Annotated in this window: 65 protein-coding genes; 9 read left to right on the top strand and 56 right to left on the bottom strand. The window is 61.2% G+C overall.

Translation table 11 applies throughout. From position 1 onward, the window contains the following. Window positions 1-97: 97 nt before the first annotated feature. From JAO85_RS23560 to JAO85_RS23460, 21 genes are all read right to left on the bottom strand, one after another. Complete coding sequence (locus JAO85_RS23560) at window positions 98-745, bottom strand: phosphohydrolase (protein WP_017510471.1); 648 nt, start codon at window positions 743-745, stop codon at window positions 98-100. After that, a complete protein-coding gene (locus JAO85_RS23555; RefSeq protein ID WP_017510472.1) occupies window positions 742-1,269 on the bottom strand; it encodes a TIGR02281 family clan AA aspartic protease in 528 nt (175 codons plus the stop codon). Before JAO85_RS23555 ends, JAO85_RS23560 begins: the two co-directional genes overlap by 4 nt. Beyond that, complete coding sequence (locus JAO85_RS23550) at window positions 1,266-1,667, bottom strand: DUF1294 domain-containing protein (protein ID WP_017510473.1); 402 nt, start codon at window positions 1,665-1,667, stop codon at window positions 1,266-1,268. Before JAO85_RS23550 ends, JAO85_RS23555 begins: the two co-directional genes overlap by 4 nt. Further along, window positions 1,664-2,416: a hypothetical protein gene (locus JAO85_RS23545; protein WP_038314823.1), complete on the bottom strand. Its 753-nt coding sequence runs from the start codon at window positions 2,414-2,416 to the stop codon at window positions 1,664-1,666. The genes JAO85_RS23550 and JAO85_RS23545 overlap by 4 nt, the downstream gene beginning before the upstream one ends. Before the next feature lie 26 nt (window positions 2,417-2,442). Beyond that, window positions 2,443-3,261 carry a TIGR02281 family clan AA aspartic protease gene (locus JAO85_RS23540; protein ID WP_229726457.1) on the bottom strand — a complete coding sequence of 273 codons (819 nt, stop codon included), beginning with the start codon at window positions 3,259-3,261 and terminating at the stop codon, window positions 2,443-2,445. Between the two features lie 9 nt (window positions 3,262-3,270). Beyond that, window positions 3,271-4,326: an OmpA family protein gene (locus JAO85_RS23535; protein WP_017510476.1), complete on the bottom strand. Its 1,056-nt coding sequence runs from the start codon at window positions 4,324-4,326 to the stop codon at window positions 3,271-3,273. Between the two features lie 3 nt (window positions 4,327-4,329). Then, on the bottom strand, window positions 4,330-4,605 hold the full coding sequence (locus tag JAO85_RS23530) for an HU family DNA-binding protein (protein ID WP_009242125.1): 276 nt from the start codon (window positions 4,603-4,605) through the stop codon (window positions 4,330-4,332). Window positions 4,606-4,763: 158 nt separating this feature from the next. After that, on the bottom strand, window positions 4,764-5,285 hold the full coding sequence (locus tag JAO85_RS23525; RefSeq protein ID WP_229726456.1) for an HAD domain-containing protein: 522 nt from the start codon (window positions 5,283-5,285) through the stop codon (window positions 4,764-4,766). Beyond that, the gene (locus JAO85_RS23520; protein WP_017510479.1) at window positions 5,285-6,496 is read right to left on the bottom strand and encodes a DUF1173 domain-containing protein; all 1,212 of its coding nucleotides are present in this window, start codon (window positions 6,494-6,496) and stop codon (window positions 5,285-5,287) included. Before JAO85_RS23520 ends, JAO85_RS23525 begins: the two co-directional genes overlap by 1 nt. Window positions 6,497-6,511: 15 nt before the next feature. Next, a complete protein-coding gene (locus JAO85_RS23515) occupies window positions 6,512-8,194 on the bottom strand; it encodes a zeta toxin family protein (RefSeq protein WP_038314798.1) in 1,683 nt (560 codons plus the stop codon). A 17-nt stretch (window positions 8,195-8,211) separates the two neighbouring features. Continuing rightward, window positions 8,212-8,472: a hypothetical protein gene (locus JAO85_RS23510; protein ID WP_009242129.1), complete on the bottom strand. Its 261-nt coding sequence runs from the start codon at window positions 8,470-8,472 to the stop codon at window positions 8,212-8,214. A 13-nt stretch (window positions 8,473-8,485) separates the two neighbouring features. Next, on the bottom strand, window positions 8,486-8,947 hold the full coding sequence (locus JAO85_RS23505) for a hypothetical protein (RefSeq protein WP_017510481.1): 462 nt from the start codon (window positions 8,945-8,947) through the stop codon (window positions 8,486-8,488). A 32-nt stretch (window positions 8,948-8,979) separates the two neighbouring features. Then, window positions 8,980-10,068, bottom strand: coding sequence for a Fic family protein (locus tag JAO85_RS23500; protein ID WP_011798681.1), 1,089 nt, complete (start codon window positions 10,066-10,068; stop codon window positions 8,980-8,982). Continuing rightward, window positions 10,065-10,292, bottom strand: coding sequence for an antitoxin VbhA family protein (locus tag JAO85_RS23495; RefSeq protein ID WP_202789138.1), 228 nt, complete (start codon window positions 10,290-10,292; stop codon window positions 10,065-10,067). Before JAO85_RS23495 ends, JAO85_RS23500 begins: the two co-directional genes overlap by 4 nt. 12 nt (window positions 10,293-10,304) lie before the next feature. Next, a complete protein-coding gene (locus tag JAO85_RS23490) occupies window positions 10,305-10,550 on the bottom strand; it encodes a hypothetical protein (RefSeq protein WP_009242133.1) in 246 nt (81 codons plus the stop codon). A gap of 125 nt (window positions 10,551-10,675) precedes the next feature. Continuing rightward, on the bottom strand, window positions 10,676-11,044 hold the full coding sequence (locus JAO85_RS23485) for a hypothetical protein (RefSeq protein ID WP_009242134.1): 369 nt from the start codon (window positions 11,042-11,044) through the stop codon (window positions 10,676-10,678). A 23-nt stretch (window positions 11,045-11,067) separates the two neighbouring features. Further along, a complete protein-coding gene (locus JAO85_RS23480; protein ID WP_017510483.1) occupies window positions 11,068-11,592 on the bottom strand; it encodes a Dna2/Cas4 domain-containing protein in 525 nt (174 codons plus the stop codon). Next, complete coding sequence (locus tag JAO85_RS23475) at window positions 11,589-12,008, bottom strand: CFI-box-CTERM domain-containing protein (protein WP_017510484.1); 420 nt, start codon at window positions 12,006-12,008, stop codon at window positions 11,589-11,591. The genes JAO85_RS23480 and JAO85_RS23475 overlap by 4 nt, the downstream gene beginning before the upstream one ends. Beyond that, window positions 12,008-12,268 carry a hypothetical protein gene (locus tag JAO85_RS23470; RefSeq protein ID WP_038314824.1) on the bottom strand — a complete coding sequence of 87 codons (261 nt, stop codon included), beginning with the start codon at window positions 12,266-12,268 and terminating at the stop codon, window positions 12,008-12,010. Before JAO85_RS23470 ends, JAO85_RS23475 begins: the two co-directional genes overlap by 1 nt. Before the next feature lie 7 nt (window positions 12,269-12,275). Further along, on the bottom strand, window positions 12,276-13,001 hold the full coding sequence (locus tag JAO85_RS23465) for a M48 family metallopeptidase (protein ID WP_017510486.1): 726 nt from the start codon (window positions 12,999-13,001) through the stop codon (window positions 12,276-12,278). A gap of 75 nt (window positions 13,002-13,076) precedes the next feature. Further along, complete coding sequence (locus tag JAO85_RS23460) at window positions 13,077-13,406, bottom strand: TrfB-related DNA-binding protein (RefSeq protein WP_082355033.1); 330 nt, start codon at window positions 13,404-13,406, stop codon at window positions 13,077-13,079. Between the two features lie 83 nt (window positions 13,407-13,489). On the opposite strand from JAO85_RS23460, the gene JAO85_RS23455 reads away from it, so the two are divergent. Together JAO85_RS23455 and JAO85_RS23450 are read left to right on the top strand one after the other, a co-directional pair. Continuing rightward, window positions 13,490-13,744: a hypothetical protein gene (locus JAO85_RS23455; RefSeq protein ID WP_017510487.1), complete on the top strand. Its 255-nt coding sequence runs from the start codon at window positions 13,490-13,492 to the stop codon at window positions 13,742-13,744. Continuing rightward, window positions 13,744-14,055 (top strand): hypothetical protein, encoded by a 312-nt coding sequence (locus JAO85_RS23450; RefSeq protein ID WP_229726455.1) that lies wholly within the window; start codon window positions 13,744-13,746, stop codon window positions 14,053-14,055. The genes JAO85_RS23455 and JAO85_RS23450 overlap by 1 nt, the downstream gene beginning before the upstream one ends. A 24-nt stretch (window positions 14,056-14,079) precedes the next feature. Here the strand turns inward: JAO85_RS23450 and JAO85_RS23445 are convergent, their stop codons facing one another. From JAO85_RS23445 to JAO85_RS23340, 22 genes are all read right to left on the bottom strand, one after another. After that, the gene (locus JAO85_RS23445; RefSeq protein WP_017510488.1) at window positions 14,080-17,127 is read right to left on the bottom strand and encodes a conjugal transfer protein TraG N-terminal domain-containing protein; all 3,048 of its coding nucleotides are present in this window, start codon (window positions 17,125-17,127) and stop codon (window positions 14,080-14,082) included. 11 nt (window positions 17,128-17,138) lie between these two features. Continuing rightward, window positions 17,139-18,545 carry a conjugal transfer protein TraH gene (locus JAO85_RS23440; protein WP_017510489.1) on the bottom strand — a complete coding sequence of 469 codons (1,407 nt, stop codon included), beginning with the start codon at window positions 18,543-18,545 and terminating at the stop codon, window positions 17,139-17,141. A 10-nt stretch (window positions 18,546-18,555) separates the two neighbouring features. Beyond that, complete coding sequence (locus tag JAO85_RS23435; RefSeq protein ID WP_017510490.1) at window positions 18,556-19,368, bottom strand: conjugal transfer protein TraF; 813 nt, start codon at window positions 19,366-19,368, stop codon at window positions 18,556-18,558. Between the two features lie 4 nt (window positions 19,369-19,372). Next, on the bottom strand, window positions 19,373-19,735 hold the full coding sequence (locus JAO85_RS23430; RefSeq protein WP_188382267.1) for a hypothetical protein: 363 nt from the start codon (window positions 19,733-19,735) through the stop codon (window positions 19,373-19,375). Beyond that, entirely contained in the window at window positions 19,732-20,976 is a 1,245-nt protein-coding gene (locus tag JAO85_RS23425) for a conjugal transfer protein TraN (RefSeq protein WP_017510492.1), read from the bottom strand. The genes JAO85_RS23430 and JAO85_RS23425 overlap by 4 nt, the downstream gene beginning before the upstream one ends. Continuing rightward, window positions 20,973-22,271: a hypothetical protein gene (locus JAO85_RS23420; RefSeq protein WP_017510493.1), complete on the bottom strand. Its 1,299-nt coding sequence runs from the start codon at window positions 22,269-22,271 to the stop codon at window positions 20,973-20,975. The genes JAO85_RS23425 and JAO85_RS23420 overlap by 4 nt, the downstream gene beginning before the upstream one ends. Beyond that, a complete protein-coding gene (gene trbC / locus JAO85_RS23415; RefSeq protein WP_009242094.1) occupies window positions 22,268-23,044 on the bottom strand; it encodes a type-F conjugative transfer system pilin assembly protein TrbC in 777 nt (258 codons plus the stop codon). Before trbC ends, JAO85_RS23420 begins: the two co-directional genes overlap by 4 nt. Then, window positions 23,044-24,045: a conjugal transfer pilus assembly protein TraU gene (gene traU, locus JAO85_RS23410; RefSeq protein WP_017510495.1), complete on the bottom strand. Its 1,002-nt coding sequence runs from the start codon at window positions 24,043-24,045 to the stop codon at window positions 23,044-23,046. The genes trbC and traU overlap by 1 nt, the downstream gene beginning before the upstream one ends. Then, window positions 24,042-24,680, bottom strand: coding sequence for a type-F conjugative transfer system protein TraW (gene traW, locus JAO85_RS23405; protein ID WP_017510496.1), 639 nt, complete (start codon window positions 24,678-24,680; stop codon window positions 24,042-24,044). The genes traU and traW overlap by 4 nt, the downstream gene beginning before the upstream one ends. Further along, complete coding sequence (locus JAO85_RS23400; protein WP_017510497.1) at window positions 24,667-25,143, bottom strand: S26 family signal peptidase; 477 nt, start codon at window positions 25,141-25,143, stop codon at window positions 24,667-24,669. Before JAO85_RS23400 ends, traW begins: the two co-directional genes overlap by 14 nt. Continuing rightward, entirely contained in the window at window positions 25,143-25,571 is a 429-nt protein-coding gene (locus tag JAO85_RS23395; protein WP_017510498.1) for a hypothetical protein, read from the bottom strand. Before JAO85_RS23395 ends, JAO85_RS23400 begins: the two co-directional genes overlap by 1 nt. After that, on the bottom strand, window positions 25,561-28,185 hold the full coding sequence (gene traC, locus JAO85_RS23390; RefSeq protein ID WP_013723313.1) for a type IV secretion system protein TraC: 2,625 nt from the start codon (window positions 28,183-28,185) through the stop codon (window positions 25,561-25,563). The genes JAO85_RS23395 and traC overlap by 11 nt, the downstream gene beginning before the upstream one ends. Before the next feature lie 37 nt (window positions 28,186-28,222). Next, window positions 28,223-28,873 (bottom strand): type IV conjugative transfer system lipoprotein TraV, encoded by a 651-nt coding sequence (gene traV / locus JAO85_RS23385; RefSeq protein ID WP_017510499.1) that lies wholly within the window; start codon window positions 28,871-28,873, stop codon window positions 28,223-28,225. Further along, window positions 28,870-29,019: a hypothetical protein gene (locus tag JAO85_RS23380; RefSeq protein ID WP_009242087.1), complete on the bottom strand. Its 150-nt coding sequence runs from the start codon at window positions 29,017-29,019 to the stop codon at window positions 28,870-28,872. The genes traV and JAO85_RS23380 overlap by 4 nt, the downstream gene beginning before the upstream one ends. Continuing rightward, window positions 29,016-29,765, bottom strand: a complete 750-nt coding sequence (locus JAO85_RS23375; RefSeq protein WP_027477943.1) for a DsbC family protein — start codon at window positions 29,763-29,765, stop codon at window positions 29,016-29,018. The genes JAO85_RS23380 and JAO85_RS23375 overlap by 4 nt, the downstream gene beginning before the upstream one ends. After that, window positions 29,758-31,107: a TrbI/VirB10 family protein gene (locus JAO85_RS23370; protein WP_017510501.1), complete on the bottom strand. Its 1,350-nt coding sequence runs from the start codon at window positions 31,105-31,107 to the stop codon at window positions 29,758-29,760. The genes JAO85_RS23375 and JAO85_RS23370 overlap by 8 nt, the downstream gene beginning before the upstream one ends. Continuing rightward, window positions 31,100-31,837 (bottom strand): type-F conjugative transfer system secretin TraK, encoded by a 738-nt coding sequence (locus tag JAO85_RS23365; protein ID WP_038314810.1) that lies wholly within the window; start codon window positions 31,835-31,837, stop codon window positions 31,100-31,102. The genes JAO85_RS23370 and JAO85_RS23365 overlap by 8 nt, the downstream gene beginning before the upstream one ends. Further along, complete coding sequence (locus tag JAO85_RS23360) at window positions 31,773-32,366, bottom strand: type IV conjugative transfer system protein TraE (protein ID WP_017510503.1); 594 nt, start codon at window positions 32,364-32,366, stop codon at window positions 31,773-31,775. The genes JAO85_RS23365 and JAO85_RS23360 overlap by 65 nt, the downstream gene beginning before the upstream one ends. A gap of 15 nt (window positions 32,367-32,381) precedes the next feature. Next, window positions 32,382-32,675: a type IV conjugative transfer system protein TraL gene (gene traL, locus JAO85_RS23355; RefSeq protein ID WP_009242082.1), complete on the bottom strand. Its 294-nt coding sequence runs from the start codon at window positions 32,673-32,675 to the stop codon at window positions 32,382-32,384. Between the two features lie 15 nt (window positions 32,676-32,690). Next, the gene (locus tag JAO85_RS23350) at window positions 32,691-33,023 is read right to left on the bottom strand and encodes a TrbC/VirB2 family protein (protein WP_017510504.1); all 333 of its coding nucleotides are present in this window, start codon (window positions 33,021-33,023) and stop codon (window positions 32,691-32,693) included. 94 nt (window positions 33,024-33,117) lie between these two features. Continuing rightward, on the bottom strand, window positions 33,118-33,501 hold the full coding sequence (locus JAO85_RS23345; protein ID WP_017510505.1) for a hypothetical protein: 384 nt from the start codon (window positions 33,499-33,501) through the stop codon (window positions 33,118-33,120). Between the two features lies 1 nt (window position 33,502). Then, entirely contained in the window at window positions 33,503-34,003 is a 501-nt protein-coding gene (locus JAO85_RS23340) for a lytic transglycosylase domain-containing protein (RefSeq protein ID WP_009242079.1), read from the bottom strand. A gap of 434 nt (window positions 34,004-34,437) precedes the next feature. Between JAO85_RS23340 and JAO85_RS23335 the strand changes: the two genes are divergently transcribed. Further along, window positions 34,438-35,148 carry a response regulator transcription factor gene (locus tag JAO85_RS23335; RefSeq protein WP_229726454.1) on the top strand — a complete coding sequence of 237 codons (711 nt, stop codon included), beginning with the start codon at window positions 34,438-34,440 and terminating at the stop codon, window positions 35,146-35,148. On the opposite strand, the gene JAO85_RS23330 is transcribed toward JAO85_RS23335, so the two are convergent. From JAO85_RS23330 to JAO85_RS23295, 8 genes are all read right to left on the bottom strand, one after another. Next, window positions 35,117-36,052: an ATP-binding protein gene (locus JAO85_RS23330; RefSeq protein WP_017510507.1), complete on the bottom strand. Its 936-nt coding sequence runs from the start codon at window positions 36,050-36,052 to the stop codon at window positions 35,117-35,119. The two genes, JAO85_RS23335 and JAO85_RS23330, sit on opposite strands and share 32 nt — an antisense overlap. A gap of 41 nt (window positions 36,053-36,093) precedes the next feature. Further along, window positions 36,094-36,369: a YunC family protein gene (locus JAO85_RS23325; protein WP_009242076.1), complete on the bottom strand. Its 276-nt coding sequence runs from the start codon at window positions 36,367-36,369 to the stop codon at window positions 36,094-36,096. Between the two features lie 31 nt (window positions 36,370-36,400). Then, a complete protein-coding gene (locus JAO85_RS23320) occupies window positions 36,401-37,255 on the bottom strand; it encodes a PAS domain-containing protein (RefSeq protein WP_038314815.1) in 855 nt (284 codons plus the stop codon). 90 nt (window positions 37,256-37,345) lie between these two features. Further along, window positions 37,346-37,558 carry a hypothetical protein gene (locus JAO85_RS23315; protein ID WP_038314816.1) on the bottom strand — a complete coding sequence of 71 codons (213 nt, stop codon included), beginning with the start codon at window positions 37,556-37,558 and terminating at the stop codon, window positions 37,346-37,348. A gap of 141 nt (window positions 37,559-37,699) precedes the next feature. After that, a complete protein-coding gene (gene mobF / locus JAO85_RS23310) occupies window positions 37,700-40,585 on the bottom strand; it encodes a MobF family relaxase (protein ID WP_017510510.1) in 2,886 nt (961 codons plus the stop codon). Next, window positions 40,582-41,037 (bottom strand): protein-disulfide reductase DsbD N-terminal domain-containing protein, encoded by a 456-nt coding sequence (locus JAO85_RS23305; protein ID WP_038314817.1) that lies wholly within the window; start codon window positions 41,035-41,037, stop codon window positions 40,582-40,584. The genes mobF and JAO85_RS23305 overlap by 4 nt, the downstream gene beginning before the upstream one ends. Window positions 41,038-41,048: 11 nt before the next feature. Beyond that, window positions 41,049-43,046, bottom strand: coding sequence for a type IV secretion system DNA-binding domain-containing protein (locus tag JAO85_RS23300; protein WP_038314818.1), 1,998 nt, complete (start codon window positions 43,044-43,046; stop codon window positions 41,049-41,051). Between the two features lies 1 nt (window position 43,047). Beyond that, complete coding sequence (locus tag JAO85_RS23295; RefSeq protein ID WP_017510513.1) at window positions 43,048-43,425, bottom strand: hypothetical protein; 378 nt, start codon at window positions 43,423-43,425, stop codon at window positions 43,048-43,050. A gap of 312 nt (window positions 43,426-43,737) precedes the next feature. Between JAO85_RS23295 and JAO85_RS23290 the strand changes: the two genes are divergently transcribed. Together JAO85_RS23290 and JAO85_RS23285 are read left to right on the top strand one after the other, a co-directional pair. Then, window positions 43,738-44,058, top strand: a complete 321-nt coding sequence (locus JAO85_RS23290; protein WP_017510514.1) for a hypothetical protein — start codon at window positions 43,738-43,740, stop codon at window positions 44,056-44,058. Between the two features lie 592 nt (window positions 44,059-44,650). Further along, a complete protein-coding gene (locus JAO85_RS23285) occupies window positions 44,651-44,872 on the top strand; it encodes a hypothetical protein (RefSeq protein ID WP_038314825.1) in 222 nt (73 codons plus the stop codon). 637 nt (window positions 44,873-45,509) lie between these two features. Here JAO85_RS23285 and JAO85_RS23280 read toward each other — a convergent pair. The 5 genes from JAO85_RS23280 to merR all read right to left on the bottom strand — a co-directional run bounded on the left by JAO85_RS23280 (window position 45,510) and on the right by merR (window position 47,660). After that, on the bottom strand, window positions 45,510-46,127 hold the full coding sequence (locus tag JAO85_RS23280; RefSeq protein WP_038314819.1) for a recombinase family protein: 618 nt from the start codon (window positions 46,125-46,127) through the stop codon (window positions 45,510-45,512). Window positions 46,128-46,134: 7 nt separating this feature from the next. Next, a complete protein-coding gene (locus JAO85_RS23275; RefSeq protein ID WP_017510517.1) occupies window positions 46,135-46,371 on the bottom strand; it encodes a hypothetical protein in 237 nt (78 codons plus the stop codon). Between the two features lie 12 nt (window positions 46,372-46,383). Next, the gene (locus JAO85_RS23270) at window positions 46,384-46,710 is read right to left on the bottom strand and encodes a hypothetical protein (RefSeq protein WP_017510518.1); all 327 of its coding nucleotides are present in this window, start codon (window positions 46,708-46,710) and stop codon (window positions 46,384-46,386) included. A gap of 14 nt (window positions 46,711-46,724) precedes the next feature. Then, complete coding sequence (locus JAO85_RS23265) at window positions 46,725-47,054, bottom strand: hypothetical protein (protein WP_017510519.1); 330 nt, start codon at window positions 47,052-47,054, stop codon at window positions 46,725-46,727. A gap of 171 nt (window positions 47,055-47,225) precedes the next feature. Next, complete coding sequence (gene merR, locus JAO85_RS23260; protein WP_015063540.1) at window positions 47,226-47,660, bottom strand: Hg(II)-responsive transcriptional regulator; 435 nt, start codon at window positions 47,658-47,660, stop codon at window positions 47,226-47,228. 71 nt (window positions 47,661-47,731) lie between these two features. Here merR and JAO85_RS23255 point away from each other — a divergent pair, with 71 nt between their 5' ends. The 4 genes from JAO85_RS23255 (at window position 47,732) to merG (ending at window position 50,960) form a co-directional block, all read left to right on the top strand. Then, on the top strand, window positions 47,732-48,082 hold the full coding sequence (locus JAO85_RS23255) for a mercuric transport protein MerT (protein WP_001294663.1): 351 nt from the start codon (window positions 47,732-47,734) through the stop codon (window positions 48,080-48,082). A 13-nt stretch (window positions 48,083-48,095) separates the two neighbouring features. Continuing rightward, window positions 48,096-48,371, top strand: a complete 276-nt coding sequence (gene merP / locus JAO85_RS23250) for a mercury resistance system periplasmic binding protein MerP (protein WP_011405607.1) — start codon at window positions 48,096-48,098, stop codon at window positions 48,369-48,371. A gap of 187 nt (window positions 48,372-48,558) precedes the next feature. Next, the gene (merA, locus tag JAO85_RS23245) at window positions 48,559-50,268 is read left to right on the top strand and encodes a mercury(II) reductase (protein WP_011405608.1); all 1,710 of its coding nucleotides are present in this window, start codon (window positions 48,559-48,561) and stop codon (window positions 50,266-50,268) included. A 35-nt stretch (window positions 50,269-50,303) separates the two neighbouring features. Beyond that, window positions 50,304-50,960 (top strand): phenylmercury resistance protein MerG, encoded by a 657-nt coding sequence (merG, locus tag JAO85_RS23240; protein WP_202789137.1) that lies wholly within the window; start codon window positions 50,304-50,306, stop codon window positions 50,958-50,960. The last annotated feature ends 56 nt before the right edge of the window (window positions 50,961-51,016 follow it).

The raw sequence follows: 51,016 nt of genomic DNA, 5'->3' as shown, positions 1-51,016 counted from the left end.
CGGAGGCGTCAGGGATTGACGCCCGAAGGGGCGAGACGCCGTAGGCGGCTCGATGCGCAGCACGAAAGCCCGGCCCCAAAGGGGAGACGCCCAGGGGTCACGCTTGCGCCTTGATCTGCCCATGCACAGCGGCACGCAACGACTCCAGCGCGTCCAGGAACCGCTCGGCCGCAACGTCAGCCGCCCACGGCTCCCACGGCCGGCAATCGTAGATGTCAGCCAGTGGATCGACATCGAGGACGGGATGCACGATGCCCAGGACATCGCGGACTTCATGAGCTGGCCAGCCAATGCAATGCACAGCCTCTGAAGCGGCCGCCACCGAGTCGGCCCGCTTGTGGGCGGCGTGCGCTGCCGGCGACCAAGTGCGCAGCTCATACCGATCTGAAACCGCAGCCATCAGGCGAGACGAAACAGCCCGAAAGGAAAGGCCCAGCACGTCTTTCAAGGGGGAAATACAGTCGAACCCAAGGAAACCTTCCTCGGCATCGTGTAGAAGCTCCAGGAGCGCGTCAGAGGGCGTCAAAGGGGTGTCGCTCCACTGCCGGCGCAAAGCGAGCACCAGGAGCGAATGCTGGGCCACGGAGAGGGGCAGGGGCCATGACGATTCCCCACCCCAGCGGTACGTCCTCGCCAAACGCAAGGCAAGGTCACTGTCGAGCCACGCGCCGGGATCGGGATTGATGAGGTCGAGGCGACGGCCAGAAGGAAGCCGAACCCACGCGCGCGCCGCTACCGGCGTCATCGGCCGCCCCGCAAGATCATGAAGCCGCCCGAATAGGCGATCTGGAAGCGGTTGAGCACGTCCATCCCCAGCAGCGGAGCTGAAAGGCGCTCCAGGACTGCGATAGCCGCACCCTCAACAGCGAAGGGGCCGACGATCACCGTGTTGGCCGCAGTGATGCCACCACGTTCACGGCCTGCGGCCGTGTCAAAGGATGTTGCGCGGCCGGCGCGGATACCAGCATTGCGGGCGAGCTTGACCGGCAGCGTCGTGAATCGCGCTCCGGTGTCCACCATGAAGACCACGGGAAAGCCGTTGACGGCCCCGGCGATGTAGTAGTGACCATCCGCAGCGCGCGGGATGGAGTAGTCCCCGTTGCCCAGGCGCTGCGCCGGCTTGACCATCACGGGAGAGGCGGCCGCAACGTCGAGCTGGTCGCCGGGGTAGCTCTGGCCATCGTAGATGATGTATTCGCGCTGCTGCGCGTGCGAGGCTCCAAGGGCAAAGCAGGCCATCAGGGCCACAAGGGCGCGAGTAGCGTTCATTGCCAACTCCAACGATAGAAGCCAGCCAAGTGCGCGAAAACAGCGGCGTTCGCGGCGCTGGCCAGCCATGTGAAAAACAAAAAGGAAGCCTTCCGCGACTTGTGGCGGAAGGCATGTTGTCCAATCAATGCACCGGGCCAGCCGCATAGCAGCTCGATCCAGTGCAAAGCCTTTTCAGACCAGCGCCAACGGTTGGCAACGGCCGCCGACTTGTCGAGGCCGTATGCCAGAAAGGCCAAGTTGCTCATGAGCGCATAGGCCCAAGCGTAGTGCGGCCGGATACGCCCGGCGATGCCGGCGACAATCACACCCATAAGGAACACCGCACCCAGCCCGAAAGCGGCCCAGCGATGGGCGATCCAAAAGCGATCCGCCAGTGACAGGCCCGGCGCGTTCATTTCGCCAAAGCAGGATCAGCGGAGAGGCCCAGGGCCACAATCAAGCCAGCGGCCTCCTGCAAGCCCGCAAGGGACGACTGGATGAGTCGCGCCGGCACCAGCTCGGCATCCTCGGTTGTGGCGAGGACGGAGCACTTCTGTTCCGTGGTGCCTGCCTTGCGCGTCATGTTGACGACATTGCGCTGACGGTAGCGCCACGTCTCGCAGCGCGACAGGCATTTGCCGTCCGGGTCGCCGGCCGTGGCCGCGTTCACCGAGTCCTGCGCGCCGGTCGCATTCCCGACATTGGATGCAATCGTGCCGACCAGCATGGCCAGGGGGTTCAGCGACAGCATCACGGAGCCGCCCCGGCCGCTCTTGGTGGCCAAGGGCGCGGGGTTCTCGGCATAGTCGCCCACGCGAACCTCGGCGGTACGCCGGGTTGCGGGGCGCAGCGCCTGGAAGGCACCATCCAGCTCGTACACCACGTCGGCCTGCTCGCGGCTGTCCACCAGCTCGAAGCCGCTGGAGGCCAGCGAGGCCCGCACGGCGGCCGTCAGCCTCGGACTGGCCAGGAATTCGATGAAGACCTTGCGCCCTCGATCAGCAGCCAAGTCGATGTGGCCGGTGATGGCCACCTTGACCTCGGCGGCCGGAGCGGCCGCAACAGCGGCCGGTGCATCAACTGGCACCGCATCAGAACTGGCCAGCGCCGGCAGTGCGCAGCCGGCCGCAGCGGCCAGAAGCAGGTAAAGCGGAAGGTGACGCATGTTTTCCTCCTTGTTGTTCTTGACGTTCAATCGTCTTCTCGGAAATGGGTGGTGGAGAACAGCAGCGCCGATCCGCGCTGCTCGATCTGCACCATCCCCAGGATGTTCATGCCCAGCAATGCAGGGCCGTTCATGGTGGGCATGACGGCAACTTGGACGTTGTGGGCACGGAAGGAACCGAAAACCACTTCTGCTACTGTGGCGACACACCCGAAGACCTCGCCGGCCGCCGTGCTGAACTGGCGAGGCTCGCATGATGTGATGCCCAAGGGCTTGGCCAGCGAGCCAGGAACGGATGTCAGGCCCGCGCCGGTATCCACAATGAAGGTGACAGGCTGGCCGTTGATGCTGCCCGGCGTCTCATAGTGCCCGCGTTGATTCTTTGGCACGCTCATGGTGGCCACGCGCGGCTGCTCGCTTGCTCGCGGCGCAGCCGTGGAGACACGCTTGTTGCCGAAGTAGTCAAAGGCAACAAAGCACAGGAACCCGATCCCGAGCCAGGTATAAACCATGCCGGCCAGGCGCGGCTTTGTCATGTAGAAGGCCGCACCGGCCACCATCAGGAGACACAAGGCCGGATGGCTCAACACGAAACCCTTGAGCCATTGAGTGGCCATCAAGAGGGCGTCGTGTGGAGTTGCCCCGTGTGCAATTTGCCAGACCGTTCCCGCGACAATCAGAAGGGCGTAGGGCAGCGAATTGGCGATGATGAACTGCAAAAAGGTGATACGGGGTTGTTCTGAACGAACCTCCCGCGAACCGCGAAACACCTTCGGGTCATAGTAATGATCCCGCATGGTTTTCGCGGCCCGTTCTCGATACCAATCCCGTTCATCTGCGCTCATGGTCGGCTTTCACTTCCTGCCGGCCACGGCCATCGCAGGCATCACCAGTTCAACCTCTACTCGCCGGTTTGCACTGCGCCCCGCCTCGGTGTCGTTGGAGGCTACAAAACAGGTCACGCAGTACGAGACTTTCAGCTTTCGAGGGTCAACCCCACCACTGACAAACGCAGCCCGGACGGTTGCAGCGCGAGCAATGGCCAAAGCCCGGTTGCCCGCCGCCGTGCCTGTCGAATCGGTGCGGCCACGGATCAAGACGCGCTCGGCCGTCATGGCCAGCGGCAGCAGCTCGGACAAGCCACGCTTGGCCTCATCGTTCAGATTTGCCACGGAGCTGGAAAACGGGAGCGAGCGCAAGGAACGGGAGGCCGTAACAGCGACTGGCGCGGCCGTGGCCGGGCCGACTGCAACCACCGTCACGGGGCGCACGTCGTCGGTGAGCTGGGCGGAGCCGGCCGGGATGGCATCCACCTCGGCCGGCATGGCCAGCGTAGCAACAGTGTGGGCGTCGAGCTTGGCCAAGATCGAAGGCTGCGGCCGTGCGGCCGGCTTGCCATTCGCCTCGGGCGCAACATCGGCGCTGCCCAGCATTGGAGTCTTGGGCGTTGGTGCCGCACACGGATTGCACGGCACAAAGTAGTCGGTTCCGGTTTGCGGATCGCGCACTTGGGCCAGCCCGGTGAGCACAGGCGCGCCCATCAGGAGCGCACGGGGTTGCTCGGGAGGCATCGGCGCGCATCCCGTTACGCCAGCGGCCAGCAACGAGGCCCCCAGCGCCAGAGTCACAGGCGCTGGCCAGAACGGCGTGCCAGGATGGAGCGCGCGCCGGCCCTTGCGCGTCAGAGACAGTCGGATGGATGTGCCGGCAGGTTTGCGCGACAGATAGCCGCGGTCGATAAGGTGACGGGTTTCACCCAGGTACTCGCGCATCACGTCCAGATCGGCAGCACCGCCCAATGGGCGGCCCGCCGCGCGTTCCGAAAGCACCCGAATGCCCCGCACTTCGCCACGGTCGAGCGCGCGCAGCAGCGCAAGCGCGGTTCCGTTCAAGTCGGGATGTTTGCTCATGGTTCAATCCTTCACCAAGTCCTTGAACGTGGCCCCAGGCGTGAATTTCGGCTTATGGGTCGAGGGAATCTTGATCGGCGCGCCGGTCTTCGGGTTGCGCCCGGTGCGCGCGGCGACGGCTGCTTTCTCGAAAGTGCCAAAGCCGGTGAGCTTCACCGCGCCACCCTTGGCCACCTCGTTCTGCACGATGGTGATGAGGCTATCGAGAAAGCGCGTGGTGGCCGCCTTGGATGCTTCGGTGTCTTCAGCAATGGCGTCGATCAGGTCTTGTCGGTTCATGGAAATCTCCGTGTGTCGTCAGTTGAGGATATGACCCAGCACCTTGCCGCAACGGGCGCAGCGCCGTTCATGTACTTGGGTGCCGTCCCAGCTCGAATAGATGGGCGTGGACAGCGGCGAATGGATGCCAAACAGGCAAAGGAGGGTGTTCCACACCTTCACGGCGCTGCCCACATCACGCGGGTGAGCTGAAGCAGCGACTCCCCGGTAAGTCCGTCCAGGTACTCGGTGGCCACCAGCCGGCGTGTATCTGGAAATTCCTGCACGCGGTCATCGAGGGCGGCCCATTGGGTGACGCCGTACTCGCGGACAACGCAAAGGATCTCGTCCAGCCTGGTGCAATCAGGCAAAACGGGCGTGCAGCCGATAACGCGCTCGCGCAGCTCTATGGAGAAGAAGTTGCGCAGCTCATCCAGCGTGTGTGTCTCGCGCCAGTTGGATGAAATCACCACATCAACATCGGGATGCGCTCGCAGCCACGTTTCCAGCAGGGGCAGGTAAATCAGCGTGCCAGACTGGCCAGGGTGCAGAACCCCGTCGATGTCCAGCATCAGGACGGGGCCACGGGGCGCACGCTGAAGCGCCCAGCGTGGCGCGCGGGGATTCACCGGCAGACTTTCGCGCGCGAAAGTCGGGGCGACGGTCGGGCGAATGCCGACGAAGCGGAGTAGGGCGCCCATCATCGGCCGTGCTCCGGCAGCTCGGGCAGCGCCGGCATAGGAGCCTCGCCAGCCACCCACTTCCATGAAGGGAGCTTGCTTTCCGCAATCAATTCATCGACGGCGGCCGCATAGTCTTCACTGGCCCCAGGCGGAACCACGTACATGGCGGTCGGCTCCGGCTCGGTATCCGAAGCCACCGCGCAGGCCAGCGGCCGCGTGGAAGGCAGGTTGTACCGCATCCCTTTCATGAATCGCCGGTTCTGCTGCGTCAGCGCATCGAGCACCATCTTCTCGAAGGTGCTTTCAAAGGGAATCCAGTTCTCGGTCACGCACATCAACGCGACTTCCTCCAGCGAGGCTACGCCGGTAGCGCCGATGCTGAACGTGCCGATCATCATCAGGTGGGTGCCCTCCAAGGCATCCCACAGGCCCAGCTCCACCTCGAACCTCTTGAGCAGCCGCTTGTAGATGTCGTCGTTCATCATGAAGTGGCAATCGGGCAGGTGTTTGAGGACGATCTTGTGCCCGTAGCGTGACTGAGCCAGTTCCTTCACTTCCCCCACCACAAGCATCAAGCGCCGTGTGCCCTTCTCGGGTGTGGCGATTCGCATCATCTGCGCGAGTCGCCGCTGGGTGATTTCGTTCTTCTTCTCGGCGTTGAACGATTCGGGCATGTAGAGCATTCCGGCCAAGCTCGCGCCTTTTGCCGTCTTGTCCTCGGCTGCTTGCAGCAGGTACTTGCGGATCACGTACCAACTGCGCTTGCCGGCCATCGTCGGTGCCCAGCGGTTGAAACCTGCTTCTTCCCACAGGTAATGCAGGGTGCCGCGCAGGGTCAGCTTGTTGCCATCGGTCTTGACGCTATCCGTCTCCTTGCCGCTCGGTGCCGGCGCGGATCGGCTCGCGCCCTTGGACAATGCGAAGTCGAACTTCAGCGCCGTGGTGCCTTCGTCGGGGTTCTCCTGGATCGCGGAGCCAATGACTTGGCCAAGCCCGGACAGCTCGGGCGGCGGCTCGTAGGAATCGCAGGCCGGGGCGTGGCCGCTACCAGAATTGGGCATCCGTTTGATGAGGTACTTTTCATCAACTTTGGCCACGTACATTTCAATGCCGGGGGTGCGACACAGGCACAACGGCCGCTCCCGCGAGCTGTAGATGCGGGCCAGCAGCTCGGGCAAGCCTGGGTCGTCGGAATGAATGGATTGCCCGCCAATCTGGTAGATCGCCATGTTTTTCTCCCTTGCTTACCGGCCCATGTCCCGGCCCACGTCCCGCGCGTTCTCCCGCGCAGGCTCTTTGCCCTGCTCGTACACCTGACTCTTTTCGTTGCCGTGCTGGATCGTCACTTTCTCGCCTACCCGGACATCCCGATCCAGTCCCTCCTTCTCGTAGCGCACAGCCACCATGTCGGACATCTTCACCAGGGCGTGATGCGATGAGGTGGCCACCACTTCGCCCTTCACGTCCTGCTTGAGTTCTTGCGCATCCCGCACCACCAAGCCCCGATGACTGGCGGCCATGTCGATCACGCGCCGCGACTCATCCACGGTGACACTGCCCTCCGGGACGCGGCCCCGGTGAAGCTGCTCGGACAGCTCGGCACGCGCATTGAAGTAGCTGGTTTCCCGCTGGTCTTGACTGGTCTGAGGTGTCCAGCTCTGCTTGATGTCGTGAAGCTGCTTGTAGGCCCCGTCCAGCTCCGGGTGGCGCTCCAGCGCCTCGCGCTTGGTGAGCTGGTCGAATGCCTGGGCGCGCTGATAGGCCGGGGTCTGCTCAAAGCGGGCCAAGTCGTTTCGAGCCGCTTCGAGCTTGGCCGCCAGCTCGTCACGGTCGGCCAGCACCGGCCGCGCGGCGCGCTCCTGTTCCGGCCGCAAGGCATCAGCGTAGGCCCGCTTTAGGGCCTCGTCGTTGCCCCCGATGAACTTGCCATACTCCCGCACACCCTCTTTCTCGGTGTACGTGGTCTGCCCCGGCGTCGAGGCCGACTCCCGGCCATTGGGAAGGCGCTCTGTGCGGATCACATAGGGCTGGTCTTCAGCCTTGGCATCCCGGAAGGCCCTGGCGGCTTCATTGACGTTGCTGTAGTCCTTCGCATCGTTCTTGGCCACGGTGCCCACGGTGTAGGTCACGTTGTCGCGCACACCCTCCCGCTGCTTGGCCAGCGTATTGATGTCGTCCAGGGCGGATACGTAATCGCGCCGCTCGGCGTGCGTCCAAGCGCGCCCGCGTTCCTGCTCCAACACCTCAACCGCTGCTGCTCGCCGCTTCCACTCTCCGCGCTCTTGGCTGTTCTCGTAGATTTGCCGTTGATTGGCGTCATAGACGCGCACCGAGTCGGTGAGCTTGTCGCGCTCCAAGGCGCGCACTGACTCCACCATGCCGTTGTAGGCGTTGTCGTGCTGTTCCTTGTTGACGAATCGCCCGGTGCCGCGCTCGGCCACCTGTTCCTCGAAGCGCAGCCGTGCGCGGGTCACTGAGGTTTCCGGGTTGACGGCCAACACGCGGGCCTCCACCTCGTAACCCTGTTCCTTCAGGCGAGTGGTCAAGTCCCGGATGTTCTCCGGGCTGCGCATCGTGCCGTCCACCACCAGATTGCGGCGGTTCTCCACGGCGGCCAACGTGAGGCGGGTAGCCCATTCGCCGGCCTCTTTCTGCGTTCGGTCGGCGGCGTGCTGGGGGTCTTCGCGCGAAAGCTGCTTGTAGCGCGGGTTTTCCTCGCGCATCCGGTCGGCGTCGATCACCACAGCGCCGCCGTTGGCGCGCAGCTCGCGGATCGCTTCGGCGGCCAGCGCCGATTTGCCCGATCCTGGTTGGCCGCCCAACAGGATCGCCTTCGGATTCTCCTGCGCCGTCGTTCTTGCCAGTGCATCGCGCTCTACATCCTTGTAGGCGCTCTCCATTGCGTACTTGGAAACCTCCCCAGCCATTTGTCTGCCCTCCTGCCTTATTGGTAAAGGTCGCGGGCCTGTTGGCCGTACTGAGTGATGACGCGCTCGATGGCCTCGTCAGCATTCGGATCGAGGTCTTCGCGGATCGTGCGCAGCTCGTCCTTCGCTTTCTGAGCGGCCGCAATCACGGCCTCGTCAGGGGTAGCCTTTTCGCGTTCGGCGGCAATGGCTTCGGAGTGGTGGGCGATGATGGCCCCCAGGACATCCAGCGCCACCTCGTAGCGGACGCCGGCACGGCTGAAAAGTTGATTGGTCATGGTCGTGGATTCCTCACTGATTACCGGATTGGTTCTTGGCTTGAGTTGCATGGAGCGGCCACAGGGCCGCGTGCAGCAGGCGGTAGGTGATGCGGTCGCGCTTCAGCAGGCGTGCATACACGTCGTTGGCCGTCAACCCAAGGCTGCGGGTGGCGTACAACCCCCAAGCCAGATAGACGGCCAGCAGCACGGCCGCAACGGGGACGAAAGCCAGAAACCACACCCCAGCGATGACAAGCCCCACCACAAGCAAGCGGCCCCCTACGGTCGCCCACTTGGAGCCGAACATTTCGAGCTGGGCCTTGCGGTTCAGGTCGTGCTCGGCATGGGCGCGTTTCCAGACATCGGCCCACGGCTCGCCGGGGGAACGGCTGAAGACGGCATCCAGGTAGGCACGAAACTCGCGCATCAACAGGTAGGACGCGGCAAAGCACATCCCCACAAAAACCAGCAGCTCAAGCGTTTCTCGATTCATGTTCTTCTCCGTCAATCTTTCGCGCGCGAAAGTCAGCGCGGCGTCGGCACGCGCTCGCGCTCCATCTGCATGTCCTTGCCGCCACGATCCCGCGCCGGCTCCTTGCCCTGCTCATAGACTTGGCTGCGCGCCTTGTCGTACTGGATCGTCACGCGCTCGCCCACGGCAAGGTCACGATCCAGATTGGCGCGTTCGTAGCGAACGGCGATCATGTCGCCCACTTGGAGCATCGCGTGGTGCGACGAAACTGCCACCACTTCGCCCTTGAACTGCCCGCCAAGCCGTTCGGCGTCCCGCACCATCAGCCCGCGATAGGCTGCGGCGTGGTCGATGACTCGCTTGGACTCGTCCAGCGTCACGCCATCGCCCACTAGCCGGCCGCTGTGCAGCTCCTTGGAAATTTCTGCCCGCAGGTAAGCGGCGTCCTGCCCGGCCCGGTGGGCGTCGTGCAACATCTTGTAGGCACCATCCAGCTCGGGATGCTTGGCCAGAGCTTCGCGCGTGGCCAGCTTGTCGAAGGCCACCGCCCGCTCCACGGTCGTGATTTCGTAGAAAACTTCGCGCGCTGGCTCCAGGTTGCCGCGCGCGGACTCCTTGGCGGCCTCGTTCCACGTCTGCTTATCGACCTTGGAGTAATCGAGCTGGTAGCCCGCATCCTTGGCGAGCTGCCCGATGAATTCGCGCGTCGTGCGGCCGTTCCCTTCGCGGAAGGGGTGCATTTCGTTCACGCCGGCATAGACCTCGGCCATCTTCCCGCTGAACTGCTCCTTGTCCATCCCGCGCAGATAGTTGGCTTCCTTGATCGCGGATTGGATTTCCTGCGCCTTCTGCGGGATGTCTTCCTTGAAGGTGAACAGGGTTCGGTCGCCGGCAGGCCCCTTTGCAATATCCACCTTGCGCACTTCGCCGGCCCACTCGTACACATCCCGAAAAACCTGTTTGTGGATCGCCTGAAGGTGGGCCAAGTCGTACTCGCCCCGTACCGGGTTTTCGCGCAGCTCCTGAATGCGAACGGCTGTTGCGCCGCGCTCGAAGCGTTGAAGCGCCGCGAGGTCGCGGATGTCGGCCTTATTCTTGAGAACGTGCGTGCCGGGATAGGTGTAGTCCTCTTGCTCGCTCATTGCCCAGCCCCGCGTGCGCGCTCCAGATACTTGGCCACCGCCTCGTTAGGGGTCAGGGTGCCGGCGATGACGGCCTCCTGAATGGCGAGGTCGGCGGCGTCCACCGGCATTCCCTCCAGGGACAGGGAAGCATTGGCTTGAGCAAACTGCGCACGGCGCACGTCGGCCGGATGGGGCGCAGCCACGGGGCCGGTATCGAGTTCATACGGGTTCTTGTCTTCCATGTTCGCCTCCAGTCAGCCCAAGCCGGGCACAGCAATGCCGAACACCCGTACAGCAACAAACACCACTGCCGCCAGCCCCGCCACGATCAGCACGCCGCGCAGCACGCGCGCGAGCAACAAGCCAACGACAATGCCGATCAACAGCGGGGTAGGGGTTTCAGCGAAGATGCGTTGCAGTGCGGCCCAGGCCCCGCCCACGTAGGGAGAAACCATTTGCCATATCTGCGTCAGCAGCGCATCCATCGGTAAGTTGTCCATGCGGGTGTCCAGTGCCAGTATTCAGATGCCGTTTATTTGCTTTCACGGTGAAAGCAAGTTTATCAAAAAAATCCTACTGGCACTAGGCGTTTAGCGCGATAACGTCAATAGGAAGGGGAGGGCGATCACGCCACCAAGCTCTCGCGCACCGGCCGCAGTGCGGCGGATGTCTGGCTGATGATCTGGTGGATTTCGCCCAGGTAGCTATCCACCCGGTTCTTCATGCTGGCCCAGGTATGTTTGGTCTGAACCAACGCATCGAGCGTTTCAGCGTCGAACCGCCCCGCTTGGATGCAGTTGTGGATGGTCAGCAGGCGAATCTCCATGTTGCGCAGCGCGTACTCGCAACGATTGATTTGCTGGCCGTCGATGGGGGTATGGCAGTAGCGGACGTTCTCCACGTCGCGCACGAAGCCCTCGAAGTCCTTTTGATGGTCGCTGAGAAGGCCGACAAAAGTTTCCATCAGGCGCAGTTCGCGGTCAGGGGTAGTCATTGGTGGAATCTCCATGTTGTTGGTTAAGGGTTGAGAGAAAAGCATTCGGAACGATGGCCGCATGTGTTGCATTTGCGGCCCCGGCTTTTGCGCGCCTTGGCCCTGCGCTCGGTGATGTCGATGTACCGGGCCACCAACTGCTCGCAATAGGCGTCGTCGCGCAGCTCCACGCGCATGGCGCGGCGCTCACGGGTTTTTCGGTTGTTGATGGCCACGAAGCCAAAGGGCGCGGTTTCAAGTCCGTTCAGACGAAGCAGCCACGCTTGCAAAGAGAGTTGCGCAATGTCCGTCTCATAGACGCGGTGGGCATCGCGGTTCTTGTTTTCGAGGGGAACATGCAGCCCATCAGGAAGCCGATACACCTGATCCGGCCGGCCCACGACGGGGAACGGCGCATTGATGAACAGGTTGCGCTCCACTTGAGCCACCTTGCCGGCCGCAAGCTCGGGAGGGAGCCAGTTCTGAGTAAACCCGCGCCAGACCATGAATGTCCAGCCGGCCAGCACCAGGGCCAGGGCGAATAGGATGTAGCTGGCCAAGTTGCTCATCGCGGCATCCCCAGCAAGCGAAGCATGGCGTTCAGCCCAGCGCGCACAGCCGTGGCCGCGCACCGGCTCCTGCACAGCAGGGGCACCAAGCCAGGTGAGACGGCGTAGTAGGCTCGGACGAACAAGCGCCCCGCCATTGCCGGCATCAGCACCCGATCACGCCAAGCGCGCAGGAAATTCGTCTCTGCCGCGTCAGGCCCGTAGATCGCGGTGGCAATGAAACAGCGCCGATCAATCGCTGCGCGCGTCTGCCCTTCGACCTGAAACCGTAGGTGCTCGAAGGTGCCGGCAGCGGCCTTCGCCCGAACCTCCAGCGGCCGGGCATCCCCTCGCTCACGGTCGAAAACCACCTTTTGCTCGCAGTAAACCGTGCCTACGATGTCGGTGATCGTGTGGTACTTTTTGGCCCGCCTCATCACCCCTCCTGCTTTCGCGCGCGAAAGTCGGGCTTGGCCAGCATCCAGCGATAAATGCCTAGCAGGCTGGTGGCAGTGAAAGCCACTTGCATGAAGATCAGGCCCGGCGCGTCGGTCATGACGCCGAAGCCGATCCAGCAGACATTCGAGGCCAGGAAAGACACGAAGCCCCAGCCGGACAAGCGGTTATTGAGGGCCAGCATCAAGGCCCCCAGCACCCCAAACGCGCAGCCGATCCATTGCAGGTAGAAGGCATCCATGCTCATCTCACAGAAGGGCCTTGTGCCCGGTTTCCACGGCCCGCATCCGCATGGCCAAGGTCGGGTAGGCATTGGCGAACGAGAACCAGCGAACCCAGGATTTCGAGGGGTACAACACGGCCAGCTCGCGCAGCGCCGTCAACATCGTTCCGCGCCCTACGGACTGCGCAGCGCCGGCATCCGCCCGGTACTCGCAATACCGGCGAATCCCCAGGAACAGGAGGAAGGCGGCAAAGAAAAAGTTGTTGTTGTCCAGGAGGTGGCTGCTCACAGCAAAGCAGCAGGCATAGGTGAACGTGGCGAAGATGTGGCGCTCATGAACATGGGCGTTTTCATGGGCGATCACGCCCCGCATACCCTCGTCGCTCATGCTGGCCAGCAGGCCGGTTGTCACGTAGATGCGCGAATGACTCGGCAGCAGCCCCACAGTGTTGGCTTCCTTGTCGGCATGGTCATACAGGAAGACGGGGCGACTATCAGGGACGGTTGCCACTATCCTTGCCAAACGCTCTTGAAGCGCAGCATCCCGCGACGGTCGCGGAGCAAGGAAGCGCGCCGATAATGGCGCGCTGGCATAAAAGCCGAACAGGAATATCAGGCTACCGAGGGCCTGAGTCATTGGCTTGGCGGCTGGATTCGTGGATAACCTGCCAGTTACCCACAAAATGCCGCCAGCAACCTCCATGATGAAGACGATCAGAATGATCCGTCTGAACCAGTGAGACGGGATCATTGCAAATTGCAGTCGTCACAGATTAAAGCTGTTGGGATCGAGCGATACGGCGTTTGATCGGTGCCCGCGCGCCAGTCATTTCTCATGCTGAGAGGCTGTTGCGAAGCACATCCGCCCAAGGTGGCCGTGGTAATGAGAATCAGGAGAAGTTTTTTCATCGGTTGCCCTTTCAGGGGAAAGTTGGTTATTGATTTCTTCCAGCAGCTCCCGGCACACTGAATGCACCCGTTGACGCGAGACGCCGACGTGGCGCGCGACGGTTGCCTGCCGGTAGCCTTTGAGGAACACTTCATCAGCGATGCGGTAAGATTCGGACGAAAGACCCAGCCGCCGCGCTGCTTTCACGAAGACAGCACGCGACACATGGCCACACGCTGCGGAAACAGTCTTGAATATCTGACTCATCCCCTTGCACCGTAAGGGTTTTGGGCGTATTTTGTCAATAGACAAGATGCGCAAATTCTATCCAAATTGGAAGGAGAGTTGTAATGAAAAAAATGCTTTACGCTGCTTTCATCGTGGCAGCACTTGCCGGCATGACGAACGCCAGCGCCCAAGCGGCCGCCTCGAAGCGTGGCGGTGTCTGCATCGGCCCCTTCCGTGGTGGCGACTCGGTGTTGCAGTGCGAACACATCGGCAAGGTGACGATCAAGCAGATTTACGAAAAAGGCTTCCGTGTCGTGCATATGCAAGACGACAAAAACACGGCCACCTACGTGATGCTGGTTATTGAGGAACAATAATGATGCGACTGACAAAAATGCTGTTCTCTCGAAGGCGCTGGATGCTCTGGCTTCCATTGCCGGCCGCTGCCGCACTTTCGGCATCCGGTGGTAATTTCCTTGCCGACTACATTCCAATGCTCGGCGGCGGATTGATTTTCTGGATTCCATTCTGGCTTGCATGGTGGTTAAGCGATGGATTCAAGGGAATGTCGAAATGGCCCGGCACTGGCGCGCCAAATAGCGCAGCAGGCGTTAATCCATTTACCGGCAAGTCTTGTGTTGTTCATCATTTACCCTGGGGCGATAACTACACGGGCGGCAATTCTTGAAAGGGGGCAAAGCCCCCTTTCCCTTTACTTGCTGCCGTTGTTGATCTGAACCGAGGCGGCTGTTTCCCGCTTCATGTTGTCGTTCAGCTTTTCGCCGTCTGCCGTACCGTCGCCGCCAGTCAGCTTGTCCCAAGCCTTCTGAACGGTGTCCTTGCCGTCGCGGATCATGTTGTCCTCGTTGACGGCTGCGGGGTTGGCCCGCCCAGCGCCAACAGCCTTGTCCGGGCTGGCCCAGGCATTCACGTTCTCGTCCAAGGCCCCGGCACGCGCCGGGATGCTGCCCTTGTTCTTCGGGTCGAGCTGGCCCTGTACGTCCCCTCTGGATTCCGCAATGATCGGAGGCGCAGAGGTATCGACCTTGAGCGGAGCGGTTCCGCCGTAGCCGGTCTGTGCCACCTTCTTCTTGTGGACGCCCTGGATGTCCTGCGGGATGCCGGCGCGATCCTTGGCGGATTGCCTCTCCAGCTCGCCCTTCGTGGTCGGCAGTTTTTCGCCTGCGAAAGTCTGCTGCGGCATGGTGGTGGCTTGTTGAACCATGCCCTTCTCGCTCACGTAGTCCTGCACCATGTCCATGATCCGGTCTTCGGATTGGTTGGCGAAACGCATGGCGGTCATGCCATTGCGCGCTGCCACCTTCTCGAACAGATACGGATCGGCCATCAGATCCTTGTGAGTCGTGAAGCTGTTGCTGTCGCTACGGTTGGCGCGGTCGCCAGTACCGAATTCACGACGATCAGAGACATCACGCACGCGGGAAACCTCATCCACGTTCGTAAGGGCGGCATCGCGGCCGTGGCGGTCGTTTTGGGCCGATTGATTGCCCGTCCCGGCCTGCTCGGTGCGGGAGCCGCGTTCAGCAAATGTGCGCTCGGTGCGCGCGGCCTCCTGGTTGCCATGAACCGTATCCACGCCCCGATCCCGGCCGTGCTCGGCGGTGTAGGTCTTCGCGCCGTTGTAGCCCAGGCCCGCGTTGATGAGGCTGCCCGAAGGCTGGGCACCGCCCTTGCCGCCACGGTAGTTCTTCAGCGCCTGGTCGATCTGTTGCTGGTTCGCGCCGCCCTGCTTCATGGCGTCAGCAATACGCTTTTCCTCGCGCGGATCAGGCGCGCCACCCGCGCCACCCGCACCAGGAGCACCGCCGCCGTTGGGGTTCCCACGGCCAACACCCAAATTCATGTGGAGCTGGTCATTGGCACCGGCCGCCGTGCGGAAGTGCGAACCCTCACGGAAGTTGCGATCCAAGTTCTGGCCAGTGGAGTGTTGGCCACCATACCCGCCCTCGCTCCCGCGAGCCGCCACCACGCCCGTGTTCTGGTATTGGCCACGGGTTGTATCGTGCCCCTTCACGTCCGTGAGGCTTGAGCTGTCGCCGTGCCGGCGCGCCAGTTGATCCCCGGTCGAAGTGATGTCGGTACGATGCGCTTCCTGGTTGCGGCCGGCTTCCAGTCGGTGATCCATGTTCATCTGCGTCAGCATCCGGTTTTGAAGCTGCTGCAAGGCAACCGCGCCGTTCGCGGCCATTGTGGCCGTCGAGCCATTGCCTCGGCCGATGGTTGCCCCGCCGCCTTGCAGGCCGATGTTGCTGTCGTACTTGTTCATCGAGGTCGTGTTGACCGATGCGGTATCAAGTCCAGCTTGGCCCATGCTGACATTGCCGCTGGCATTGCTTGCGCCCACCGCTGCGCCGGCAGAGGCAAAGCCGGTCATCATCCGGTCGGCAACACCCATGAAACCGCCCTGCCCCAGCTTGATGATGGCCCCGGCGATGAATGGCACTAGGACAACCATGTAGCCGATGGCCGCCTGCTCGTTGGTCAGCGTGGCGTCGAAAGCATCGGTGAGCTGGAACGGCACACCGGCCGCCAGCTCCAGCGCGCGCGCCTTGTAGCGCAAGTGCATGAGCGACAGGTGGTTGATGACGGCGAACAAGATTGGCCACAGGCCGATCCAGGCGAGCGACATCATGTAGCCCGCGATGATCTTCTTTGCACCCTCGGTCGAGCTGACAACCATCAGAACCACAACAACCGGGAATAGGCCGTAGATGATTGCCTCGATCCAGTTGCGCATGTGGGGCAGCGTCTCTTGGGCCAGCAGGCTCAACGTGCTGTTGGAGCCGTCAGCTTGCCGTGCCGCCTGGGCAGCGCCGGCCAGGGCATTAACCTCGGCCACCCGCGCAGGATCGTTCAGCAGCGCCGGCAGCTCGGTGCCGGCCTCCTTCCAGATGTTGTTGAACATCGCCTGCTTCATCGCGTCGGAGGCGTTGCTGGAGTTGTTCAGAATCCAGTCGTAGGACGTGCCCACCGTCGAAACGAACATGCTGGTAGCGATGGCATCACTGCTTGCCCGAGTGAAAGCCTGCTTGCCGTAGAAGGCTTGGCCAGCCGTTACGGCGTCGTTGACCTTCTCCTTCAGTATGGCCGCAACATTGGTGCAGGTATCGGTGGTCGGCGCATTCGTCAGGGTGTTGTAGGTGACGAAGCGGGCCGGACTCGTGTTGTTGAAAATCACGTTCCAGGTATCGGTGCCGCCCACAATCTGCTGCGGGGTAATTTCACCGTCTTTCACGTCGTACAGCGTGCATTCCTTGATGAACTGCATCAGGTCGGAGCGCAAGCTGGGGTCGCGGATCGTCGCGTTATTGACTTGCTTCAGGATGCGGTGCCCGAAGCCCACATCCCCTTTTTGCAGGCCCAAGTCTTCGGGCACACCGAAGACAGTTTCATAGGTGTTGGTCAGTGCGCCGAACACCAGATTTGTCGTTTGCGCAGTGACGGCCAGGGCAAAGGGGACGTTATCGACCACGCGAGGCGGCTCCAGCCCGGTCTTGTCGGTCAAGGCAACGCGCGCGATCGGCAGATTCAGCACCGTCACGAAAGCCAAGGCGTGGATAAACCACTTCGCCATTTCGAGCTGCTTGTTCATGTAGCCGAACATGCCGATTGCAATGGCGAACAGAAAAACCAGCTTCAGCAAGCCAGCGAAGCCAGCGCCGGCCATCATCGAGGCGACGGCGTTGAAGACGTAGTAGAGCGTTTCTACGTTCCAGTAGGTTTGAATTTCGATGTCCACGGCATCCTCCCTTAGCGCAGGCTCTTGCCGAAGGCGAGCGAGTTACGCAGCGTCTGCGACAGGTTGGCATTGAGCGCACGCTCCATGTACTGCACCTCCTGGGCGATGTTGTAGGTGCTGATGGTCTGCGAGTAGGCAGTGGCCAGCACCTGCTTTGCTGCGCGCGAAATTTCCTCCAGCTCGGGCTTCATCTTGCCCAGCTCGGCGGCCTGGGTAGCGTCGGCAGCGGCGGAGAACTTCGCCATTGCGCCGCGCAGGTCGGTGACGGCACGCTGGATGTAAACCTCGGCGTATTTGGCGGCGATCAGCTCTTGGTAGCGGCCAATCAGCGCGTCGGCCATCGAGGTGTTGTTGAGGGTCGTCGTCACGGCCAGCATCTTGTAGATGGGCAGATCGGTGGCGTTCAGGAAGCCGATGGTGGCCGCCATGTCGTCATGTGCCGAACGGTTGGCGATCTTGTCGGAGATTTTTTCCATCTTCTCCCGCACCATCGTCTTGAAGCTCTTGGTGGTCACTTCGTCCTCGGTCGGACTCAAGCAGCCGTCCGCGCTGGTGGTGTCGCAACGCCAGATCGGCACCGTGATGGTGTCGGAGGTGGTACGCGCACCCACCAGGGCCTCCACCGTGATTTCCTTGCGCAGCAGCGGGATTGGCAGTTGCGGTGTGTCGCCGGTCGGGAAGATCATGCTGCCGATCATCGACATCAGGATCATGCGTTGCTCGTCGGTGATGCCATCGAGCTTCTTGAGCGCCTTCCAAACCACGTTGCCGGTCGGGAGCTGGTCTTTCGCCTCGGGCCTCGCGTTGGCCACCGAGTTCACCGTTTGGTTGGCCCGGCTTTCGCTGTTCATCACGTTCGTCCAAGCGTCGGTGATGTTCTCGAAAATATTGGTGTCCACACCGAAGTTCTTGGCCGCGTTCTGCTTGCCGCGTGTCCAGGTGTCGGGCACGGCCGCATTGACTATCCCCTTGGCCGCCTCGCACGAATCCATGTTCAGACGGTTAGCCGCTTGGGCCGTGGCTTGCAGGGCCTGCATCACGTTGTCGCAGGTCGGGCACAGGTTCTGGATGGCCAGCTTGAAGCCGTAGCCCAGGGCATTCGAGCCGATGTTGCGCAGCATGGCCACGAACTGCTCTTTGTTGATGAACGAGAAGCCGCCTGCAAACAGGTCAATGCCTCCGCACCCAGCGTTCCAGCTCGGCGGCGTCACCGTGGCCAGTTGGTAGGTGCGCTTGGGCATCCGCATGAACAGACTGCCCCCGGTGTAGAGGTTCATCGTCTGGCCTTGCAGCACGGCCGGGTTGCTGACGTTGCCTTGAGCATTCACGGAGTCGAAAAGCTCCTGCATGTTCATGGCGTAGGTAGAGGTGGTGAAAGCAAATGCCGTCACCAGCGCCGTTACTTTTTTCAGTAGCATGGGCAGCTCCTTAGAAGTTATCGCCGGGCTTGGTGCCGGTGAGGACAAAAATTCGATTGACGATTTCGGTCAGGGCCATCATTCCGAAGCCCACGGGTGCGCGGTCGCCGGTCTGCTTCGAGCCGATGAACAGTGCTGGCACGCGCTCAATCCCCCAAGCCGCAGCTTGCGCGCGGCCGTCGCGGGGGTTCGGGAACTCGGGCAGGCCCATGCCATCGACGGAAACCGGCAGCACCTCGATGCCGTACTTGTCGGAAAGCATCTTCAGCGTCGGGGCCATTGCATGGCAGTACGGGCAGTCGCTACGGAAGAAGAAGATCAGCCCGTGTTCCTTGGCCAGCATCTTCAGTTGCTGTTCCTCGTTCTGAATGCGGCCCTCGTCGTAAATCTTGATCGCGGAGTTATTGACCGGCCGCTTTTGCGCGTAGTCGAGGCTCGGGTTTTGCCAAACCACGCGCCGCCAGTTGTCAGCGAAGACAGCTCCCTTGTCCTGCGTCATCTGCCAAAGCTCCAGGTAGTCCTTCATGTTCTGGTCGGTGGGGTTCATCACCGCCACGTCTTCCCGGCGCTTCAGTTCTTGTCGCAGTTGCTCGGCGGTCTTGATGTCCTTCAGCTCGATGCGCTTGGGCTGGTCAGCCTTGCGGCCAGTCTGAGGCCGGGCCGGCGCCGGCGTCGGCTGCACAGGCTGCGGCTTGGCGTCTTCCATGTCGCAGTACCAGTTGGGCTTGTTCGCATCGCACTGCCAAACAGAGGGGTAATCCAGCGATTGCGCATTGGCGTACCCAGACAGCAGGGCCAGCAGGAGAAGGCTTCGCTTCATCATTGGCTTACTCCACGGAAATTGGCGGGGTGCCGTCGAGGCAGTAGTTGAGCTGGGTCTTCAGGATCGCGTCGGTGCGCCCTTGCGGGGTATCCACATCCTTCTTGGTAAACACCATTTCAAGGCGCTTGCAGTCGGCGCGACTGAAAGACTTGATGACCTTGGCAGTCACCAACAGCGGCCCGGTCGAGCGGAATTGGCGAGTGAAGTGCTCGGCCACCTCCCCCTCCATGACGCCGCTGGAGCTGCCGTTGCGGATGGCAGTGGCCAGCACGTCGTGTTGCCGGGTATAGACGGTCGGCCCGGCGAGGCTTTCGCGCGCGAAAGTCGAGCAGGCCAGCAAAATGAGGGCAATAGAGAGAGTTTTCATTGGTCGTAGTAGCTCTGAACTTTTTGGTTGACGGTTTGCTGCACCCGGTTGCTCATGGTCGATGCCGGCACATCCTTGGGCACGATGTCCGCGATGAACTCGGACAGATCAATCCGGGAGAAATCGAGGGCTTGGAGCTGCGCCTGGTTGAAGCCGCCGCAGCTATTCATCGGCATCCCGAGTTGCGCGCGGCCTTGGCGATTGATGATCTTGGCCAGCTTGGAGTTAAAGCAGCAGTGGCGTTCTTTCTTCTCCACGCAGACCTTGAGCACCTTCTTGCTGCAATACGTCTCGATGTGGACGCACAGGTTTTGGCCGCGCTTCATGGCCATGACCTGCTCGGCGGAATCGCAGCTCAACCATTCCTGCACCAGCATGATTGCCACGGACAGGGCGAAGCTGTACGGGTCGAAACCGACGAACTGGAAGCCGTTAGCAAAGGTGAACTCGAAGGTGAAGCCGTAGAACCCGAATTGCGGATTGAAGACGCCATCACCCAAGCCGGATGCCCAGCTATTCATCGCCCCAAGGCCCTTGTCGATCAACGAGCTATCGAGCTGGCCATAGAGCGAGTCGTACATGTACTTTGAACCCAGCACGATGGATTCGCGGCCCGCTTCGCCCGCCGCCTTCATCCCCGCGCCGAGAAGCGCGTAATTGCTGAAGGCAGCGCCGCCACCGGCTGACTTGCAGCAACTCTTGAGCGTGGTGCCGCCCAAGACCTTGATGCTGCATTCCTCCATGTAGCCCTTGAAGATTTCCACCTTGTTCGGGTCGATGCCGTACACGCCGGCCTCGCGGGCGGCCTCCATCATCACGGCCGCTTGGCCAAAGTCCTTGTCGGGTGGTGCGCTGGTATCAAAGCACCCTGCCCCGCCGTTCTGGCAGAAGGCGCTTTGATCGCACACCGTTTTCTCGGTGTAGGTTTCAGGCTTGTCCGGGCAGTTGTATTTCTGCTCGTACATCACGCAGGTGCCGGAATCGTCGCGCTCCACGCATGACGATCCGATCTGCGAGCACCCCTTGTCTCGCAGCGGCTGGCAGTCGTTGACCATGTTCTGGCTGCGGCATTGATAGGTGTCCTGGTACTCCCAGCATTCACGGAAGACAGACAGGCCAGACACGTTGCGCGTCTGGTTGGGCGCGGTGCAGACCGTGCCTGTCTTCTGGCAGTCAGGCGCTGCGAAGGAGCTGAAGCTGGCGACAAAGGCCAATGCGGCAAGAATCTTCTTCATCATCATTGAGCCCTCTGTTCCAGGGGAGCGCACTGGCTGTTGTCCCATTGGTCATAGCAGTTGCGCGGGCACAGTTGGCGCGTCGTGAGCTGGATCGCCCCTTCACCGCCACCCGCAACAATCGTCCGCATGAAGATCGTGTTGGAGCCGTTCTTGAGGTAGGGCTTCACGTCGATGTTCAAGCCGAAGTTCCAGCTCGTCGAAAGCTCCGGGCCGCTGAAGCAGGTGGCGCAGTACTGAACCATGCCGGTGCGGTAGTCGCTGGCCGTGCAATTCCAGCCGCCGCCCACTGCCGTGCAGGATTGGTAGGAGACGGCATTGCCGCCACCGCCGCCGCCCCACCAGCCGCCGCCGCCCGTATCGGAGCACTGCCAGCCACTACCCCAATCGTCCCAAGTCTGCGTGCATGAGCGCGTGCTGGAGGACTCGAAGACCGGAGGCGGTGAATAGATTTCGAGACGGTCGCCGCCACGCGGGCCGACATAGACGAGGTTTCCGTTCACCTTGACCATCAGCCAGTCGTCAAAAGCGGCACGGGTCAGGGCGAAGCGGGTAATCAAGCCTACGTCGCGGATGTCGAAAGTAAGGTTGCGGTCGTACACCGCGCCCCAGCCGCCCCAATAGTTGTCCGCGATGGTGCCGAACTGGAGGATGTAGTTGCCGGCCCCGTCCGGGGTGAAGCTGGTGGCCATGTCGCCGGCCCAGCTATTCGGGACGATGCCGCCTTGGTCGCAGCCGTCGCGCTCGGGATCGCACGCCACCTTGAGCACGCGCTTGCAGGACAGGTTTTCGAGCGTCTGCGTTTCCGTGCAAGTCTCGGTGATGTAGGTCGCCGGGTTCTTCACGCGCTCCACTCGGCATTGCTGCGTCGAAGCGCCGGGGATGCTGCCGGGGTTGTTGATGACGCCCTTGGAGCCGGTCAGGATCGGGTCGGTCTGCTTGTCGATGGTGAACTTCGGCCGCTGCGTCGGGTTCTTGCTCATGAAGTTCACCGCGTCGCATTCCTGCTGCTGGAAGGCATTGGGGGCCTTGTACGTCTCGCACTGAATTTGCTTGTTCGTGCCTGCCCCGCCGATGAGGTTGCGCCCTTCCTGGAAGTTGGCCGTCTCCGGTGCCGTGGTGCTGTAGTACGGCAGCACGTTGGAGCCAGTTGCGCCATTGATCTTGCCCCCCGCCACACCCTTGCCCGTGTTGGCGAAGTCCTTGCCGGCGTTGAAGGCGTCGGCCGGCGTCGTGATGGTTTGTGCGCTGGCTACACCCACAGCGGCCAGCATCGCGGCGATGGAAAGGACGCGCTTCATTGGTTCCCCCTGATCTGGCGAAGGTAGCGAGACGCCACGGCTTCAAATTGCGGAGCGCGGCGCACAATCTCGTCCAGCGCGTAGTCCAGCGAAACGTCACCGGCCACCGCCACAAAGTTGTCAGGGAGGGCGCAGCCCTCGTTGTCCACTTGGTCGATGGTTGCGGCCTTGGCCAGCACCATCGTGGGAACGGCCTTGACCTTGTACTTGGTGAAGGCGTTGGGGTTCACCAGCACGTTGCCGCCCTGTTCTCCCAGCTCCTTGATGGCCAGCGCCGTATCCTTCAGCGAGTTGTTCTTGAAACCGCGCAGCACCACGGAAGCCCCCACCCGGTTGGCTTGGCTGACGATCCGCTTGAGCGATTCGGCCGGCATCGTGAAGCTGGCGAAAATCATCAGGTCATCCATCTTGCGGGCCTGGGCCTTTTGCTCGTATTGCTTGGCCAGCGCCTCGATGTCGATCCCGGCGCGCTCCGGCGTCGGCACGTTGGGGAATACGTTGGCGGCGTTCTTGGTCGCGGGATTGTTCGGATCAAACATCTGCTTGCGCTCACGATCCACGCGGCGCATTTCCCGGTCGATGTCGGCCGAGTTGGGCATAGCGCCCTTCTTAGCCTTCGAGGCGGGGTTGTTCGGATCAAACATCTGCTTGCGTTCAAGCTCGATGCGTTGGCGTTCTTGGTCGAGCTGGGATGCGGTCGGCGTGCTCTGCGCCACGCTTTCGCGGGCGAAAGCGGCCAGCAGCATCAGCCCGATGACAGTTTTCTTGTTCATCAGAATCCCACTCCCAGGCAGCAGTTTTTCTTTCGGAAAATCATGTAGGCGAAGTCTTCGCCGGCATACGGGTAGCTCTTGCCAGCTCCCCAAATCGCGGTCGTGCGGCCATAGGGTTGGCAGCAGCGCCCGTTGATCTTTTCCGTCTGCGGGATCGGGTAGAGCATCTGGTACTTGTATTGGGTCTTGTCCATCACCGGCTCGGGATAGATGCCACACAAGCCATCAGCGCCAGAGGTGCCCCACATCAGGAATTCGCGGTGCAGCTTGGCCGTCATGCGCTGCACCAGCAGCGAGCTGGCTTGAACGTGCGAGACGTGGGCCTGCACATGGCCATTGAAGGGGTAGATCGAACCCTGGCAGCCGGCGCACCAGAAAAGCGCGTTACTGCCAAAGCCGGCCGATGACAGCACGCAGTCACCGGCACACGCGGCTTGGGCGATGGGGTTGCCGAACAGGAAGGTTTCCGGGTTCAGCAACATGGTCAGCTCGTCGTCGTTCCAAGTCGGATCGACTTCGGTGATGTAGGCCACGTCAAAGGAACCCGTTTCCAGACACGGGTTGTCCAGGATCACCTCCAGCCAATACAGGATCGGATCGGCGTACCAATGAACCTGATAGTTGGACTGCTTGGTGTTGTCTTGCTGCAAACGGATCTCGCCTTCCGGGGCGCGGATACCGGGATCGAGCTTGATGCCGCCAAGCGAGACAAAGCAGTACGGGGTGCGGGTCACATCCACGCGCCGCGCCGGCTCCCAAAAGCCGGTCTTGATGCCGATGCGCAGGGGGTTGGTGCAGGTGCAGAGGAAGCCGTCAGGGTTGCCGGTATCCTCCTGGCCCATCGTCATGATCGGCGTGCCGCCTAGCGTCAGCGGAAACAGGCAGCTCCAGCAAATATCGGTGATGGGGTTGGCAAACTTGCCCTGGCACACGCCGGCCATACTTTCGCGCGCGAAAGTCGCCGCGAGCACCATGAAAGCAATTACAAGCCAGCGTTTCATTGCAGCTCCTTCGCGGGAATCTCATCGAGCACAAGCATCTTTCCCTGCTGACGAATCACAGCCGGCACGGCCGTGATGCCGAACCGTTTGGAAAGGGTGCCCTTCTGGTCGTAGAAAACTTGGGTCTTCCAGGCTTTTGTGAGGTCGAGCCAAGACCCAGCAACGAGAATCGGCTTCACCTTGAGCTGGCCGCCCTTGGCCACCAAGCGCCCCACTGCTTCGCGCTGCTCGGGGTCGCGGCCGTCGAAGAAAACCAGCGTCTTCGTCAGTCCGGTCATGTCCAGCGGGTTGATCTTCGTGCCGGCCGGCACCACGATGCGGCCGTCGTCGGTCGTTACCGGCTTGGTGTAGGTCACGGTGGGGTCGATGAAACGCTGTGCGCGGGCGCGCACGGTGGTGATGCCATCCACCGGCTTCATGTTCTTGATGCTGCCCATCGAGCGGCGGATGGCTTCTTCCTGCAACCGCTTCAGCTCGCCGCTGCGCTCCTTTTCGCGCAGCTTCTTCATAATCATGTCGAGCGCGCTTTCCTCCCCAATCGGGTAGGTCGGCCCGATGCTGCCCAAGCTCGCGGCGTTCGCGGTGGGCAGGATCGAGGCGATCAACAGGGCTGCGATCAGCTTAGAAAATTTCATAGGCCCTCCCGATGACTTCGGCCTGCTTCACGTTGCCGGTCAGCGCATAGCGCGAGTCCAGGCTGTTCGGGTTGGGCGTCGAAACGAAATACTCCCCTGCCCCGATAACCCCATCCTGCGCGGGCTGGAGAGGCACGCCAGCCTTCGAGAAGGGCTTGGCGGTGCCGATGTATTGGTCATTCACCCAAAACGCGCTGCCGGCCCGTTTAACCGTGTCGCCAGCCACACCGGCCACGCGCTTGATGAAGGTGGTGCCAGCGGGATAGGTCGCCCCGCCATGCCAGCGGTAGGCGATCAGCTCGCCCTTCTTCACCTCCCCACCCTTGTGGATCACGTAGAGGGTGCCGGGCAGGCTGTTGGTCAGGTTGAAGGTGTAATCCAGCCAAGGGGTAGTGGCGGCGGCCAGCGCACCCACGGCGAACACACCCGCGCAAACCGTCCAGTAGATGCGCTTCGCCTTCATCACTTCATCCTCGCCCGGACTTGATCCGTGTAGTCGATGGTCACGCCGCCCAGCAGCGCCGCCTTGTTGACGATCACGCAGTTGCACTCTTGCCCCAGCGCATCCACGGTCGCGGACAGCTTCTTGGCAAAGTCGATGGTCAGCTTCTGCGCCACGGCGCGCTGCTCGTCCGTCACGTCGCCGCCCTTGCCGATCACGTCCAGGGTGCGCTTCTGGTCTTCCTCCACCAGCACCTGCAAATCCACGGTCGCCACGCGCGCCGGCATGTTGCGGTTGATGACGTAGGCCACTGGCGCGAGCGCCACCAGAGTGAGCAAGGTGGACAGCACGGCCGGGATCACGTAACGCATCCGGTCGGCGGCCGGCGCTGCGGCCTCGGTCGGCGCTGGCGTCTCGGGGGTTGGGTTGGTGGTCGGTTCAGTAGTCATCTTTCCTCCGGCGCGGGGACAGTTGTTCTTGAGGGGTACGGCGGGCCAGCATGATTTCCAGGGCTTCCATCGTGGAATGGCCCTGCTCCAGCAGCGCGTTGCATTCGTTGAAGTCCTGCGCGTTGGTCGAAGCCATCAGCAGGGAGAACGGATCGGGGATGTGACGCACCACAGAATCGCCGTTAGGCGAGGAAATGAGCATTTCGCTGAAGCGGCCGCGCTCGGTACGCAACGACAGCAGCATCCGCTTCACGGCCGGCGAGAAATTCACCATGCCGTCCTCGATCAGCTTTTCCAGGTTCTTGCGGTCTTGGCGCAGCAGAATCTTCCAGTCGGCGTTGTTGTAGGCCGCCTGGGCCGCATCGTTCTTGTAAGCGTCCTCGATGCCCTGCGTACCCACGCAGAAAATTCCGTTGTACTTCCGGGCGCGGCGGTAGCCTTCCTCGATGAACTCGGCGGTTTCCTTGTCGGCCCCCAGGAGCTGCCACGCCTCATCGACCAGACACAGCTTCTTGCGGTCGCGGGTCAGGTACATGTCGTGGGCAATGCGCGAGGTCAGCACGAACAGCACCACGCGGCGCAGCTCGGGCGCGTTCTTCAGTTCTTCCAGCTCCAGACCCACCATGTCAGCATCCAGGCTGATGTTGGCGCGGCCATTGAAAAAGTCGCCATAGACGCCATCCTTGGTGAACGGCGCGAGCTGCTTGGCCAGCTCGTAGGCCACGCGCTCGGTGCTGCCCGACTCGTTCTTGATGTTGCTCAACAGATAGTCGCGGATGCGGGTCGGGTTGGTGTCCTGGCCGTAGTCCTGCCAGACAGCGGTAATCGCCTCCCCGATCAGCGCGTACTGGAATTCCGTCAGTGGCGCATTGGGTGACGCCATGCGGCCGATCATCGGCTTGAGCATCCGCATTTCGGCCTTGAAATCCAGCTCGTCGTCAGTGCCCACCCATGTGAACGGGTTGATGCACAGCTTGGTGCTCGGCGTGAATTCGAGGAAGGTGCCCTTTTGGAGCCGGATCAGGTTCTGATAGCTGCGGCCCACGTCGATCACCCACACCCGCGCACCGATGCCGCGATAGGCCGAAACGACTTCGTTCATGGTCACGGACTTGCCCGAACCGGACACACCCGCCACGAACACGTTGTAGTTGCCCTGCTGGTTGCTGTAGAAGTCGAGGAAAGTAGGCGTGCCACGGCGGCCGAAGAACATCATCACCGGGTCGCCTGCGCCCTTCCATTCGCCAATCACCGGAGCCATGTCCACGGCGTTCACCGTGGTCTTGGAAGTGATGAGGCGCAGCTTCTGCAAGTCGTCGCGCACCGTCTCGGTGAGCGTCATCGGCAGGCTGGAATACAGGGCCGTCAGTTGCAGCAGTTGCAGCGGGCAGATCGTGAAGCGTTCGCTGCGCCACACGTTCAGGGCCACTTGGCTGGCCCGATTGATGACTCGCTTGGGCGCGAACAGCAGCAACGTGTGGTACAGCTCGCACATGCTGCCGCCGTTGTTGAGCTGGTGCAGCACGATGTCCCAATCATTCGCCTGGGCCTGAAGCTCGGGCTGGAATTCGGCCATCTTGGACTTGGCGTTTTGCTTGGTGCGCGCCGCCTTGATCTGAGCCTTGCCGTCCACCACGTTGGGGTCAAGCGTGAAGACGCCACCGCACACCAGGAACGGGCACGGGTATTGAAGGCCGTCATCGAAAAACGAACCGATGATGTTGGCCATCTCCCACAGCTCTTTCTTCTGCGGGTACTGAAGCACGCCGAAGCCACGCACGGCAATGCGCTTGTCTTCGTCGCCCTGCTTCTCGGGCGGCAGGCCAAACAGCAGCTCGTTGGCCTTCACGCGCACATGCTGGCCAAAGGCGGTGACTTGGTTCTTGATGGATTTCCCGTCGTCGTAGCGCAGGTCGGGGAACGGCTCCTTGCTGAACATGCTTTCGGGGTTGAGGATCGGCCACAGGAAGCTAATCAGCCCGTCAGCATCGAGGGGAAAGGACGGCAGGCTTGCCGTGCGCAGTGAGGCGCGCACTGTCTCGCGCAGCTCGTACATTTCCTCCACCAGCTTGGCGTCACGGAAAGAGCCGGCTTTTGTGATGGAGAACAACAGCCGGATGTTCTTCACCACGTAGTTGTCATTGGGCCAAAGCGGCTTGCCCTTGGCCTTGTAGATGTACTCCACGCGGCGCTTGGCCAGCTCCTGGAAGAACGGGGTCGTCTTGCCGTTGTCCACCGCGATATGGCGTTGATCCATGTACGCCTGAAACTGGTCATCCAGCACCGGGCTACCGAACAGGCACCACTGAATCCCGTAGTGCGGCGGCACCGGGGTAAAGAGCGTATTGAGGCGGCTTGCCATGTCGTCGTCCGCGCCCGTTTGGGCGATGACTTCAAAGCAGAAGGCCACCGAGTTGTCGTTGTAGAAAAGGCCCGTGTCGGGGTCGTATTGGTCGTACTTGAGGATGCTGTGAAGACCGTAGAGGCTCGTCACCTCGTTGGCGGCCGCCACAGGGGCCGGTTGGCTCCCGACATCCGAGGTGTTACCCAGCACGGTTTCGTCCCAAAACCGGGCGGCAGCACCCTTTAGCTTGTCCATCATGCTGTCTTGCATTGAATGTTCTCCATGTTGGCCGCCCGGCCAGCGTTGTTTATTCGCTGTCCGGGATGACGTTGCCGGGGCGCATGATTCCGTTCAGCAGCTCGGTGGCTTGCTCGTTGCTCATGCGGTCTTGACGGACGCCGATAGACTCCATCCCGTTGTCAGCGGGAGGCGTCGGCTGCTGCCCCAGCACGCCAGGGCTTTGCCGTTGCTGGCCAGCGCCGGCCGCTTGCGGCTGCGCAGCCTGGGCCGTCACATTCGACGGGGCGCGCACCGGCCGGTAGTTGTCCTGGATGCGGCGGCGGTTGTGCTCGATCAGCCAGCGGCCGGAATCGACCGGCAGGTACACGTAGGACTGGTCATGCAGATCGCCATCGGTGTCTTCCCACGGCGCGAACCAGACCCGAAGCAGGCGCGGGGCGCTGCGGATCGGCGTGCCCGAGTAGATGGGCTTGGTCATCACGTTGCTGCCGGCTTTCGCCTGCGAAAGTTCCACCGGAGCCTCGCCGCGCGCATTCACGCGCTGGCCCGGCAGGTTCTTCGCCTGGGCATTGGCGTAGATGCCGCTCATCGACTCGCACAAGATGCCGTCCGGGGCCTTGCACGCGAATTCGGATTTCGCATCAAAGCCGGACATGCTGCTGCAACCGGATAGGGCCACCACGGCCCCGATGCCAAAGGTCAAGGCCAGTGCCTTCATTTGCTTCCCTCCCATGCGTGCGCGGCACTGCCGCTGAAACCGACTCCCTTGCAGCAAGCGCCGCAGTCGCGGCCAGCCAGCGAACCGCAGCCCGTCAGGGCCAGGGCCAGCGCGCCGGCACCAAACATCAAGGCCGTGCGCTTCATTGGGTTGCCTCCTGCGTGGCGGCCGGCGCGGCAGGCTTGCCGGCGTTCAGCCATTGGTCGATCTTCTCGGCCGGTGCGGAGCCAGGCAGGACGCGGCCATCGGCGGCAATCAGGGTCGGAGTGCCCACCACGCCCAGCTTGGAACCCAGCACCAAGTTGTCGTTGACGGGGTTGTTGCAGGCCACCAGCTTGGGCTTCTTGCCGGCCAGCATCAGCTCGCTCCAGGCTTTGGCCTTGTTCGGCGCGCACCACACGCTGACAGCCTTGGTCTTGGCTTCCGGGTGCAGCGATTCGAGCGGGTACAGGAAGGTGTAGATGGTCACGTTGTCCAGGCGGGCCAGCTCGCCCTCCAACTGCTTGCAGTAGGGGCAGTCCGGGTCGCTGAACACAGCCAAGATGCGGCTGCCGTCGCCCTTGACCGTCTTGATTGCTTGGCCAAGTTGCTGCGCCGGGAACTCGGTTTTCTTGCTATCGAGTTTGCGCTGGGCAGTCAGATCGACTTGCTGCTGCATGTCGAACAGGTGCCCGAAAATGAAGTAGCGGCCCGACTCGTCGGTGTAGGCGATGTTCTCGCCCATCACCACCTCATACAGCCCGGAGACTTGCGACTTGCGAATCTCTTTGAAGGTCGTCTTCGGGTACATGGTCTTGAACTTCTCGACCACGGAAGCGGGTGCTTCATCCTGGGCAAATGCGGGAACAGCCAGCGCAGCAGCCAGCGCGAGGGTCAACACTCGTTTAATCATCTTCGTATCTCCTGGAGTTGGTGCCGGTGCGCTTCAGGAGGCCCCGGTAATCGTCCTTGGCGAGCGCCTTGCCGGAATAAACAGCGCCCTTGGTGATGAGGATTTCGACGGTACGGCCGCCATCGGTTTCGATGACGGGGTACAGCTTGTCCGCCGCCTTGAGGTAGTACTGAGCGAGCTGCTGGCCCGCGCTGCCTACCCCCCCACCGATAGCGGCTTGCCCGATCTTGTCCGGGTCGATGGTTTGCGTGATGCCGCCGCCGCCCGTGCTGGTGATGGTTGCGGAGGACTGGAAGGCTTTGCCGATACCACTGAGCGCGCCGGCAAACAGGGCATTGGCGAGCAACTGGCCCTGCTTGGTGACGAGACGCCCCCGCACGCCGGCCTTGCCGTCTTCCCCGATCACTTGGCCCTTGATCGCCATTTCAACGGCCTCGCCGTTGATGACGCAGGCCAGCGTCTCTGTACGGCCCATCATCCGTTCGGAGGACAGGTCGCCCCAGGTGGCGGCAACGATGCGGCAATCCTTGATGTCCAGCTTGTGCTTGTTGGCCAAATTGGCGACATCGAGCACATGGAAGGCCACCGGCAGCGGGTTCGATTGGGCTTGCCCGCCTGTCGGTGCATCCACGCCGTTGAGCATGGCCACGCGCACAAAGGAGCCAGCCGGCAGGAACTCGATGGTCTGCTTCTTGCCGTCTGCACCGCCGGAGGTGGTGCCGTACTTCTTGGCTTTCTCGTCGGTTGGGAAGCCCAGCACCTCGGTGATGCCACCAGCGCCGCCAACGGCCGCACCCGCTGCACCCTTGCCCTCGGCGTTGTTGAAGGTGATGATTTCCACCTCGCGCCGCGCCGGCACATCCACCTGATTGAGCGGCTGATTCAGGGCGGTGGCCCCGGCCTTGCCGTTCGGTGACTGGAGAACACGCTGGCCCGGCCCGGTGCCATTGCCAATGGGCAAAGGCTTGTCCAGAACGGAAGCATCCGGCTTCGCAGCCGTGGTGGTGCCAGCGGAACCGGCAGCGGCCTTGTTGGCCTTCAGTTCCTCCAGCGCCTGCGCGAGCTTCTTGTTCTGTTCCTCCTGCGCCTTGAGCTGGGTCTTAACCTCCCCGATCAGGGCTTCGTTGGACTTCTCCTTGGCCGCCTGCTGCGCGCGCCACGCATCCTTGTCATCTACCGTTCCCGGTGCGGTGATGCTTACGGTTTTGGGCTTTTCGCGGTGCTGCGCTGGGCCGCTGTCGAACAGGAACATGCCGGCCCCGGCCAGACCGAGAATGCCGGTCACGGCCCCGCCGATGAGCATCATCTGGCGTTTCTTGGTTTGTGCGTTCGGTTCACTCATTGTCTTTGCGCTCCCGAACGATGTAGATGTCCGTCCCGTCGCCCTGCATCAGCGTGTGGTGCTCCACGGCAATGGCGCGCACGCCACGGCGGTAAAGCTCCTGCTCGACCAGCAGCATTTCGGAGGGGGAAACATTGGTCAGGCGGTATTTCTCGCCCACCACTTCGCCATCCATGTACTTGGCCACCAGGATCAAGCGCCCCTCTTTCCACAAAGGCACTTCCTTGTTCACCGGGATGGTTTCAACGCTGTCCTTCAGCTCGTCGTCGGCCATCACCAGCATCAAGTCCTTGATGCGGCGCTGGTAGGAGACGGTGCGGCCATCAGCGGCTGCGCGGCTCGAAGGCGTGGCCTTCTCGCTCGGCGGCCGGATGATGATTTCCTCGCCGGCCACCGGACGCGGAACGAGGATCAGCTTGTAGGTGACGCCCTTCTCGTCGGACACGAAAACTGTGACCGTGCCCTGGTTGGGCGACTCGCTGGCCAGCGTGAAGTAGTAAGCCCCCAGGGCCTCGTCCTTCTGGCCTGCCAGCACGCCCTTCACGCTGGGCACCACATTGGCAATGCGGCGCCCGTCGATTGCGAGACGGTTGGTTTCGTTGACCGAGATATTGACTTGAACGTGGCCCCGGTCAGCGTTCTCAACGACTTGCGTTGCGCCTGCTTCAGTTGCCAGCAGGCTTGTTAGCAGAAGGATCGCGCTTAACGATTTCTTCGATCTTGGAAACATAGAGACGCCCCGAGGTAGTGATGGTGAATTCAACGAGATAGTCCTTCTCGCGTTCGGAAGTGAGCTTGTCGGCAATAAAGGTCTTGAGTTTTCCGCTGACCTTCACGCGCTTGTCCTGCTCGCTGACTTCCTCTTTGCGAGGAACCCAAATGGTGGTGACTCGCTCCTGTTTGAGCCGCATTGCGGCCGCATCCAGCGCGGTCTTCAACCCGGCGTAGCCGTCCGGGTCGGCCATCTTGAGAATCACCTTGTTGTTGTAATCAACCGTCTCCGGCGTGACGGTCAACACCGTGCCCAGGACATAACCAGCCATATCCAGCAGGTAGTCCTTATTGGCGTAGTTCGATCCAATCTCGTAGGGCCGCTTAACTTCAGGCGGCACGATCTTGGTTGTGTCGCGCACGACTACGAAGCCCAGCAGCAGCACCCCGAAAAACAGGGTGCCCAGCAGGCCCGCGTTCATCGCGCGGTGAAAGCGGACTTGCGTTTTCAGCGCGTCCCGCTCGTTGTTTGCTTTATCTGGTGCCATTGCTCGTGTAGCCCCTTATCCATTGAGTTCTCGAATGTGGCTACCCGGCAGTTCTTTCGGCTCGGGAAACCCGGTGAACCAGTACAGGAGGTGGGTGGCCATGCCCGGATGCTTCCCAGCCTTCAGCTTCCCGTAGAAAAAGGCGGCTCCAATACCAAGGAACAGCCCAATCACCGGGAAGCCGGAGCCAATGCCAACCAACACGCCCATGAGTCCGATCATGGCAACGTCCATTTCCCAAAAGAGGAACTTGGCTCCGTCGTCCAGTCGGCGCGGGATGTAGTGAGAGAGATCCGTTTTTTCGGACATGGCCACCTCCTGCGCTTAGATGACGGCCGTGAAACTGGCGTTGACGATGCCGACGATCACGCCGATACCCATCGACAGCACCACCGCGCCGAAGAACCAGCTCCAGTCCTTCTTGACGGCGGCGACGACGGAACCCACGCCGATGGCGATCAGGGCGGCCAGCTTGCCCAGGTTGCCCTTCACCCAGCCGTCCCACTTGGTTACGGCGGCGTCGAACTCCGTGCCGTCACTGGCGTATGCGCCGGAAGCCAGCATCATCAGACCCAGGATCAGGCCGACGAGCATCAGGGCCTTGAACCACTGGCCCGCTTCCTTGCGAACATCGACTGCTTGAATTGCTGCGTTCATCTTCAATAACTCCTACGTAGAAAGTTGGTTGGAACCCCTGCATTTCCCCGTGTGGGGCCTTGCGCCAGGGGGATGCGCAAAGACGGAAAGCCCATCACTTCGGTTTGGTGACAGGCTTGCATTCGTACTGAATCGCGGGCTTCTTCCGCTTCTTCTTCAGTGGCTTTTTCTTGGCCGGAACTTTCGCGTGCGAAAGTTCTTCGGGCGGCTGGATGGATTGAGGCGCAGGCATGACCGGCTCTTGAACAGGAGGCGGCGGCGGAGGCGGGACGTACAGGTGCTTGATGGAGCGTTCCGGGCAGTCTTCCCCGTCGCAGAACACAAACTTGGTGTCGCGGGGGACGCCGAACTGCACCACGTCGGAAAGACGATCCAGGGGGTTGGGCTGGTTCAGTGACTGCGCATTGGCAGCAGTGACGCCAGCAGCAGCCAGCGCAAAGACGATAGAAATGCGAAACGGTTTGGCTGGCAACGCCATATCAATCCCCTTGGAAACTGGCCACTTGGGCCGGTGAAGTTGAAATTTGGTGGGCTTGCTGTCTGCGGTAGCCCTCGTAGAACCGCTGCACGTCGCGGACGTACTCGACCTGGGCGCTCACATTGGTTGATGCCGGGCCGGCGTAGTAGCAGCCCACGGACTTCCAGGTAGCGCCGAAACGCTGGATGCAGTCGGCCAGAACCCAGGCCCCCACCTTCTGCGAGGTGCAAGCGTCGAACAGGTGTTCACGGCGGATGCCGAAGCGAGCGAGGTTCGGCAGGTGGATCGTGTTGATCTGCATGAGGCCCAGCGCGCGGTTGCCGTCTTTCAGCTTCGGGCCGACTGCCCCCGTCCACCCGCGCGATTCCTTCCAGGCAATCGCCTTCAACAGCAGGGGGTCGATCCCGTAGCCGCGCCCAGCCTCATCCCAGCACGTTGCAGAAGCAGCAAGCGGCAGCATCAGCGATGCCGCCGCGATCAGTGCGCGTGCAGAGAAGTACATAGAGGCGTTTCCCATTGCGTTATTGTAGCAGTCAACTTGCTTTCACGGTGAAAGCACGATAACAGAAAAAACCTAGAGCGACAAGGCATCTAGCCTAGGTTTGTCATCTTGGGATGCGGTCTTGCGGCACCCATCCGACAGCCCCGCTTTACCCGCCGAATTCCGCTTGCCAAAGGCATGAAAAGCCCCCGACAGCGGGGCAAATGATACCATGCAGCAGAAAAATAACTTCTGGTCAGCGGAAGCGAAAGGTTAGACGGCACGTATAATGCCGTCCCCCGAACGGTGCAGATCATGGCTAGATCAGCCGGGCGCGGTATATCGAATGCGGCTTTTCTGTCAAAATTCGGTTATTGCCTCGCCGGCGAGGGTGTTGCACCCACCGCTGATCTGCATGGCCGCTAAATCCGCCAAGCACGGCAGCGCCTGCCTGCATGGCCAACGAACTTCGGGATCAACACGATCCCAAACCAATAGGTGACGTTTTGGGAATAAAAGTATTTCTTGCGGACGATCACCGGCTGCTGGTGGCCGGTTTCCGCGATGTATTGAAGGACTACGGGATCGACGTAGTAGAGGTGGCCTACAGCCTGGACGGGCTGATCGACCGCTTCCTAGAGGTCAAGCCGGATGTCCTGGTGATCGACGTGCGCTTTGACAGTAAAGGCTGTGGCGAGAACGGGCTGGACGTGTGCGAGGAACTGCTGGCCCGCGATCCCTCGGCCAAAATCATCGTCTTTAGCCAGTTTGACGATCAATACATCATCGAGCGTTCCTACAAGCTCGGCGTGCTGGCCTTTGTGCGCAAGGATGAAAGCACGGAAGTGCTCAACGAGGCGATCAACACGGTAGCCCAGGGCAAGGAATACTTTTCCCCGGAGATTGCCCGCCTACTCGCATGGTCGGCCGTCAAGGATCGGAACCCGAACCGGCTGCTGGATGAGAACGAAATGCGGGCCTTCAGCCTTGCAGCCGATGGCGCATCCATGACCGAAATTGCCACCGCAATGGACTTGTCCACCAAGACCATCGGCCACTTGATGAAGGGCGTAAAAGCCAAGCTAGGCGTTGAAAGCCAAGCGGACATCACCAAGCTGGCGATCCGTCACGGCATTACGACAACTGCCCTGAAAACGAAAAGCTGAGTTTCGTTCCCGGCCGCTTCTGGTTGGCAGGATCGGCCGCCTGTATTTTCAGCGCACCGCCAAGCACCCTCACCCGCTCACGCATGTCGATCAACCCGATTCCGGCGTGCTCTCCATTCCGGGCGGTAGCTTTCATGCCTACGCCGTCGTCTGTGATTTCGACCTTGTAAGTATCCATCGCCTTGTTGTGGTGGATGCTGACGTGAACTTGGTCGGCTTTGGAGTGTTTGATGGCGTTGAAAATCGCTTCCCGGATGATCTTGTAGGCACTGACTGCGGATGTCTCTGGCAGCGCCGGCCGCTTCGGTAGGTTGTGCTCCAGCGTGATGGCCGGTTTCTCGGAAATATTCGTGTAGTGGGCCACCAGCGACTCCAGGGCGGCCGTGAAGCCGATGGAGTCGATAACCTCGATCCGCGTGTTCTTGATGATGTCCCGCATTTCGGCGTAGGCGTCGTTGAGCATCCCCGAGGCGTTGCCCAACAGCTCGGCCGCCCGCGTATTCCCAGCCACCAGCGGCTCAAGCTGCTTCAGCACGTTGCGCGTGAGCAGGAGCTGGGGATTCACCTCGTCGTGCAGACGGCGTGCGAGGGTGCGCCGTTCCTCGTCAATGCGCCGGTTCGATTCAGCCAGGACACGGCGGGTTTCTTCGTGAGAAACGTCCACGCGCTCCATCCCGTAGCGGACGGTGATGTAGAGCACGTAGAGAAAAAACACAAGCATCAGGCCAGCGGCGATGTGGGAAATCATGTTGGCCCGGTTCATGAGCGGCAGCGCCAGGATCATCAGCGCCGCCCATACCCAAAGGAAATACTTGGCCGCCTGGTTGCCGCGCACAGCCAGCACCATGCTGACCAAAAAGACGGTCAGCAAGAAAGCGCAGCTCGTATAGAAGATGACTTCCACTTGGATGCCCTCGCTCCACTCTCCAGGCGGCACGGTCTAAATCACCGCATCTTGTTCAGTGCGTCTTGGCCAGACTCGCCCACTTGGATACCCAGCTCAACCGCTTTGTTCGAGGTGGCCACCACCTTGGCCTTGCGCATGTCGTCAAAGGTATTCACCCCGGTCACGATTGCGCAAACCTCGCCGGTTTTGTTGCAGGTTTCGACATTGATATACCCGCAACCGAGAATCCCCTTGGGGGCCTTCATTACCAGCAGCGGCCGCGCCAGATCGAATTGCAGCAGTTCCAAGTGCTCTTGAATGGCTCCAGCGTCCATAGTCATTTCCTTTGCAGAGAGGGTTGAAAAATCAGTTCTTACGTTTGCTGTTCTGGATCATTTCAGTGATAGCGTCATTGGCAATGGTCGCCTTGAACGCATCTACAAAATGTTCGACATATTCCGGGTGTTTCTTGTCCATTTTGGATATGTCGATATTGATGCAAATAAACCCGATCAAACCATAAACGTCATGGAAAATCGGGATCGTGGTGGACTTCACGGCCCTGCCGTCTTTCAAGTTAATGTCATAGCTTACAAACGACGCGCCGCGCCCCTGGCCCTGCCCTTCGCCGTAGCTATAGTTCTTGATGAGCTGAATGCCAAAGTTGGTGTTTGTGTCACCCAGCCTGCGGCCGGAAATTGGGTTCTGTAGAGCCACAATCGAGCGCAGCGGGTTGCGCGTGTCGTGCAAGACGATTTCTACAGGCGTACCTGCAAATGTCTGGCCAATGCCGTTCACGATGTCCGCGTAGGACTGGAAGATGCGATCCTTTTCCCGATCTACCTCTGCCAGCGCCGCATAGTCGGGCCGCTGTGTCAGCATGAGGTACTTGGCCTTGGTCGGCCCATCCAACAACAGGGTCACGTTGTTGGAGTTGCCCAGGTAGATCAGATCGGCCACTGCGCGCGGCGAAGGATGTTCGGACAGGTAGTTAACCGCCTTCACGAACAGCTCTCGATCCAGGTAGAGCGCACCGCCATCATCGGCGCGAATCGGGTAGAAGTCGTCGTAGGCGGCCAGTGCTTTACCGGGCAGAACCCTAAGATCAGGGGAAGGCGGGGCACGAAAGCCCAGCACATAAATGCTGATGGCTGCGATCAGCACGCCCGGCACAAAAACAGAAGCCAGACGTTTCCAGTTGATTGTTGAAATAATAGACACGCGCGCCTCTCCCTGAATCCACCGAAGAACCTCACATGATATTCGGGTTCCCGGCACCCCGGCAAACAGGGCGAGGCGGCTATGGCGCGGTCACTTTTTCCGTTTCTTCAGGTCGGTTTCGATGAGTCCCGAAATATAGGTGTTGGCGGGTATTTTCAGGTCGTCGCACAAGTCCATCATGCGCTCGTGCAGCTCGGGGTCCATCCGCAGGGATACCGTTCGGCGGTCGCCATAATTGCGAGTTCTACGGCGTTTAGCTCCCTGCCCATCGGCCGACATCTCGGCGTCCTTTGGGTCGGTCATGGCTTGTTCTTTAGCATAGTCAAAGGTTCATCACACAAGTCTAAGCCGACTTGCCTACTGGCGAAAGGCAGAACCAGCCGCCAACTTTCGCGCGCGAAAGTTGGTTAAGGCCAGCGCGCGTAAGTTGACATTTTATAGGGATTACCGTTGAACGTCACCGTTTCGCTGCGGCGACACCGGGCGTTCTCCCACCTTGTCGGCGGTGATTGCCGTGGCCCGTTCGTGCTGCCGGAGCGTTTCCACGGCGCTGGTCTTGTCCTGCTTGGCCGCCACCGCCTTGGCCGCCACCGCCTTGTCGTTGGTGTAGATGCGCAGCTCATGCGAGGCGCGCGTGGCCCCGACATAGAAGCTCCGATCCCCGAAAACCTTGGCCATGTTCTCCAGCGCCCGCTCCTGCTTCTTCTCGCTCTCGGTCTGAGGCGCGCGGATGTGGAAGATGGCCCGGTGCTGAGTCGCGCCCTGGGAGGCGTGAACCGTCTGCGCGTAGGCATGATCCCAATGCTTGTTGCGCGACAGATCCACTTGGTGCAGTGACACGTCTTTGCCCTGCTTCAGCTCCAGCGTCACCTTGTCCCCGGCCACAGCCGTGACGCGCGCCACTTCGCCGTTCTTGAACTCGCCCTCGTTGCGGGTGATACGGATCAGGTCGCCCTTGGCCAGCTCGCGGGTGTCTCGGTCGTACACCTCGATCTTGTTGTGCTTCTTCGGCTGCCACGCGATCACAGAGCCGTCTTCCTTCTGGAGCACCACGGTGCCGTTGGGTGCATCCACGGCCGAAACGCGCATGTATTCGCCCTTCTTGGCGTCGATCTGCTGGTAGTCCCTCCCGAAGCGCACCACGTCGCCGGCCTTGTAGTATTGCGCTTCCTTCTGCATGGCCCGCGTCCAGCCCTTCGAGGTGTAGATTTCCCGCGTGTCCTCGGAGCGCGACAGCTCTCCCTGTTCCTTCAGCCCCTCGCGCACGCCGGCATTGATGGCCCGCCTGTCTTCGTTATAGGCGGTAATGACGATGGTGCGCTCCCGCTCGGCCTTGTCGAGCTTCAAGATGTCCTGCACCACGGCCGCCACCAGGCGGCCCTTGTCGTCCTCGGACTTCTCGGGGATTTCCCGAATCATTCCCGCCTTGTCCATGTACTCGAAGGCCCGTGCGTTGTTGGCCAGCTCCACTTGGGTGAGCCGCTGACCTTCCCCAAGGTTGTCGCGGCCGGTGATGATGTCCACGGCTTGCTTCAGGTCGGCGGTCTTCTGGCGGTTGATTTCCGTCATGTAGGCGGTTTCCATGCCGTCCCGCTGGGCCAGCTCGAAGGGCTTGCCGGCCTCCACGCCCTGCAACTGGAGCGTGTCGCCCAGGTACACCACCTTGGCCCCGGCCTTTTCGGCCATGTGGTCGAGCTGGGCCTTCTGACGCTGCGACAGGAAGGACGATTCATCCACGATCCAGACTTCCGCCTTGCGCTGGAAGTCGGGTGCGTACTGCTTGGCAAACTCGATGTCCTTCTGTAGCTGCCGCTCCTTGATCTGGAACATCGAGACGGTATCGGTAGCAATACCTGTTTCCCTGGCCAGCACCTTGCTGGCCGCGCCGGTCGGAGCCATGCCGCGCACCGTGTAGCCCTGCTCCTGCGCCATTTCGCGCACGCCTTTGAGCATGGTGGTCTTACCCGTCCCGGCAAGGCCCTGCACCGCCACGTAACGATCTTCAGTGGTCAGTACCTTGCTTATGGCCTCTTTCTGGCCTTCGCTGTATTTGAAGCCCTGCCTGCCCTCCGCCTGCGCGATCCGCGCCGCCACCGCTTCCGGCTCCATCATCTTCGGCGTCTGGCCCTTCTGCGCGCGCACTTGGTCGAGCGCCCACATTTCGCTGCCCAGCATCTTCTTGGTCGTGTAGTTGCCGTCAGGCAAGGCCACCAGATCGCCGTCCTTCTCCAGCTTGTCGAAGGCACGCTTCACTTCCGATGCTGACACGCGCCCTGCCCCGTGCTCGATGGCCGCCGCCATGAGGTCGTTCTTTGATACCACGGCCTCGCGCTCGATCAGGTGCGCCGCTGCAAAGGACATCGCCTCCCGGCCGGTGAGCTTGTCGGCGCGCACCACGCCGCCCTGCGCGCGCTGCGCGTCGGCCTTCGCCTGGATGGCGTCGAAGTCGATCCCGATGTCTTTGGCCCGCTCCTTCCAGCTCCCGATCAAGGCTTCATGATCCACGTCCACCTTGCGCGCTCTGGTCTTCAGCGTGGCGTCTTCCTTCTGCTGCGCGCTGGCGTCGTCGATGTTCACGCCCTTGGCTTTCAGCGCCGCCTCTATTTCGGCCCGGCGCTGGCTGAAGTGCTCGATCTGCTCGCGGGTGATGCCGGCAATCTCGAAGTTGCCCTTCTCGTCGGTGCGGCGAATGTCGTAGCCCAGCGCCTGGAGCCGGTCGGCCAGCTCGGACGTGTAGATGGCCCCGATGACGCGCTGCGCGTTGTAGATTTCCTCATTGGTCAGGGAGCGCCACTGCCCATCCTCCCGCTTGGTGGCGTTCATGATGACGGCGTGCGTATGCGTCTGCGGGTCGAGGTCGCGGCTTGTGTTGTGCCGGAACATGGCCACGGTTACGTTGCCGGTCTGCACCGCTTCGGTCTTCCCGTCCACGGTTTGCCGCGTCCTGGCCAGCTCGGTTTCTATGTGGCTGAGTGCCTTTTTAACTGCTGCCTCATGCGCTTCCCGCACGTCCCGCTTGCCGTACACCTCGGCCATGAGCGAAACGCTCTTGGGCGCGGAAAACGTCATGTCGGTGCCCGGCCGGTGCTCACGTTCCTTCTCGCCGGTTTCCTCGTTCTTGACCCACTTGCCCAGCTCCTGACCTTCTACCTTCCCGTTCAACACCTCGAAGAAGGCTTGACGGTCGATCTTGCCGGAAAGCCCAAGGTGCTCGGCCCCCTTGCCGAACCACTCGGAATGCTCCAAGCCCTCGTCCTGGGTGTAGTAGTTATCAGCGGAAAAGTAGTGCAGTGCCTGCCCGGCGCTGCCTACGTTGTTCATGCTAATCATCCCTGTTTTCCTCCCATTGCCGGCACGCTGAAAGCCTTGGTGATCGGCGCATAACACACCCCCACAATCGCCGCGCAGCCCTGCGCCGTGGCCACGAGTTTGACGGTCTGATTGGCCCCAGCCAAACGCACGCGCACCGCCACCCGTTCGGTGTAGTAGCGCATGTTCTGACCCATCGCCTTGTCGAACTTTTCAAGCGGTGGCGGCAGCTCAACGCCTACCACCGTCACGGCCGGGTTGTCCGTTTTGAAGCTGAAACGGTCGCGGTACAGGTGATAGCCCGGCGCGATGATGTACTCCAACTCCACCACTCGCGCATCCACCCGGCGAGCCGACACGCGGAAGGCTTCATCAGGTTGCAGCAAGTCCGGCTCGGCCTGCACGGAAACGCAAAAAGCCGCCCAGCAGGCGGCCGCGACGGATTGTAGAAATGCCCGTCTCTGAGTTGTCATTCGGTATCCTCCTATAGCGCATCCGCCAGCGGGTTGGGTTTCTTACCTTGGCCGGCTGATTTCGCATCTGCATCGTCTTTCGCGCGCGAAACCTTCTCGGCCGGCTTGATGATTTCGCCGGTCGCCTTGTCGATCACATCACCGTTTTCGTTGCGCATAACCTCCACCGTAGCCGGAGCGTCCATATCGTCATCATCCAGCATGTCGCCTTGCTCCGGTGCGGGTTGCTGATGAACTTCGGCGGTCGCCTGAGCGGGTGCCGGCGCGGCGGCGGCCGTGGTCGGTTTGAAGCTGATCGCAAAGCCGTCGCGCTCGATGAAACCGTTGGCTTGTTTCTCGGTCGGAACGTAGCCGTACTTGACACGGGCAATGGGATAGTCGCCCGGAACCAGCAGGTAGCCGGTCATGTCGGGCAACGTCAAAATCTCCGATGTCAGTACAAGGTCGCGCATCTGTCGGCGCGCCATAACGCTCACTCCGTCACGCTGCGAACTGAGGCCGTAGCTCAAGGTTTCATCCTTTTCATCTACCTCGGCCTGCCCCATCAATTCGGCCAACAGCTTCGCCGCAGCCCCATCCGTTACACGCAGCAGCAGCTTCGTCTGGCACCCGGAAATGATCGTCTTGGCCAGATCGTGCCCGTAGATTTCGTAAAGCTGGCTGAAGTCTTGCACGCCCAGCACCATGCACAAACCGTACTTTCTGGTATTCGTCAGAGCCAGCTTCAGGATGTCCAGTTTCTGGAGCGTCGGCAGCTCGTCAATGCAAAACCAAAGCCGCTCGCGGTGGATCGGCTCCAGGTCGAGTACGGCCTTGATTGCCGTGTCGATCCACAACGACAAAACGGGCTTCAATGCCTCGCGCATCGCCTCCCGTGCTGTGATGAACATCCATGAATCGCCTTCCTCATGCACCCACTTGCGGATGGAGAACGATTCACCTTCATCTGGCAAAAACCGGAAGGCTTCGAGCTGGTTCTGAACCGTCATCTTGAGCGACATCCCCGTGCGCTCGGTCGTTGGGTCAACATAGGTCGCCCCTGCCGTTCCCTGCAACAATGCGTGCATGGCGTCCAGGTTGCTCTTGGCAATAGCGTTGTAGAGGTCGCGGTTCGTGCGGCGGCCCTCGCGCCCCAATACTGCGATCACGTCCTTGAGCACCATCCGGCCAGCAAGTGCCCAAAATGGATCGGACTCGGCCGGATCGGGGATCAGGCCGTTCGCCATGTTGTCGAAGTGGTAGTCCTTGGCGATTTCGTTCCAGATGTTCCAGTTCGGGCTTCTGGAGTCCAGCGGATTCATCAGGATGTCTTTGCCTTCACGGTAGAACGCTTGGGTGAACTCGCCGGTCGGGTCATACACGATCATCCGCTTGCCACGCGCCCGCACCTGCTTCATGAGTGCGAAAAACTGCTGTGACTTACCCGTACCCTGTGCGCCGGCAAACAGCGTGTGCAGCGTCTCCGACTTCACGCGCATGGGCACGCCTGCAATCTCATAAGGGCTTGCCTCGTCGCGGTGTCGGATCAGGCGCGCAAGCTCTTTTCCTTCCACCAGTTTGGCCCCGCGCAGTTGGTTGTCCTGCATCCTTTCGCGGCCGTAGCCCCACCAGTACAAAGAGATCAGAAACACCACACCGATGGAAGTCAGCAAACCGAACATGCCGCCGTTGCGCAGCTTTCGCCAAGCATCCTCGGCCATGTCGTCTGTCAGCAAAGCAACCTCCGACACCTCCATCTTGCGCAGCTCGCCGTTGACGTTCAGCTCCATCTTTCCGGCCGTCATGTAGAGCGCATCCCGCGTGTGCGCCAGGACGTTCCGCTCCAGCGCGTACTTTTCGTCTGCCGTCGTCGCATTCCAGAAGTAGGCGGTAGTCACGCCCAAGCCGGCCAGGATGGAAATCAGCACGACCGTCCAGATCGCCACCACGAACAGCCGGGCTTGGTGCATCCACAACTCGGCCCCACGGGAGAAGCTGCCCGCACTCCCCTTTTCCTCTCTCTTTGCCATTTCAGCCTCCTTTCAGTCGCTTGAGCTTGGCCTTCGCCTTGTTCTGCGCTTCGTACAATTGCTGCACATCCTTGGCCTCAACAATCGCGGCCAGCATGTTCTCGGCGGTGAAGACCGAAAGCAGCAACTCGTCGGGAATCTCGACCTTGCCGCCACCTTGCCCGCCAGTGCGGATTTCATCGAGAAGGCGGCGCAGGCGCTGCTCGATGTCTTGCACGTTTTCCGCGATTACGCCCTGCACCAGCGTTTGGCGCAAAAACTCGGAAATGCTGATTCCGTGCTCGTTGGCCTTCGTTCGGTAGAACCCCGCCGTGTCCTCATCGAGCCGGATGTTGAACCGCTCGGTGGGGCCTTTCCCTGTTCCTTTCGCTCTCGGCATTTTCCTTTACTCCATAAGGGTTTAGACAATTATAGCATTTTCGGTGTCGCCGCGTTGTCTTTTCGGTGTCGCCACGCTAAAAGGCGCGCCACAGCGCGGCTTTTAGCGCCGCCAACTATGTTGCGTGGTGTGTGACCGTTCTTCCGGGGCGCGGGGCTTGCCCTGCGAGCTGGAAGAACGGTGCCGTTCTCTCTCCCAGGCCCTAGTGGAAGAAAACCGGGCATTTGGTAAAATGCAGCCGATCAGGGACGAAGCACGTCCCGCCAGATCAGGCAGGTTTTCCACTAGAACCCACATTGCGAGGTAAGAGCCATGAGTAGTGAAACGACGAATCCGAAGTCAGGCCGCAAGGCCAAGACGCTGGATGAAGAAATCGCAGCCCAGCGCGAAAAGCTGCGGAAGCTGGAGGAACGACAGCGGGAGCAGCAGCGCAAGGAGCGCGAGAGGAATCAGAAGGCCGTGATGGAACTCATCAAGACGGAACGGCTTGATGCGGTTCCATCTGATCTTTGGCGCGAGGCGATGCCAAAGATCAAGGCGCTTCTGGTCGTTGATGCAGCGAAGCCGGCAGAGCCGGCGAAGCCTGTTCAAACTGCGCCGGATGGTGCAGCGACGGCCGAGGCCAGCCAGTGAGCGTTTTCCACAAATCCACAGGCCCCGGTGCCCTCGACCGGGGATACCCAAATATCCCAAAGGGAGAGGGTCGCGCCCGGTTTTCCACAAGAGACTTCTTGTGGGAAACCGGAAAAGCGCGAGGGCCTGTGGAGCTTGTGGGAAACGCGGCGTTTGTAGGAGAGATGGCCCGGAGTCCAGAGGCGTGCCTTTGGTCGGCTCCCCTCACGGGGAGACGAAACGGGTGGGGTTGGTTTTTGACGCATCCGAGGGCAGGACGGTGCAGGCAGCGGATGAGCGTTTTCCACAAATCAACAGGCTCCGTAGCCGTTGCCCGCGATACCTCAATATCGCAAGAGGCAACGGTCGCGCCCGCTTTTCCACAAGAAACCTCTTGTGGGAAAGCGGATCAGCGCGAGGGCCTGTTGAGCTTGTGGGAAACGCGCTGGTTGATAGGCGCACGGCCTAGCGCCCGGAGGGCGCAAGCGAAAGGGATGTGCAAGGCTGCGCAGCAGTCCCCGCAAAGCGGGGATGAGCGCGAATGCGCGAACCTGGAGCAGCCCGGTCGGCCCGCAAAGCGGGACGATTCGCCCAGCAAAGGACGGTGAAGAAGATGCAGCCAAACATCGGAAGCCAGGAGCTGCACCAGCGCCTGAAAACACACGGCCGCGCGGAAATCGACGGCTGGGCGATCAATGCGGACGGTGCTGAAATCTGGCTCACTAACCCCTACGGCATCGACGTGGGGTTTTACGACAACGACGCGGAAGGATGCGGCCGCATCCTGGAGCGCATTTCAACAGACGATCACGAACGGGAATGGGGTACGCTGTAGCGGAGCCATTCAGAAATCGAGGGCAACCGACAGACGCCACGGAAGGGGCGCGGTTGCGTGACAAGGAAAGGCGAAGGCGGCGAACGAAGGAAGTCGTCTTCGCCTTTCGCACTTTCCGGCCCTGCGTGACGCGGCACAAGCGCGGAACGAAACAGCAGGCCGGAAAGCGGGGAGTAGGCGCAAGGCGAACCGCAGCAAAGCAAGGGAAGCCGCCCAGCGCCTCCCCGACTTTCGCGTGCGAAAGTTGCGCATTACCGGCCGCAAAGCGGACGGGCCGGGACGGCCGCCGAATGGCGGCAGCGGGAACCGCGACGGCCCGGCGACACGAAGCAAGTTTGCGAGGGTGGCGGCCTACGGGGCTAGCAGCGGAGAGCCTAGAAGCGGTAGCGGAGAGGCTATCGGCAGCCGGAAGCCAGGCCGCGCATTTCGCGGCCGGCGCCGGTTGCAGCGAAGCGGCAAAAACCGGCGATGGCGGCAATAGGGCAAGGATGGTGGTCGGCCGAAGGCTGGCCACCATCGAGCCAAGGCAAGCGGAGCGATTTCCGGCCCGAGTTCCTGCGAAGCGGGAACGAGAGGCCGGGAAGAAGCGAAGCCGGGGAAACCGGATTGGCACGGCCGGGCCGAAGGGCCGGCGGTGTCAATCCGGTGCTTTTTTGGGGAAGTGCCGCGCAAGGAACTTGCGCATGGTTTTCTCGGTGACGCCGAAGTATTTGGCGAGCTTCGGCGTTGTCAAACCAAGGGCGTGCAGCTCCCCTACTTTGTCGCGTTGAGGGTCGAGCTTGAGGCGGCCGGTGCTGCCTTTGCGCCGGCCGCCGATGCGGCCCTCAAGGCGAGCACGCTGCAAGCCTTCACGGGTGCGCGCGCGGGTGAATTCCACCTCGATCATGGACGCCATAGCGAAAGCGGCGGCCTGAATTTGGGCATTCAGGCTACCGTCCATGACGGTGCCGTTCTTCGTGATGATGATGGTGACGCCGCGCTCGGCGGCAGTCTCCAGGATCGAAAAGACTTGGCCGGGCGATCCACCCAGGCGGGTGAATTCTGAGGTCAGAATCAGGTCGCCGCGCTGGCTCTGCTCCAGCAGGAGCGAGCCTAGAGCGCGTTCCCGCCAGGGAACGGTGCGACTTGCCGTTTCTTCAACGACAACGAGCGGGGCGTAGCCGCGCGAGTTGGCGAAATCCAGCAGGCCAAGCCGCTGGTTCGCCACGTCTTGCGAGTCGCGTGAGACTCGCAAGTAAGCGAAGTAACGAGGCACGGCAGATTCACGCGGAGAACATGAGTTTGTAGGCGAGAGGGAAAGCGGCCAGGACGCCCACAATCGGGCACAGGCGGCGGCAGAATGCCGCGCCGGTCTTGGACTGGATGCTGCGAGCGAGAGCGAAGCCCAGCAACCAGCCAAGGCCCCAGCCGGCGACAAGCACCAGGAGGGCAAAGAAGGTGCTGCGGCTGAAATAGTCGAGGGATGCGGACATCACTCGGTCGGCGGTTTTGTCGTCCATGAACGGCTCCGGTCAGTAGACGCAAACGGAGCTGGCCAGCAGGTCAGCGAGTTTGCGGGCTTTGGTGGTCTTGGGCATGGATTGGCCAAAGTCGGTGATCGCGTCCACTAGGACGCGACACTCGGCTTTGGTCAGTCGCACGCAGGGGATGGGGTAGGCAGCGCCATTGCGGAATCGGCTGGCCAGCGCCGGAACGGCGCGCAGCCGGCGATTCGCGCAATGCACGGCATCGAGCACGTCGGCCACGGCCAGCATGTCGCCGGCTTTGCCGGTGAACATGTGGTCGGCCTGGGCGTGATCGCCGTCCGAAGTCAGCAGCGCGAAGATGTCGAGCGCCATGATGGGCCGGCGCGTCAGCGGCCGCGCGGAGCGCGCAGCGCGGTGGCCATGAATGGCTCAACAAAGCGCAGCAGTGCGCTTTGCTCGTCCACGGTGAAACCGCTGGTCAGGCTGTGCTCGATCAGCTCCAGGGCGGCCTCCTTGTACTCGATGGGGAGGGCACTGAGCATGGCCAGACTGAAAAGGTAGTCCGGGTGCGCGGCGGAAGCGGCGCACTGGAGCAGGATCAGCGCGGCCTCGTTAGACGGGTTTTTTTCGATCAGGTGAAGGGTTGCCCTCACCGGCTCGGGAAAGTCGCTCAAAACGGCTGTATTCGCGCCGTAGATCGGGCGATGCTCGCTCATAAGGGCCTCACGGTAGTTATTTGTCCAGAAAGGGCAAATTTTACCGGATTCAACGGTAATTAAAAGGTACGTTTTTGTCATTTTCAGAAGGTGACTGCACGGAATATCAAGAGTCGGCTGCACAGTCTTTTCTGATCTGTGGTCGTCTCAGAAAACGGAAAATAAAGCACGCTAAGCTGTGGAAGCCCCTGCCAAGCTCGTTCCACCTTGCAACGACGCAATCAGCGGACACGAAACATTCCCCTGCCGCGAATGGCAGGCGCACACGAGTTCAGACAGCACGGTTTCCATGCGCGCCAAGTCGGCCATCTTCTCGCGCACGTCCTTGAGCTTGTGTTCGGCCAGGCTGCTGGCCTCCTCGCAGTGGGTGCCATCGTCGAGCCGCAACAGCTCGGCAATCTCGTCCAGACTGAACCCCAGCCGCTGTGCCGATTTCACGAATTTCACCCGAACCACGTCCGCCTCCCCATAGCGGCGGATGCTGCCGTAAGGCTTGTCCGGTTCCGGCAACAGGCCCTTGCGCTGATAGAAGCGGATTGTCTCCACGTTGACCCCGGCCGCCTTGGCAAAAACGCCAATGGTCAGGTTTTCCAAATTATTTTCCATATCGCTTGACTCCGTACATGAGTACGGAAGTAAGGTTACGCTATCCAATCCAAATTCAAAAGGGCCAACGTATGTCTGAACCACAAAACGGGCGCGGTGCGCTCTTCGCCGGCGGGCTGGCCGCCATTCTTGCATCGACCTGCTGCCTGGGGCCGCTAGTACTGGTCGCCCTGGGCTTCTCCGGTGCTTGGATCGGCAACCTGACGGTGCTGGAACCCTATCGACCGTTGTTCATCGGCGCGGCGCTAGTGGCGCTGTTCTTCGCCTGGAAGCGGATTTACCGGCCCGTGCAGGCATGCAAGCCAGGTGAGGTCTGCGCGATTCCGCAGGTGCGCGCCACCTACAAGCTGATTTTCTGGATCGTGGCCGTGCTGGTCCTGGTCGCGCTTGGATTTCCCTATGTCGTTCCATTTTTCTATTAACCAGGAGTTCATCATGAAGAAACTGTTTGCCTCCCTTGCCCTCGCCGCCGCTGTTGCCCCGGTGTGGGCCGCCACGCAGACGGTCACCTTGGCCGTTCCTGGCATGACCTGCGCGACTTGTCCTATCACCATTAAAAAGGCCTTGAGCAAGGTCGACGGTGTTAGCAAGACCGAGGTCGACTTCTCAACCAAGCTTGCCGTCGTAACGTTTGACGATGCGAAGACCAACGTCCAGGCGCTTAGCAAGGCGACGACGGATGTAGGCTACCCATCTGAGCTGAAGAAGTAAGGCAACAAATAACGGCAGCATCGCTAGAACCACGGCAGAGATGCCGCTCAGGCGATTCTGCCGGTCGTCATCGCGTGAGCAGCCTGTAAACGACCCACGGAGCCTGTTCCCTGAAGCGCACAACCGATTCAGTGACCGAGGCGTCGTACTAGTTGGCTTGGGCACAACGGATAAAAGAGAGAGCGGAATGCAAGAGTTAAACGAAGTTGGTTTGAGCGTGGCGGGAATGACTTGCCCAAGTTGTACAAGGCACGTTGAGGACGCGCTGCTGGCGGTCCCCGGCGTAACGCGAGCGGCTGTCGATTATCCATCGAACAAGGCGCAAGTCACAGGCAATAGGCTTGACGTGTCCGCGCTCGTAGCAGCAGTGGGCGCCCTTGGTTACGGTGCTACGCCTACAGACGAATTTGAAAGCAAAGAGCGCAGTGTTGAACAGCCAGGACTCCTTGGCAAAGCCGCCCAGTGGCTGAGCGGCGAGCGCGCGGTGGAGAAACCGGCAGGTCAGCTGCATGTGGCGATCATCGGTACTGGCGGCGCCGCTGTGGCAGCAGCGCTGAAGGCAGCTGAAAACGGTGCCCGTGTCACCCTGATCGAGCGGGGAACTATCGGCGGCACCTGCGTCAACGTGGGCTGCGTCCCTTCTAAGATCATGATTCGGGCAGCGCATATCGCTCATCTGCGACGCGAAAGTCCTTTTGACGTGGGACTGTCGGCAACGCCCCCAGTTGTCCTGCGTGACCGTCTGCTGGCGCAACAGCAGGCCCGTGTGGACGAGCTGCGTCATGCTAAATATGAAAGCATCCTCGAAAGCAATCCGTCGATCAATCTGGTGCGAGGCAGCGCCCGATTCAAGGATGGCCAAACGCTTATCGTGGAAGCGGCAGAAGGTGACACTCGCGAAGTGGCCTTCGATCGCTGTCTCATTGCCACTGGTGCAAGCGCTGCCATCCCGCCGTTGCCTGGTCTTGCAGGAACGCCATATTGGACGTCCACCGAAGCCCTGGTTAGCGAAGCCATTCCTAAACGGCTGGCAGTAATTGGCGCCTCGGTCGTAGCACTGGAACTGGCACAAGCGTTTGCGCGCTTGGGCAGCGAGGTGACGGTCCTGGCCCGGCGCACCTTGTTTGCCAGTGACGACCCTGCCATTGGCGAGGCCGTGACTGCAGCTTTCCGTGCGGAAGGCATCACGGTGCTGACACAGACGCAGGCGAGTGCCGTGACCTATTGCGACCGCCAATTCATCCTGACGACCGCGCAGGGCGAGTTAAAGGTGGATCAATTGCTTGTTGCCACCGGCCGCACGCCAAATACCGCAAGCCTGAATCTCGAGCGCGCAGGTGTGACGTTTGACTCGCAACATCGCATCCTGATCGATCAAGGCATGCGCACGAGTGCTTCGAACATTTACGCAGCTGGCGACTGCACTGACCAGCCTCAGTACGTCTACGTTGCAGCCGCGGCTGGTACCCGGGCTGGCATTAATATGACCGGCGGCGACGTAAAGCTCGATCTCGACGCCATGCCGGCAGTCGTGTTCACCGATCCGCAAGTTGCCACGGTAGGCTACAGTGAAGCAGAGGCCCAGCGCATTGGTCTGCAAACCGAAAGCCGTACGCTCACGCTCGACAATGTGCCGCGTGCACTCGCCAACTTCGATACCCGCGGCTTTATCAAGCTTGTTGCTGAGGCAGGGTCCGGACGCATTCTCGGAGTCCAGGCTGTGACACCGGAAGCAGGCGAAATCATCCAGACTGCCGCGATTGCCATCCGGGCCCGCATGACCGTCCAGGATCTGGCTAACCAGCTTTTCCCTTACCTCACCATGGTTGAAGGTCTCAAACTGGTGGCACAGACTTTTTCGAAGGATGTGACACAGCTATCGTGCTGTGCCGGCTAAACCTTGGGCACCAAAACAGGGACAGAGGAGTTTTTATGTTTTGTGACATCAGACTTAAATTACGCCGTGTACGCGCGTGCTTGACGATCGTACTGGCAAGTACCGCAACGTTAGGCATGCCAAACCAAGCGTTGGCGGCTTATGATTTTTCTAAGCTCGGCGCCGCGATTGAAACATTGTCGCCAGAGACCGTCAGTGATTGGGAAAAGAAGGCCAGGGCTGGCGATGCCATGGCTCAGAACATCATGGGTCTTGCGTACAAATGCGGTATGGGCGTAAAGCAAAACCACGCGGCATCGATCCAGTGGTTCCGCAGGGCGGCCGAGCAGGGTGAAGCCGATGCACAGTTCAACCTCGGGCGCCTCTACGGAAGTGAAGTCGACGGTATGTATAAGAATGGGCGTGCGGCTCCTGCCAACGATGCAGAGGCTTTCAAGTGGTACCGCCTCGCTGCCGAGCAGGGACACACGCAGGCTCAAGTCAGGCTGGCCCAGCTGTTTGCAAAGGGTCTTACCGACATCGCGCCCGACCAGGTGCAGGCATACCAGTGGATGAGTCTGGCCGCAGCGTCGGGAGAACCGACAGCAGCAAAAGTCGTTGCAGACTATGCAGCTCAAATGAAGCCCGAACAGTTACAGCAAGCCCAGCTGCTGGCCCAATCCACCGAACTCAAGCCAGCCGCTGTAAAATAGTGGCCGTAAGTCTTTGATTTACTTGAATATTTCTCTTGACGGGGTGATTGAGATGG

The organism is Comamonas sp. NyZ500 (genome assembly GCF_016772095.1).
Classification (GTDB): Bacteria; Pseudomonadota; Gammaproteobacteria; order Burkholderiales; family Burkholderiaceae_C; genus Comamonas; species Comamonas thiooxydans.
This window is presented reverse-complemented; position numbering and strand designations above follow the sequence as displayed.

Excerpts from the sequence above, each read along its gene's own strand:
- JAO85_RS23560 (WP_017510471.1), bottom strand. The coding sequence starts at position 745 with ATGACGCCGGTAGCGGCGCGCGCGTGGGTTCGGCTTCCTTCTGGCCGT.
- JAO85_RS23555 (WP_017510472.1), bottom strand. The coding sequence starts at position 1,269 with ATGAACGCTACTCGCGCCCTTGTGGCCCTGATGGCCTGCTTTGCCCTT.
- JAO85_RS23550 (WP_017510473.1), bottom strand. The coding sequence starts at position 1,667 with ATGAACGCGCCGGGCCTGTCACTGGCGGATCGCTTTTGGATCGCCCAT.
- JAO85_RS23545 (WP_038314823.1), bottom strand. The coding sequence starts at position 2,416 with ATGCGTCACCTTCCGCTTTACCTGCTTCTGGCCGCTGCGGCCGGCTGC.
- JAO85_RS23540 (WP_229726457.1), bottom strand. The coding sequence starts at position 3,261 with ATGAGCGCAGATGAACGGGATTGGTATCGAGAACGGGCCGCGAAAACC.
- JAO85_RS23535 (WP_017510476.1), bottom strand. The coding sequence starts at position 4,326 with ATGAGCAAACATCCCGACTTGAACGGAACCGCGCTTGCGCTGCTGCGC.
- JAO85_RS23530 (WP_009242125.1), bottom strand. The coding sequence starts at position 4,605 with ATGAACCGACAAGACCTGATCGACGCCATTGCTGAAGACACCGAAGCA.
- JAO85_RS23525 (WP_229726456.1), bottom strand. The coding sequence starts at position 5,285 with ATGGGCGCCCTACTCCGCTTCGTCGGCATTCGCCCGACCGTCGCCCCG.
- JAO85_RS23520 (WP_017510479.1), bottom strand. The coding sequence starts at position 6,496 with ATGGCGATCTACCAGATTGGCGGGCAATCCATTCATTCCGACGACCCA.
- JAO85_RS23515 (WP_038314798.1), bottom strand. The coding sequence starts at position 8,194 with ATGGCTGGGGAGGTTTCCAAGTACGCAATGGAGAGCGCCTACAAGGAT.
- JAO85_RS23510 (WP_009242129.1), bottom strand. The coding sequence starts at position 8,472 with ATGACCAATCAACTTTTCAGCCGTGCCGGCGTCCGCTACGAGGTGGCG.
- JAO85_RS23505 (WP_017510481.1), bottom strand. The coding sequence starts at position 8,947 with ATGAATCGAGAAACGCTTGAGCTGCTGGTTTTTGTGGGGATGTGCTTT.
- JAO85_RS23500 (WP_011798681.1), bottom strand. The coding sequence starts at position 10,068 with ATGAGCGAGCAAGAGGACTACACCTATCCCGGCACGCACGTTCTCAAG.
- JAO85_RS23495 (WP_202789138.1), bottom strand. The coding sequence starts at position 10,292 with ATGGAAGACAAGAACCCGTATGAACTCGATACCGGCCCCGTGGCTGCG.
- JAO85_RS23490 (WP_009242133.1), bottom strand. The coding sequence starts at position 10,550 with ATGGACAACTTACCGATGGATGCGCTGCTGACGCAGATATGGCAAATG.
- JAO85_RS23485 (WP_009242134.1), bottom strand. The coding sequence starts at position 11,044 with ATGACTACCCCTGACCGCGAACTGCGCCTGATGGAAACTTTTGTCGGC.
- JAO85_RS23480 (WP_017510483.1), bottom strand. The coding sequence starts at position 11,592 with ATGAGCAACTTGGCCAGCTACATCCTATTCGCCCTGGCCCTGGTGCTG.
- JAO85_RS23475 (WP_017510484.1), bottom strand. The coding sequence starts at position 12,008 with ATGAGGCGGGCCAAAAAGTACCACACGATCACCGACATCGTAGGCACG.
- JAO85_RS23470 (WP_038314824.1), bottom strand. The coding sequence starts at position 12,268 with ATGGATGCCTTCTACCTGCAATGGATCGGCTGCGCGTTTGGGGTGCTG.
- JAO85_RS23465 (WP_017510486.1), bottom strand. The coding sequence starts at position 13,001 with ATGATCCCGTCTCACTGGTTCAGACGGATCATTCTGATCGTCTTCATC.
- JAO85_RS23460 (WP_082355033.1), bottom strand. The coding sequence starts at position 13,406 with ATGAGTCAGATATTCAAGACTGTTTCCGCAGCGTGTGGCCATGTGTCG.
- JAO85_RS23455 (WP_017510487.1), top strand. The coding sequence starts at position 13,490 with ATGAAAAAAATGCTTTACGCTGCTTTCATCGTGGCAGCACTTGCCGGC.
- JAO85_RS23450 (WP_229726455.1), top strand. The coding sequence starts at position 13,744 with ATGATGCGACTGACAAAAATGCTGTTCTCTCGAAGGCGCTGGATGCTC.
- JAO85_RS23440 (WP_017510489.1), bottom strand. The coding sequence starts at position 18,545 with ATGCTACTGAAAAAAGTAACGGCGCTGGTGACGGCATTTGCTTTCACC.
- JAO85_RS23435 (WP_017510490.1), bottom strand. The coding sequence starts at position 19,368 with ATGATGAAGCGAAGCCTTCTCCTGCTGGCCCTGCTGTCTGGGTACGCC.
- JAO85_RS23430 (WP_188382267.1), bottom strand. The coding sequence starts at position 19,735 with ATGAAAACTCTCTCTATTGCCCTCATTTTGCTGGCCTGCTCGACTTTC.
- JAO85_RS23425 (WP_017510492.1), bottom strand. The coding sequence starts at position 20,976 with ATGATGATGAAGAAGATTCTTGCCGCATTGGCCTTTGTCGCCAGCTTC.
- JAO85_RS23420 (WP_017510493.1), bottom strand. The coding sequence starts at position 22,271 with ATGAAGCGCGTCCTTTCCATCGCCGCGATGCTGGCCGCTGTGGGTGTA.
- trbC (WP_009242094.1), bottom strand. The coding sequence starts at position 23,044 with ATGAACAAGAAAACTGTCATCGGGCTGATGCTGCTGGCCGCTTTCGCC.
- traU (WP_017510495.1), bottom strand. The coding sequence starts at position 24,045 with ATGAAACGCTGGCTTGTAATTGCTTTCATGGTGCTCGCGGCGACTTTC.
- traW (WP_017510496.1), bottom strand. The coding sequence starts at position 24,680 with ATGAAATTTTCTAAGCTGATCGCAGCCCTGTTGATCGCCTCGATCCTG.
- JAO85_RS23400 (WP_017510497.1), bottom strand. The coding sequence starts at position 25,143 with ATGAAGGCGAAGCGCATCTACTGGACGGTTTGCGCGGGTGTGTTCGCC.
- JAO85_RS23395 (WP_017510498.1), bottom strand. The coding sequence starts at position 25,571 with ATGACTACTGAACCGACCACCAACCCAACCCCCGAGACGCCAGCGCCG.
- traC (WP_013723313.1), bottom strand. The coding sequence starts at position 28,185 with ATGCAAGACAGCATGATGGACAAGCTAAAGGGTGCTGCCGCCCGGTTT.
- traV (WP_017510499.1), bottom strand. The coding sequence starts at position 28,873 with ATGAAGGCACTGGCCTTGACCTTTGGCATCGGGGCCGTGGTGGCCCTA.
- JAO85_RS23380 (WP_009242087.1), bottom strand. The coding sequence starts at position 29,019 with ATGAAGCGCACGGCCTTGATGTTTGGTGCCGGCGCGCTGGCCCTGGCC.
- JAO85_RS23375 (WP_027477943.1), bottom strand. The coding sequence starts at position 29,765 with ATGATTAAACGAGTGTTGACCCTCGCGCTGGCTGCTGCGCTGGCTGTT.
- JAO85_RS23370 (WP_017510501.1), bottom strand. The coding sequence starts at position 31,107 with ATGAGTGAACCGAACGCACAAACCAAGAAACGCCAGATGATGCTCATC.
- JAO85_RS23365 (WP_038314810.1), bottom strand. The coding sequence starts at position 31,837 with ATGTTTCCAAGATCGAAGAAATCGTTAAGCGCGATCCTTCTGCTAACA.
- JAO85_RS23360 (WP_017510503.1), bottom strand. The coding sequence starts at position 32,366 with ATGGCACCAGATAAAGCAAACAACGAGCGGGACGCGCTGAAAACGCAA.
- traL (WP_009242082.1), bottom strand. The coding sequence starts at position 32,675 with ATGTCCGAAAAAACGGATCTCTCTCACTACATCCCGCGCCGACTGGAC.
- JAO85_RS23350 (WP_017510504.1), bottom strand. The coding sequence starts at position 33,023 with ATGAACGCAGCAATTCAAGCAGTCGATGTTCGCAAGGAAGCGGGCCAG.
- JAO85_RS23345 (WP_017510505.1), bottom strand. The coding sequence starts at position 33,501 with ATGGCGTTGCCAGCCAAACCGTTTCGCATTTCTATCGTCTTTGCGCTG.
- JAO85_RS23340 (WP_009242079.1), bottom strand. The coding sequence starts at position 34,003 with ATGTACTTCTCTGCACGCGCACTGATCGCGGCGGCATCGCTGATGCTG.
- JAO85_RS23335 (WP_229726454.1), top strand. The coding sequence starts at position 34,438 with ATGGCCAACGAACTTCGGGATCAACACGATCCCAAACCAATAGGTGAC.
- JAO85_RS23325 (WP_009242076.1), bottom strand. The coding sequence starts at position 36,369 with ATGGACGCTGGAGCCATTCAAGAGCACTTGGAACTGCTGCAATTCGAT.
- JAO85_RS23315 (WP_038314816.1), bottom strand. The coding sequence starts at position 37,558 with ATGACCGACCCAAAGGACGCCGAGATGTCGGCCGATGGGCAGGGAGCT.
- mobF (WP_017510510.1), bottom strand. The coding sequence starts at position 40,585 with ATGATTAGCATGAACAACGTAGGCAGCGCCGGGCAGGCACTGCACTAC.
- JAO85_RS23305 (WP_038314817.1), bottom strand. The coding sequence starts at position 41,037 with ATGACAACTCAGAGACGGGCATTTCTACAATCCGTCGCGGCCGCCTGC.
- JAO85_RS23300 (WP_038314818.1), bottom strand. The coding sequence starts at position 43,046 with ATGGCAAAGAGAGAGGAAAAGGGGAGTGCGGGCAGCTTCTCCCGTGGG.
- JAO85_RS23295 (WP_017510513.1), bottom strand. The coding sequence starts at position 43,425 with ATGCCGAGAGCGAAAGGAACAGGGAAAGGCCCCACCGAGCGGTTCAAC.
- JAO85_RS23290 (WP_017510514.1), top strand. The coding sequence starts at position 43,738 with ATGAGTAGTGAAACGACGAATCCGAAGTCAGGCCGCAAGGCCAAGACG.
- JAO85_RS23285 (WP_038314825.1), top strand. The coding sequence starts at position 44,651 with ATGCAGCCAAACATCGGAAGCCAGGAGCTGCACCAGCGCCTGAAAACA.
- JAO85_RS23275 (WP_017510517.1), bottom strand. The coding sequence starts at position 46,371 with ATGGACGACAAAACCGCCGACCGAGTGATGTCCGCATCCCTCGACTAT.
- JAO85_RS23270 (WP_017510518.1), bottom strand. The coding sequence starts at position 46,710 with ATGGCGCTCGACATCTTCGCGCTGCTGACTTCGGACGGCGATCACGCC.
- JAO85_RS23265 (WP_017510519.1), bottom strand. The coding sequence starts at position 47,054 with ATGAGCGAGCATCGCCCGATCTACGGCGCGAATACAGCCGTTTTGAGC.
- merR (WP_015063540.1), bottom strand. The coding sequence starts at position 47,660 with ATGGAAAATAATTTGGAAAACCTGACCATTGGCGTTTTTGCCAAGGCG.
- JAO85_RS23255 (WP_001294663.1), top strand. The coding sequence starts at position 47,732 with ATGTCTGAACCACAAAACGGGCGCGGTGCGCTCTTCGCCGGCGGGCTG.
- merP (WP_011405607.1), top strand. The coding sequence starts at position 48,096 with ATGAAGAAACTGTTTGCCTCCCTTGCCCTCGCCGCCGCTGTTGCCCCG.
- merA (WP_011405608.1), top strand. The coding sequence starts at position 48,559 with ATGCAAGAGTTAAACGAAGTTGGTTTGAGCGTGGCGGGAATGACTTGC.
- merG (WP_202789137.1), top strand. The coding sequence starts at position 50,304 with ATGTTTTGTGACATCAGACTTAAATTACGCCGTGTACGCGCGTGCTTG.